The 57,671-nt window shown below is 71.9% G+C and carries 42 protein-coding genes and 1 pseudogene (1 of these 43 cut by a window edge); 12 read left to right on the top strand and 31 right to left on the bottom strand.

The genetic code is table 11. From position 1 onward, the window contains the following. Together ACH4S7_RS02210 and ACH4S7_RS02205 are read right to left on the bottom strand one after the other, a co-directional pair. Nucleotides 1-25: the 5' end (the start) of a carbohydrate ABC transporter permease gene (locus ACH4S7_RS02210; RefSeq protein WP_398519133.1), read on the bottom strand. It extends 917 nt beyond the left edge of the window; the window shows 25 of its 942 coding nt (coding positions 1-25); its start codon is at nt 23-25; the stop codon falls past the left edge of the window. Nucleotides 26-226: 201 nt separating this feature from the next. Further along, the gene (locus tag ACH4S7_RS02205; RefSeq protein WP_398519132.1) at nt 227-1,525 is read right to left on the bottom strand and encodes an extracellular solute-binding protein; all 1,299 of its coding nucleotides are present in this window, start codon (nt 1,523-1,525) and stop codon (nt 227-229) included. A 354-nt stretch (nt 1,526-1,879) separates the two neighbouring features. Here ACH4S7_RS02205 and ACH4S7_RS02200 point away from each other — a divergent pair. Both ACH4S7_RS02200 and pulA read left to right on the top strand, forming a co-directional pair. Next, a pseudogene (locus ACH4S7_RS02200) lies at nt 1,880-3,259 on the top strand (alpha-amylase family protein); the annotation flags it as partial. A 264-nt stretch (nt 3,260-3,523) separates the two neighbouring features. Next, nucleotides 3,524-8,845, top strand: coding sequence for a pullulanase-type alpha-1,6-glucosidase (pulA, locus tag ACH4S7_RS02195; RefSeq protein ID WP_398520000.1), 5,322 nt, complete (start codon nt 3,524-3,526; stop codon nt 8,843-8,845). Nucleotides 8,846-8,987: 142 nt separating this feature from the next. Here pulA and ACH4S7_RS02190 read toward each other — a convergent pair whose 3' ends face one another. From ACH4S7_RS02190 to ACH4S7_RS02165, 6 genes are all read right to left on the bottom strand, one after another. Further along, a complete protein-coding gene (locus ACH4S7_RS02190; protein WP_398519131.1) occupies nt 8,988-9,737 on the bottom strand; it encodes a TetR/AcrR family transcriptional regulator in 750 nt (249 codons plus the stop codon). 55 nt (nt 9,738-9,792) lie between these two features. Beyond that, nucleotides 9,793-10,860: a PDR/VanB family oxidoreductase gene (locus tag ACH4S7_RS02185; RefSeq protein ID WP_398519130.1), complete on the bottom strand. Its 1,068-nt coding sequence runs from the start codon at nt 10,858-10,860 to the stop codon at nt 9,793-9,795. Nucleotides 10,861-10,862: 2 nt separating this feature from the next. After that, on the bottom strand, nt 10,863-11,762 hold the full coding sequence (locus tag ACH4S7_RS02180; protein WP_398519129.1) for a metal-dependent hydrolase: 900 nt from the start codon (nt 11,760-11,762) through the stop codon (nt 10,863-10,865). A gap of 139 nt (nt 11,763-11,901) precedes the next feature. Continuing rightward, on the bottom strand, nt 11,902-15,042 hold the full coding sequence (locus tag ACH4S7_RS02175) for an alpha-N-acetylglucosaminidase (RefSeq protein WP_398519128.1): 3,141 nt from the start codon (nt 15,040-15,042) through the stop codon (nt 11,902-11,904). Nucleotides 15,043-15,421: 379 nt separating this feature from the next. Next, nucleotides 15,422-16,069 carry a LuxR C-terminal-related transcriptional regulator gene (locus ACH4S7_RS02170; protein ID WP_398519127.1) on the bottom strand — a complete coding sequence of 216 codons (648 nt, stop codon included), beginning with the start codon at nt 16,067-16,069 and terminating at the stop codon, nt 15,422-15,424. Continuing rightward, nucleotides 16,054-17,325, bottom strand: a complete 1,272-nt coding sequence (locus tag ACH4S7_RS02165; RefSeq protein ID WP_398519126.1) for a histidine kinase — start codon at nt 17,323-17,325, stop codon at nt 16,054-16,056. The genes ACH4S7_RS02170 and ACH4S7_RS02165 overlap by 16 nt, the downstream gene beginning before the upstream one ends. Before the next feature lie 238 nt (nt 17,326-17,563). On the opposite strand from ACH4S7_RS02165, the gene ACH4S7_RS02160 reads away from it, so the two are divergent. Further along, the gene (locus ACH4S7_RS02160; protein ID WP_398519125.1) at nt 17,564-19,711 is read left to right on the top strand and encodes an MMPL family transporter; all 2,148 of its coding nucleotides are present in this window, start codon (nt 17,564-17,566) and stop codon (nt 19,709-19,711) included. Between the two features lie 138 nt (nt 19,712-19,849). On the opposite strand, the gene ACH4S7_RS02155 is transcribed toward ACH4S7_RS02160, so the two are convergent. Further along, on the bottom strand, nt 19,850-20,845 hold the full coding sequence (locus tag ACH4S7_RS02155; RefSeq protein WP_398519124.1) for an NAD-dependent epimerase/dehydratase family protein: 996 nt from the start codon (nt 20,843-20,845) through the stop codon (nt 19,850-19,852). Between the two features lie 349 nt (nt 20,846-21,194). Here ACH4S7_RS02155 and ACH4S7_RS02150 point away from each other — a divergent pair, with 349 nt between their 5' ends. Next, entirely contained in the window at nt 21,195-21,800 is a 606-nt protein-coding gene (locus ACH4S7_RS02150) for a hypothetical protein (RefSeq protein WP_398519123.1), read from the top strand. Nucleotides 21,801-21,846: 46 nt separating this feature from the next. Then, complete coding sequence (locus ACH4S7_RS02145) at nt 21,847-23,517, top strand: PepSY-associated TM helix domain-containing protein (RefSeq protein ID WP_398519122.1); 1,671 nt, start codon at nt 21,847-21,849, stop codon at nt 23,515-23,517. Between the two features lie 102 nt (nt 23,518-23,619). Here the strand turns inward: ACH4S7_RS02145 and ACH4S7_RS02140 are convergent, their stop codons facing one another. From ACH4S7_RS02140 to ACH4S7_RS02125, 4 genes are all read right to left on the bottom strand, one after another. Next, the gene (locus ACH4S7_RS02140) at nt 23,620-24,270 is read right to left on the bottom strand and encodes a winged helix-turn-helix domain-containing protein (protein ID WP_398519121.1); all 651 of its coding nucleotides are present in this window, start codon (nt 24,268-24,270) and stop codon (nt 23,620-23,622) included. A gap of 417 nt (nt 24,271-24,687) precedes the next feature. Next, nucleotides 24,688-25,707, bottom strand: a complete 1,020-nt coding sequence (gene glnII / locus ACH4S7_RS02135; RefSeq protein ID WP_398519120.1) for a glutamine synthetase — start codon at nt 25,705-25,707, stop codon at nt 24,688-24,690. 164 nt (nt 25,708-25,871) lie between these two features. After that, a complete protein-coding gene (locus tag ACH4S7_RS02130; protein ID WP_398519999.1) occupies nt 25,872-27,023 on the bottom strand; it encodes an ARPP-2 domain-containing protein in 1,152 nt (383 codons plus the stop codon). 59 nt (nt 27,024-27,082) lie between these two features. Next, nucleotides 27,083-28,552 carry a hypothetical protein gene (locus tag ACH4S7_RS02125; protein WP_398519119.1) on the bottom strand — a complete coding sequence of 490 codons (1,470 nt, stop codon included), beginning with the start codon at nt 28,550-28,552 and terminating at the stop codon, nt 27,083-27,085. Between the two features lie 317 nt (nt 28,553-28,869). Between ACH4S7_RS02125 and ACH4S7_RS02120 the strand changes: the two genes are divergently transcribed. After that, nucleotides 28,870-29,775 carry a Gfo/Idh/MocA family protein gene (locus tag ACH4S7_RS02120; RefSeq protein WP_398519118.1) on the top strand — a complete coding sequence of 302 codons (906 nt, stop codon included), beginning with the start codon at nt 28,870-28,872 and terminating at the stop codon, nt 29,773-29,775. A gap of 168 nt (nt 29,776-29,943) precedes the next feature. Further along, nucleotides 29,944-30,267 (top strand): hypothetical protein, encoded by a 324-nt coding sequence (locus ACH4S7_RS02115; protein WP_398519117.1) that lies wholly within the window; start codon nt 29,944-29,946, stop codon nt 30,265-30,267. A gap of 35 nt (nt 30,268-30,302) precedes the next feature. On the opposite strand, the gene ACH4S7_RS02110 is transcribed toward ACH4S7_RS02115, so the two are convergent. The 3 genes from ACH4S7_RS02110 to ACH4S7_RS02100 form a co-directional block, all read right to left on the bottom strand. Then, entirely contained in the window at nt 30,303-31,160 is an 858-nt protein-coding gene (locus ACH4S7_RS02110) for an MOSC domain-containing protein (protein ID WP_398519116.1), read from the bottom strand. A 5-nt stretch (nt 31,161-31,165) separates the two neighbouring features. After that, nucleotides 31,166-31,765, bottom strand: a complete 600-nt coding sequence (locus tag ACH4S7_RS02105; RefSeq protein ID WP_398519115.1) for a GNAT family N-acetyltransferase — start codon at nt 31,763-31,765, stop codon at nt 31,166-31,168. 164 nt (nt 31,766-31,929) lie between these two features. Continuing rightward, the gene (locus ACH4S7_RS02100; RefSeq protein ID WP_398519114.1) at nt 31,930-33,135 is read right to left on the bottom strand and encodes an erythromycin esterase family protein; all 1,206 of its coding nucleotides are present in this window, start codon (nt 33,133-33,135) and stop codon (nt 31,930-31,932) included. Between the two features lie 58 nt (nt 33,136-33,193). On the opposite strand from ACH4S7_RS02100, the gene ACH4S7_RS02095 reads away from it, so the two are divergent. Beyond that, nucleotides 33,194-33,916, top strand: a complete 723-nt coding sequence (locus ACH4S7_RS02095; protein WP_398519113.1) for a TioE family transcriptional regulator — start codon at nt 33,194-33,196, stop codon at nt 33,914-33,916. 52 nt (nt 33,917-33,968) lie between these two features. Here ACH4S7_RS02095 and hemC read toward each other — a convergent pair whose 3' ends face one another. Both hemC and glnA read right to left on the bottom strand, forming a co-directional pair. Further along, nucleotides 33,969-34,904, bottom strand: coding sequence for a hydroxymethylbilane synthase (gene hemC, locus ACH4S7_RS02090; RefSeq protein ID WP_398519112.1), 936 nt, complete (start codon nt 34,902-34,904; stop codon nt 33,969-33,971). A gap of 232 nt (nt 34,905-35,136) precedes the next feature. Further along, nucleotides 35,137-36,546 carry a type I glutamate--ammonia ligase gene (gene glnA, locus ACH4S7_RS02085; RefSeq protein ID WP_398519111.1) on the bottom strand — a complete coding sequence of 470 codons (1,410 nt, stop codon included), beginning with the start codon at nt 36,544-36,546 and terminating at the stop codon, nt 35,137-35,139. A 244-nt stretch (nt 36,547-36,790) separates the two neighbouring features. On the opposite strand from glnA, the gene ACH4S7_RS02080 reads away from it, so the two are divergent. After that, the gene (locus ACH4S7_RS02080; protein ID WP_398519110.1) at nt 36,791-37,255 is read left to right on the top strand and encodes an RDD family protein; all 465 of its coding nucleotides are present in this window, start codon (nt 36,791-36,793) and stop codon (nt 37,253-37,255) included. 72 nt (nt 37,256-37,327) lie between these two features. On the opposite strand, the gene ACH4S7_RS02075 is transcribed toward ACH4S7_RS02080, so the two are convergent. From ACH4S7_RS02075 to lipB, 4 genes are all read right to left on the bottom strand, one after another. Beyond that, a complete protein-coding gene (locus ACH4S7_RS02075) occupies nt 37,328-38,038 on the bottom strand; it encodes a DUF4191 domain-containing protein (RefSeq protein ID WP_398519109.1) in 711 nt (236 codons plus the stop codon). Between the two features lie 10 nt (nt 38,039-38,048). Continuing rightward, on the bottom strand, nt 38,049-38,267 hold the full coding sequence (locus ACH4S7_RS02070; protein WP_398519108.1) for a hypothetical protein: 219 nt from the start codon (nt 38,265-38,267) through the stop codon (nt 38,049-38,051). Between the two features lie 370 nt (nt 38,268-38,637). Beyond that, the gene (locus ACH4S7_RS02065) at nt 38,638-39,606 is read right to left on the bottom strand and encodes a lipoyl synthase (protein WP_398519107.1); all 969 of its coding nucleotides are present in this window, start codon (nt 39,604-39,606) and stop codon (nt 38,638-38,640) included. A 145-nt stretch (nt 39,607-39,751) separates the two neighbouring features. Then, the gene (gene lipB / locus ACH4S7_RS02060) at nt 39,752-40,546 is read right to left on the bottom strand and encodes a lipoyl(octanoyl) transferase LipB (protein ID WP_398519106.1); all 795 of its coding nucleotides are present in this window, start codon (nt 40,544-40,546) and stop codon (nt 39,752-39,754) included. Between the two features lie 235 nt (nt 40,547-40,781). Between lipB and ACH4S7_RS02055 the strand changes: the two genes are divergently transcribed. Then, nucleotides 40,782-42,242, top strand: a complete 1,461-nt coding sequence (locus ACH4S7_RS02055; RefSeq protein WP_398519105.1) for a regulator — start codon at nt 40,782-40,784, stop codon at nt 42,240-42,242. Between the two features lie 185 nt (nt 42,243-42,427). Here ACH4S7_RS02055 and ACH4S7_RS02050 read toward each other — a convergent pair whose 3' ends face one another. Both ACH4S7_RS02050 and ACH4S7_RS02045 read right to left on the bottom strand, forming a co-directional pair. Continuing rightward, entirely contained in the window at nt 42,428-43,750 is a 1,323-nt protein-coding gene (locus tag ACH4S7_RS02050) for an NAD(P)/FAD-dependent oxidoreductase (RefSeq protein ID WP_398519104.1), read from the bottom strand. A gap of 875 nt (nt 43,751-44,625) precedes the next feature. Beyond that, nucleotides 44,626-45,522, bottom strand: a complete 897-nt coding sequence (locus ACH4S7_RS02045; RefSeq protein ID WP_398519103.1) for a TIGR01777 family oxidoreductase — start codon at nt 45,520-45,522, stop codon at nt 44,626-44,628. Nucleotides 45,523-45,565: 43 nt separating this feature from the next. On the opposite strand from ACH4S7_RS02045, the gene ACH4S7_RS02040 reads away from it, so the two are divergent. After that, nucleotides 45,566-46,114, top strand: coding sequence for a GNAT family N-acetyltransferase (locus ACH4S7_RS02040; protein WP_398519102.1), 549 nt, complete (start codon nt 45,566-45,568; stop codon nt 46,112-46,114). Nucleotides 46,115-46,127: 13 nt separating this feature from the next. Here ACH4S7_RS02040 and ACH4S7_RS02035 read toward each other — a convergent pair whose 3' ends face one another. Further along, nucleotides 46,128-46,646, bottom strand: coding sequence for a DUF4240 domain-containing protein (locus ACH4S7_RS02035; RefSeq protein WP_398519998.1), 519 nt, complete (start codon nt 46,644-46,646; stop codon nt 46,128-46,130). A gap of 122 nt (nt 46,647-46,768) precedes the next feature. On the opposite strand from ACH4S7_RS02035, the gene ACH4S7_RS02030 reads away from it, so the two are divergent. Continuing rightward, on the top strand, nt 46,769-47,722 hold the full coding sequence (locus tag ACH4S7_RS02030) for an SDR family oxidoreductase (RefSeq protein WP_398519101.1): 954 nt from the start codon (nt 46,769-46,771) through the stop codon (nt 47,720-47,722). A gap of 199 nt (nt 47,723-47,921) precedes the next feature. On the opposite strand, the gene ACH4S7_RS02025 is transcribed toward ACH4S7_RS02030, so the two are convergent. The 6 genes from ACH4S7_RS02025 to lpdA all read right to left on the bottom strand — a co-directional run bounded on the left by ACH4S7_RS02025 (nt 47,922) and on the right by lpdA (nt 57,252). Beyond that, on the bottom strand, nt 47,922-48,893 hold the full coding sequence (locus ACH4S7_RS02025; protein ID WP_398519100.1) for a helix-turn-helix transcriptional regulator: 972 nt from the start codon (nt 48,891-48,893) through the stop codon (nt 47,922-47,924). Between the two features lie 75 nt (nt 48,894-48,968). Next, on the bottom strand, nt 48,969-49,787 hold the full coding sequence (locus ACH4S7_RS02020; RefSeq protein ID WP_398519099.1) for a MerR family transcriptional regulator: 819 nt from the start codon (nt 49,785-49,787) through the stop codon (nt 48,969-48,971). Between the two features lie 291 nt (nt 49,788-50,078). Next, complete coding sequence (gene aceE, locus ACH4S7_RS02015) at nt 50,079-52,754, bottom strand: pyruvate dehydrogenase (acetyl-transferring), homodimeric type (protein WP_398519098.1); 2,676 nt, start codon at nt 52,752-52,754, stop codon at nt 50,079-50,081. A gap of 247 nt (nt 52,755-53,001) precedes the next feature. Next, the gene (locus tag ACH4S7_RS02010) at nt 53,002-53,625 is read right to left on the bottom strand and encodes a GntR family transcriptional regulator (RefSeq protein ID WP_398519097.1); all 624 of its coding nucleotides are present in this window, start codon (nt 53,623-53,625) and stop codon (nt 53,002-53,004) included. Nucleotides 53,626-53,935: 310 nt separating this feature from the next. Next, the gene (sucB, locus tag ACH4S7_RS02005) at nt 53,936-55,762 is read right to left on the bottom strand and encodes a 2-oxoglutarate dehydrogenase, E2 component, dihydrolipoamide succinyltransferase (RefSeq protein WP_398519096.1); all 1,827 of its coding nucleotides are present in this window, start codon (nt 55,760-55,762) and stop codon (nt 53,936-53,938) included. Nucleotides 55,763-55,863: 101 nt separating this feature from the next. Further along, nucleotides 55,864-57,252 carry a dihydrolipoyl dehydrogenase gene (gene lpdA, locus ACH4S7_RS02000; RefSeq protein WP_398519095.1) on the bottom strand — a complete coding sequence of 463 codons (1,389 nt, stop codon included), beginning with the start codon at nt 57,250-57,252 and terminating at the stop codon, nt 55,864-55,866. Nucleotides 57,253-57,671 lie beyond the last annotated feature (419 nt).

Genomic DNA, 57,671 nt, shown 5'->3' with positions numbered 1-57,671 from the left:
TGGTCCTGACTATGAGGGTGCTCATCTCTCTCCGTACGGGGGTGGGACACGGGGGACCGGTCCGGCCGGCTGGACGCGTCGGACCCGGCCGCCCCGCGGACGGTGGATCCGTCAGCCGGCCGGACCGGCGACTGGGGGCCTCGGGGAAGGGCCCACGAGGTCCTGGGAATGCCCCGGGAGCCCCTGGGAGGTCCGGGGGGCTCCCGGGGGGCTCCCGGGTGCGGCCTCAGCCGATCTTGTAGTCCTTGAGGAGCTTGGAGTTCCAGTCCTCGGCCAGCGCGTCCAGACCCTTCTGCGGGGAGACGTCACCGCGCAGGATCTTCACGTAGTGCTGGTCGAAGGCGACGAAGAGGTCACCGACGCCGGGGATCACCGGGCGGGTCTTCGCGACGGTCAGCGCCTGCTGGAACGCCTTCTTCGCCGGGTCGGCCGTGACCGCGGCGGTGTAGGCGGACTTCCGCGTCGGCAGGGTGTTGATCTCCTTGGCGGTCAGCTCCTGGCTCTTCGCCGACGCCATGAACTTCAGGAACAGGTACGAAGCGTCCTTGTTCTTGGAGCCGCGGTAGACCGAGTAGTTGTGGCCGCCGATGGGGGCCGCGGCCTTGCCGGTGGCGCCGGCCGGGATGCCGGTGATGCCCAGGTTGGCCTTGTCCTTGAACGCCTTGCCGCCGTAGCTGTCGGAGACCGACCACGGGCCGTTGATCACCATGGCGATCTTGCCGTCCTTGAACGACGTCTGGGCCGCGACGTAACCATCGGTGGAGGCGGGCTTGAGGGCGACGTCGGGCCGGGCCAGCTTGAGCGCGGTCTCCATGCCCTTGACGGCCTCGGGGGAGTTCACGGTGATCTTCTGGGCGTCGACGTCGAGCATGTCGCCGCCCTCGCCGTAGAGGAACGGCAGCGAGAAGTAGCCCTCGGGGTTGAGCTGGGTGCCGGTGATACCGGTCTTCGCCTTGATGGTCTTGGCGGTCGCGATGAACTCGTCCCAGGTGGCCGGGGGCTTGGTGATGCCCGCCCGCTTGAAGATCTCCTTGTTGTAGAGGAGACCCAGGGTGTCGGTCACCTGCGGGACGCCGACCGTCTCGTCCTTCCACTTCGCGGTGGCGAGCGGGCCGGGGAGGAAGTCGGCGGCGCCGTCCAGCGCGGGGGTGCCGTCGAGGGGCTGGAGGTAGCCGAGGTTGGCGAAACCGGCCGACCAGCCCACATCGGTACGGATCACATCGGGGGCGCCCTTGCCCGACTGGGCGGCGGTCTTGAACTTCTGCTCGGCCTGGTCGAAGGAGACCGAGGTCCGGGTCACCCGGATCTTCGGGTACTCGTCCTGGAACGCCTTGACGAGCTTGTCGTACGTCGGCCCCTCGGCCTCGTTCGAGGTGTCCCACCAGGTGATGGACCCGCTCACGCTCCCCGGGTCCTCGGCGGCCTTCTTGCCGCTGCTGTCGCCGCCGCCGCTGTCGCCGCCGCAGGCGGTGGCGGTCAGAGCCAGTACGCCCGCTATCGCGGCGACCGTGGTGCCCCTGCGCATCATGAACTCCTCATTGAGGTCAGGCCCTGCCTGTCCTCGGGCGGGGCTGCTGCTGCGGCGTGAAGCTAACAGTGTTGCAAGACTTTGCGAAAGGCCTTGCAGAAAGAAAATGGCAAGATTTCGATGTTGTGACCTCCCTGTGTCCTGCTGATGTCCTGCGTATGTCCGGGGGCTTGACCGCTGGTCAGTGCTGCTCCTACGGTCTGCGCCAGACAGTTCTTGCCGGATACCGCCGTTGCGTGAGGGTGGTTCTGCAAGAACCGGCAGAAACGTTCAAGGGCCTTTCCAGGCATGACGCGTTGTCTCGCGAGGCCACTTCCCCCGCCCGTGCACAGTGCTGTGCAAGGAGGAGATATGGCCAGCAGACCCCTGGCCGCCGTACTCGCCCTGGTGGCGGGCGCGGCGGTCGCCGTCACGGCGCCCACCGGCGTCGCGCAGGCGGCACCGCCCGGCACGAAGGACGTGACCGCCGTCCTCTTCGAATGGCGCTTCGACTCGGTCGCCCGCGCCTGCACCGATCAGCTCGGGCCGGCCGGCTACGGCTACGTCCAGGTGTCCCCGCCCCAGGAACACATCCAGGGCGCCCAGTGGTGGACCTCGTACCAGCCCGTCAGCTACAAGATCGCCGGCCGGCTCGGCGACCGGGCCGCCTTCGCCCGGATGGTGAACACCTGCCACGCGGCGGGGGTGAAGGTCGTCGCCGACGCGGTGATCAACCACATGGCGGCCGGGGACGGCACCGGCACCGGTGGGTCGTCGTACACGAAGTACACCTACCCCGGCATCTACTCGGGCTTCGACCTGGACGACTGCCGGGCCCCCATCCAGAACTACCGGGACCGCTGGAACGTCCAGCACTGCGAACTGGTCGGGCTCGCGGATCTGGACACCGGTGAGGAGTACGTACGGGGGCGGATCGCCGGCTACCTCAACGATCTGCTCTCGCTCGGCGTCGACGGTTTCCGGATCGACGCGGCCAAGCACATGCCCGCCGCCGACCTCGCCGCCATCAAGTCCCGGCTGACCAGGCCCGACGTCTACTGGAAGCAGGAGGCGATACACGGCGACGGCGAGGCCGTCGCACCGGCCGAATACCTCGGCAACGGAGATGTCCAGGAGTTCCGGTACGCCCGCGACCTCAAGCGGGTCCTCCAGCGCGAGAACCTCGCCTATCTGAAGAACTTCGGCGAGGGCTGGGGCCATCTGCCCACCGGAAAGGCGGGCGTCTTCGTCGACAACCACGACACCGAGCGCGGCGGCGACACCCTCAGCTACAAGGACGGCGCCGACTACACACTCGCCAACGTCTTCATGCTGGCCTGGCCGTACGGGGCACCCGATGTGCACTCCGGCTACGAGTGGACCGACAAGGACGCCGGCCCGCCGAACGGCGGTCGGGTGGACGCCTGTTGGGTCGACGGTTGGAAGTGTCAGCACGCCTGGCGGGAGATCTCCTCGATGGTCGCGTTCCGGAACACGGCGCGCGGTGAGGCGGTCGGCCACTGGTGGGACAACGGCGGCGACCAGATCGCCTTCGGCCGGGGCACCAAGGCGTACACCGTCATCAACCACGAGCCGTCGTCACTGACCCGGACGTTCCAGACCGGGCTGCCCGCCGGGGGGTACTGCGATGTGCAGTCCGGCCGGTCGGTGACGGTGGACGGCGCGGGCCGGTTCACGGCGGCGCTCGGGCCGAAGACGGCGGTGGCGCTGCACGTGGGGGCGCGTAGCTGTACCTGAGGACCTGAGGACCTGAGGACCTGAGGACCTGAGGACCTGAGGACCTGAGGACCTGAGGACCTGAGGACCTGAGGACCTGAGGACCGGTTTCTCAGGCCCCCGTACTTCCGTCCGTCTCCCTTCCCGAGGGGCCCCGGGCGTTCCCGCCCCCGGCCCCTCTCTCCGGCTGCCGTCAGCCGCCTCCGGCTGTCGCCGGCCCCTCTGCCTCCGCTGTCTCCGCCATGCGTGGAGCAACCCCTCCAAGGGAGAAGCATCTTGATACGCCCGAGAACGGCGGTGGTCACGGTGACCGCCGCCCTCTTCGCCACGCTCCTGCCCGGCGGGGCCGCCGTCGCCACGACGGCCAGGCCCGCCAAGCCACCCAAGCCCCCGTCGAACGCGGCGCTCGCCGCCGAGCCCGCCCGGCACGACCTCACCCGGGAGCAGTTCTACTTCGTCCTCCCCGACCGGTTCGCCAACGGCGACCCCCGCAACGATCGCGGCGGGCTCACCGGATCGCGCCTCCAGCACGGATACGACCCCACCGACAAGGGCTTCTACCAGGGTGGTGACCTCAAGGGCCTGACCCGGAAGCTCGACTACATCAAGGATCTGGGCACCACCTCCATCTGGCTCGCCCCGATCTTCAAGAACCGGCCAGTGCAGGGCGAGGGCAAGGACGCCTCGGCCGGCTACCACGGCTACTGGATCACCGACTTCACCCAGGTCGACCCCCACTTCGGGACCAACCAGGACCTGGAGACCCTCATCGACAAGGCCCATGCCAAGGGCATGAAGGTCTTCTTCGACGTCATCACCAACCACACCGCCGACACCATCGACCACGCCGAGAAGAAGTACGGCTACCAGCCCAAGGGCGCCCACCCCTACCTCGACCGCACCGGCCGCCCCTTCGACGACCGGGCCGGCGTCCCCCCGGTGGACGCGGACTCGTTCCCGTACACGCCGAAGCCCCGCGACACGGGCAAGGTGCCCGGCTGGCTCAACGACCCCACGATGTACCACAACCGGGGCGATTCCACCTTCGCGGGCGAGAGCGCCGAGTACGGCGACTTCTCCGGCCTGGACGATCTGTGGACCGAGCGGCCCGAGGTCGTGAAGGGCATGGAGCGGATCTACCAGAAGTGGGTCCGCGACTTCGACATCGACGGTTTCCGGATCGACACCGTCAAACACGTCGACATGGAGTTCTGGACCCAGTGGGCCACCGCGCTCGACGCCTACGCGGCCAAGCAGGGCCGGGACGACTTCTTCATGTTCGGGGAGATCTTCGCCGCCGACCCGGCGATCACCGCCCCCTACGTCACCCGGGGCAAGCTGGACTCGACCCTCGACTTCCCCTTCCAGGACGCGGCCCGCGCCGTCGCCTCCCAGGGTGCCCCCGCCGACCGGCTGGCCAAGGTCTTCGCCCAGGACTACCGCTACACCAGCGACCGGGCCAACGCCTATGAGCAGGTCAGCTTTCTCGGCAACCACGACATGGGCAGGATCGGCACCTTCCTCAAACAGGACAACCCGAAGGCCGACGACGCCGAACTGGTGCGGCGCGCCCGGCTCGCCAACGAGCTGATGTTCCTCTCGCGCGGCAACCCGGTGGTCTACTCCGGCGACGAACAGGGCTTCACCGGCGCGGGCGGCGACAAGGACGCCCGGCAGCCCCTCTTCGCCTCGAAGACCGCCGCATACCTGGACGACGACCAGCTCGGCACCGACCGTACGCACGCCTCCGACGCGTACGACACCAAGCACCCGATCTACCGCTCCATCGCCGCCCTGGCGAAGCTGACCAAGGCCCATCCGGCGCTGCGCGACGGCGTCCAGCGCCAGCGGTACGCCGAGGGCTCGGTCCACGCCCACTCGCGCACCGACGCCAAGCGGCCGTACGAATACCTGGTGGCGGTGAACAACGGCACCGCGCCCCAGACCGTCACCCTGACCACCGGCACCGCGAACACCACCTTCCGGCCGGTCTACGGGGACGTCACCACGGCCCGCACCGACGCGGCGCGCCGGCTCACCGTCACCGTGCCGGCGCTCTCCTCCGTCGTGCTGCGGGCGGACAAGCCGCAGCCCAAGCCGGTGGCCGCGCCGACGATCAGCCTGAAGCTCCCGGCCGCCGGCGCCACCGGCACCGTGGAGATCTCCGCCGACGCGGACGGCGGAGAGCTCGGCCGCGTCGTCTTCGCCGCCCAGACCGGCAACGGCGAGTGGCGCACCCTCGGCTCCGCCGACCACGTGCCCTACCGGGTCACCCAGTACCTCGACCCGAAGCTCGCGCCCGGCACCCCGCTGCGCTACAAGGCGGTCGTCGTGGACGCGGCGGGCCGCACGGCAGGCGCGCTCGGCTCCACCACCTCCGGCCAGCTCCCGCCGCCCGAGAAGCCGGTGGCCGTCGAACGCGACCACGCGGTCGTCCACTACCAGCGGCCCGACGGCGACTACGCCGGCTGGGAGCTGAAGACCGCAGGCGGGAAGGCCGCCTTCACCGGACGGGACGCCTACGGCGCGTTCGCCTGGGTCAAGCTCCCCGAGGGCGCCGCGACCGTCCCGTACACCGTCGAGAAGAACGGCACCGCCGACGGCCCGCAGCGCACCGTCCCGCTCGCCCGCACCGGTCAGGTGTGGATCGCGCAGGGCAAGGACGGGCAGGCGGACCGCGCGCCCGACGGCGCCTACCCGCCGCAGGACAAGACCAAGGCGGTCCTGCACTACAACCGGCCCGACGGGGACTACACCGGCTGGGGCCTGCACACCTGGAACGGCGCCGCGAACCCGACCGACTGGTCCAAGCCGCTGATGCCGGTCCGCCAGAGTGCGTACGGGGCGACCTTCGAGGTCCCGCTCGCACCGGGCGCCACCTCGCTCAGCTACATCCTCCACAAGGGCGACGAGAAGGACCTGTCCACCGACCAGTCGCTGGACCTGGCCACCCACGGCAACGAGGTCTGGCTGCTCGCCGGGCAGCAGAAGTACCTGCTGCCGCAGGCCGGTGCCGTACCCACGCTCGACCTCGGCAAGGCCGAGGCCCAGTGGATCGACCGGAACACGGTCGTCTGGAAGGTGAAGGCCACCGAGGCCACCAGCCAGCAGCTCGTGTACGCGCCCGGCGACCGCCCGATCACCGTCGTGGGCGGCGCGCTCAGCGACGAGGGCCGCTGGCTGCGGCTCGGCCCGACCGGTCTGACCGACGCCCAGAAGGCGAAGTACCCGCACCTGAAGGAGTATCCGGCGTTCACCGTCGACCCGCGCGACCGCGACCGGGTACGGGACTCCCTGCGCGGCCAGCTCATCGCCACCCAGCGGGCCGCCAACGGCGCACTGCTGGCCGCCACCGGTGTGCAGACGGCGGGCGTGCTCGACGCCCTGTACGCGAAGAAGGCGACCGGGGCCGCCCTCGGACCCGTCTTCGACCGGGGCCGTCCCACGCTCTCCCTCTGGGCGCCCACCGCCCGCACCGTCTCCCTCGAACTCGACGGCAGGGCCGTGGCGATGCGCCGCGACGACACCAGCGGCGTCTGGTCCGTGACCGGACCGAAGAGCTGGACGGGCAAGCCCTACCGCTACCGGGTCGACGTCTGGGCGCCCAGCGTCCACAAACGGGTCACCAACAAGGTCACCGACCCCTACTCGACCGCCCTGACCACCGACTCGGCCCGCAGCCTGCTGGTCGACCTCACCGACCCGAAGCTGGCCCCCAAGGGCTGGGGCGCGCTGAAGAAGCCCGCCGCCGTCCCGCTGCGGAACGCGCAGATCCAGGAACTTCACATCCGTGACTTCTCCGTCGCGGACCGCACCGCCAAGCACCCCGGCCAGTACCTCGCCTTCACCGACCGCGCGTCGGCCGGGATGAAGCGGCTCACCTCGCTCGCCAAGAGTGGCACCTCCTACGTCCACCTGCTGCCTGCCTTCGACATCGGCACCATCCCCGAGCGGAAGTCCGACCAGCTCACCCCCGCCTGCGACCTCAAGGTGTACGCCCCCGACTCGGCCGAACAGCAGGCGTGCGTCGCCAAGGCCGCCGCGAAGGACGCCTACAACTGGGGCTACGACCCGCTGCACTACACCGTCCCCGAGGGCTCGTACGCCTCCGACCCCGAGGGCACCCGGCGCACCGTCGAGTTCCGGAAGATGGTCCAGGGGCTCAACGGCAGCGGACTGCGCACCGTCATGGACGTCGTCTACAACCACACCGTCGCCAGCGGCCAGTCCGAGAAGTCGGTCCTGGACCGGATCGTGCCCGGCTACTACCAGCGGCTCCTCGCCGACGGCGGCGTCGCCACCTCCACCTGCTGCGCCAACACCGCGCCCGAGAACGCCATGATGGGCAAGCTCGCGGTGGACTCCGTCGTCACCTGGGCGAAGGAGTACAAGGTCGACGGCTTCCGCTTCGATCTGATGGGCCACCACCCCAAGGCCAACATGCTCGCGGTCCGCGCGGCCCTCGACGCGCTGACACCCGCCCGGGACGGCGTGGACGGGAAGAAGATCCTGCTCTACGGCGAGGGCTGGAACTTCGGCGAGATCGCCGACGACGCCCGCTTCGTCCAGGCCACCCAGAAGCACATGGCCGGGACGGGCATCGCCACCTTCTCCGACCGGGCCCGGGACGCGGTCCGCGGCGGCGGGCCCTTCGACGAGGACCCGGGCGTGCAGGGCTTCGCCTCCGGCCTCTACACCGACCCGAACCCGGCCGTCTCCCAGGGCACTCCCGCCGAGCAGAAGGCGCGGCTGCTGCACTACCAGGACCTGATCAAGGTCGGGCTGACCGGCGGTCTCGCCTCGTACACCTTCACCGACACCCTGGGCCGTACGGTCAAGGGGTCCGAGGTCGACTACAACGGCGCCCCGGCCGGTTACGCGGCGGTACCCGGTGACGCCGTCGGCTACGCGGACGCCCACGACAACGAGACCCTGTACGACGCCCTCGCCTTCAAGCTGCCGAAGGGCACCTCACCGGACGACCGGGCCAGGATGCAGACCCTGGCGATGGCGACGGCGGTGCTCTCCCAGGGGCCGGCGCTCTCCCAGGCCGGTTCGGAGCTGTTGCGGTCCAAGTCGCTGGACCGCAACTCCTACGACAGCGGTGACTGGTACAACGCCATCCAGTGGGACTGCCGGGACGGCAACGGCTTCGGTCGGGGACTGCCCCCGGCCGCCGACAACCAGGACAAGTGGCCCCACGCCAAGCCGCTGCTCACCGCCCCGTCCCTGACGGTCGGCTGTGCGCAGATCGACGGCACGGCGGCGGCCTACCGGGATCTGCTGACCATCCGGACCACCGAGCCCGCGCTCGGGCTGGACTCGGCCGCGGCTGTGCAGTCCACGGTCTCCTTCCCGCTCTCCGGGAAGGCCGAGACACCCGGTGTGATCACCATGAAGGCCGGGAACCTGGTCGTGGTCCTCAACGCCACGCCCGAGCGGCACACCCAGCGGATCGCCGATCTCGCGGGTCGGCCGTACGCCCTGCACCCCGTCCAGGCGGCGGGCGCGGACCGTACGGTCAGGACATCGGCGTATGAGAAGGAGTCGGGCACCTTCGAGGTCCCGGCGCGGACGGTCGCCGTCTTCACCCGGGGCTGACCGGGTCGTTCCCCGCGCGGCCGGTCCCGGGTTCCCGGGACCGGCCGCGCGGGGGTTTCCGGGCCGGGCGACGGGGGGTGGGGCCCCCGGCGGTCCGGGTCCGGGGCTCCGGCCGTCCGGGGCGGGCCCCGGTCGCCGGGGGTCAGCTCTCGTGCCGCTCCGCGCGCGGCGCGGGCACCGGCAGCGGCACCGTCACCCCCAGCGCGGGCGCGATCCGCATCAGCCGTTCCACCAGTTCGCCGAGCGGGCCCGCCAGCGGTTCGCCCGCCAGCATCGTCAGGACCACCGCCGCCATCTCGTCGTCGTACGCCGCGCTCACCGCGCAGAGCGCCGCGAAGTCGTGCACGAGCTGCAACTCCAGCTCCGCGCGCGGGATCCGTCGGCCGTCCAGCCAGAGCAGCGCCGTCGACTCCGCGAGCGACACCCAGGAACGCACCACCAGCGCCAGCCGCACCGGCGGCTCGGAGATGCCCAGATGGGACAGGATCTGGTCGTACGCAGCCTGCCGGACCTCGTCGATCATGGCGTGTGCCGTGGTCGAGCCCACCGCCGGACCGCCGCGCATCAGCGCGGAGAAACCGGTCCCGTGGTCGTCCACGAAGTCGAAGAAACGGCCCATCACCCGCAGCAGCCGCGCACCGAGCGGGCCTTCGTGCGGCTCCTGGAACCGGGCGGCCAACTCGTCGGCGGCCCGTCGCAGCGCCGCCTCGTACAGACTCTGCTTCCCGGGGAAGTAGTGGTAGACGAGCGGGCGGGAGATCCCGGCCGCGGCGGCGATCTCGTCGATCGAGACCTCGTCGGGGGAGCGGGCGCTGAACAGCTCCAGCGCCACGCCGATCAGCTGTTGCCTACGCTCCTCGACGCCCATCCTGCGGCGTACCCCGGTCGTCATGCGAACACCCTACCGACCGGGCCCGTGCAACTGTTCTAAGGGCTGTCTTCCAGCGTCAGAGGTCGAGGACCAGCCTGCCGCCGTGGCAGCGGGAGACACAGATCAGCATGGTGTCCGCCCGTTCGGCCTCGGTGAGCAGTCCGTCCCGGTGATCGATGTCACCGGAGAGCACGCGCTGTTGGCAGGTGCCGCAGAACCCCTGGGCGCAGGAGTAGGCAAGGTCGGGCAGCTCGGTCCGGACGGCGGAGAGCACGGACTGGTCGGCGGCGACCCGCACCGTACGGCCCGAGCGGTGGAGTTCGACCTCGAAGGCGTCCCCGGTGCCCACGGCGGCGGCGAACCGCTCCAGCCGCGGCGGGCGGTCCTCGGGCAGCGTCGCGACGACCACGTCCATCAGCGCGTCGGGGCCGCAGCAGTAGACGGCGGTGCCGTCGGGGGTGGAGCGCAGGAAGGACAGCTCCGCCCTGCCCCGCTCGTCGGCCGCGACGACCGTGACCCGTCCGCCCGCCGCACCCAGCTTCTCGACCTCGTCGAGGAACGGCATCGACGCCCGGGACCTCCCGCAGTACAGCAACTGCCACTCCGCGCCCGCCGCTTCCACAGCCCGCACCATCGGCAGCAGCGGGGTGATGCCGATCCCGCCCGCCACGAAGACGTACGCGGGGGATGTGACCAGCGGGAACCGGTTGCGCGGGCCCCGGACACCGACCTCGGCGCCCTCCTGGAGCAGCTCGTGGACCTCGCGGGAGCCGCCCCGGCCGTTCGTGACCAGCCGGGTCGCCACCGTGTAAGCGCCGGTGTCGGCCGGGTCGCCGCAGAGTGAGTACTGCCGTACCAGCCCGGAGGGCAGCACCAGGTCGAGATGGGCACCCGGCTCCCACGGCGGCAGGTCGGCGCCTTCGAGCCGCAGTTGGACGACGCCTTCGGCGGGGGAGGTGCGCTCGGTGACGAGGACCCGGCGGGGGGTGGTGGCGCCCCGGGGCGCGGGGCGTCCACGGCCCGATACCGGCTCCGCCAGGGCGGGCAGCGGCCAGAGCGGTGAGTGCGCGACCCGGCGGCGCAGCGCCCTCCGGGTGAGCAGCGCGGCGCCCGCGACGAGGGCCACCGTCAGGGTGCGGGGCATCGTCAGTGGCCTCCGCTCGGGCCGGGCGGGCGCACACCCGGTGACGTGGTGAGGTAGGCGATGGCCTGGGCGGTGTCACCCTCCTGCGAGGGGTGGTAGGCGCGACTGAGGTAGCGGGGGACGGAGCGCAGCAGGTCCGGGGTGGCGGGGAGCAATCCGGCCCGGCCCGCGCGGTGGTACTGGCGGAAGGTCGCCCTGCCGTCGGTCAGGGACGGGTCGTTCGCCATGAAGAAGCGCACACCGCGCTGCCACAGGAAGACGAGCGCGGAGAACGCGGTGGCCCAGGTGCGGACGCGGCGTCGGTAGCCGCCGTCGAGATGGGTGAACAGCTCGAAGGCGACCGAGCGGTGCTCGACCTCCTCCGCGCCGTGCCAGCGCAGCAGATCGAGCATGGTGGGGTCGGCGCCGCGCCGGTCCAGCTCGTCGGCGTTGAGCACCCAGTCGCCGAGGAAGGCGGTGTAGTGCTCGATCGCGGCTATCAGCGCCACCCGCTCCATGAGCCACCACTCGCGGGGTCCACCGGGCGGCAGGGTGCGGTCGCCGAGGAGTCTCTCGAAGAGCCAGTCGACCTGGGCGGTGTACGGGGTGGGGTCGAGGCCGAGGCGCTTGAGGTGGGGCAGTACGTCGTCGTGGGCCTGGGAGTGCATGGCCTCCTGGCCGATGAACCCGATGACGTCCGCGCGCAGCCGTTCGTCCCGGACGCGGGGTAGCACCTGTTGGTAGACATGGACGAACCAGCGCTCTCCGGCCGGGAGCAGCAGGTGCAGCACATTGATGGTGTGGGTGGCGAAGGGGTCGCCGGGGATCCAGTGGAGGGGGGTCTCCGCCCAGTCGAAGGAGACCTCGCGCGCCTTCAGCTCGATCCGCTCCGAGGTCACCGGCTCGGGTCGGTTATGAGACATGACGTCAATGTACTGATGGGTAAGCGTGCGCGACAGGGCCCCGGAGAACATTTCCGGGCGTTGGACGGCCGGGCGGGAGTTGGCGTCAGCCCCGGCCGGTGGGGAGTTGGCGTCAGGCCCGGCCGGGCAAGAGTTGGCGTCAGCTCAGCTCCCAGCCGCTGAACCGGGCCGTGCCGCGCGTCCCACCGCCCCCGTTCGTGGCGGTCATGAAGAACCCGACGTCCCGCGCGGCCGGGCTCCCCGGCACCGACACCGTGCCCACCGTCCGCCAGTTCGCGCCGTCGTCCGCCGAGTACTCGCCCGTGAACGAGCCGCCGTCGCCGCGCGTCAGCCGCAGCAGCACCGGTGCCCGCACCCCGGTCACCCGACGGCGGGTGTCCAGCGAACCGTCGCCGTTCGCGTCGTACGACAGCGCCACCCCGTGGCCCGGGGTGACCGCCAGATTCAGGAAACCCGCCACCCGGTGGCCGGGGGTGACCGCCAGCGCGTCGCGGACCACGATGCCCGCCTTCGCCCACGGCGCCGTCGGGTCCTGGGCGTCCACCCGCAGCACCACCCGGGTGCCCGGCAGCATCGCCCCCGGCCGGTACGCCGTACCGAACCGGGCCGTGCCGCGCCACAGGTCCTCGCCCGCGCCGTTGATCGCGAACCGGTCGCCGAACTGCCCGAACACCGCCGCGTTGCTGGTGAAGACCTGCCAGCCGGGCGCCAGCGGCGCGGCCACCTGGAGCTCACCCCGCTGGGTGACCGTCACCCGGTCGCCACCCTCGGGGCCGTACCGCACCGTCAGTTCGTACGGGAAGGGGCGCAGCGGTTCCGTCAGCGGCTCGGCCGGGGCCGTCACCCGCCAGGAGACCGCGCCGGTGGCGCCCGCGCCGACGCTCGGGAGTCGGCTCCGGCCCAGTGGTTCGGCGGTGGGGCCGGTCAGGGCGAGGTCGACGGGGCCCGTCGCGCGCAACCCGTTCAGATTGCGGAAGGCCGCCGTCACCGTGCCCGTACCGCCCGGTTGGAAGGCGGCCGGCTCTGCGGTGACCTCGGCGAACCCCTGATAGGGCGCCGCCGCCAGGGTCTCGTGGACCCGCTGCGCCGTCCGGTGGGCGTCGCCCGTCGGCCGCACCGGATACGGACGCCGGTCCCGGGTCCATGCCTCTTCGCCGGGGTACCAGTCGAACGGCTGCGGGGCCCGCCCCTCCTCCAGCGCCGCCGCCAGCTCGGTCAGATACGCCTCCCACTGCGGCAGATGGACATCGGTGATCAGTCCCTGCCAGTCGCGGTTGGCGTAGTTGCTGAGATGGCCCGCCACCACCCGGTCGCCCCAGGTGGTGATCAGCACCCGGGCGGTGCGCTCCAGCTCCACCGCCTCCTCCGGGCTGGTCGCCAGCCGTTTGGCGTCCGCGAGCCAGGGGCCGAGGAGGAACGCTCGATGGCAGCCCGCCAGGGTGTCGGCCAGCCGCATCAGCCGCAGCCACAGCGCGGACAGCGCCCGGAAGTTCGCCACGTCCCCGTTCGCGTACGCGGCCCGCAGCGGGAGCTGGAGGGTCCGGGAGCGGTTCGCCAGCGCCTGCCGGGCCACATCCGTCAGATCGTGGCGGTAGGCGTCCGAGCCGCGCAGCGCCGGGTCGATCGCCAGCAGCGCCGTCAGCGCCCGGTCGAACCCCGCCGGGTCGAAGGCCGTGCCGATGGCGGAGGTGATGCTCGGGCGGCGCAGGAACAGCGAGTCGTACGGCCGTCCGTCGGTGCTGGTGAGCTGGTACGCGGTGGTGGCGAGGGCGGCGAACGCCGCCCGCGCGGACCGGTCGTCGCCGCCGTAGCGGACCGTGGCGTACTCGGCGAACCACGCCTTCCGGTCGATCTTCTCCGCCCGCCACGCCAGCTCGCTGAAGAGCTCCAGCGCTACCGGATCGCGCTCGGCGGCCTCCGGCATATAGGCCGTACCGGCGAGCGCGCTGCCCGGCCGGTCCCGCCAGACGGTGAACCGCTCGGTCCACCGGTCGGTGTTGGCCCCGATCGTCGTCCGGCCGCCGAAGTTGGGGATGGTGCCGAAGGCGTACGGGGCGCCGCCCCACTCCTTCTCGCGGTCGCCGACCGAGTCCAGGTCGGACAGCCCGTCCACGATCAGCACCTTGCTGGTGTCGATGGCGTCGAGCAGGCCGGGCCGGGGGTTGGACTGCCAGCCGAGGATCACCCAGGTGGCGTCCGGGCGGGCGGCCCGCAGCGAGGATTCGACCGCGCGGGCCGCGTCGGCGACCGGGACGTCCCCGGCCGTGCCGCCCTCGTGGAGCAGATCCATTTTGAAGAGGTCGACCTCGCCGAAGAGGTCGCGCTGATGGCGGTAGAAGGCCGCGGCGACCTCGGCGAAGACCGGGGTGCGCGGATCGAGCCAGTCCGGGCGGCGCAGTCCGTTCCAGGAGCCCTGGGGGACCACCCGGGCGCCGGGGTTGCGGTCGGCGAAGCCGTCGGGGACCGTGCCGAAGTACCCGGGCAGTACCGGGCGCATCCCCAGCTCCCGCATCCGCTCGGTGATCTGCCGCCCCAGCTCTGTACGGGCGGCGAGCAGCGCGGGGGAGAGCGGGCCGCCGTACTCGCTCATGTTCTGGAGCAGCCACCACGGCTGGTGCGACGGTGCGGGCAGCCAGGTGCGGGCCTCCGCGTCCGGGTAGCCGAAATCGAGCAGCAGCCGGTGGTAGACGGCCTCCTGGCCGGGTGTCACCAGCACCTCGTTGCAGCCGTGCAGGGCGAGGACGTCGAGCAGCCGTTCCCAGCGCGCCCAGTCGGCGTAGGGGGCGGTGTAGCCGTCGTGGGTGTCGTTGTACGCGAACCGGTGCGGCACCGTCGCCGACCGCTCCAGCGGCCGGCCCGGGGCGGGCAGCCGGTCGGGGAGGTCGAGCTGGGAGCCCGACCACGAGATATGGGCCCGGCAGACGTACTTGAGGTACCAGTGGACCCCGGTGAGCTGGACGGCGGGGGAGGTGCCCGCGATCTCGATCCGCCCGGGGGAGCCGGTGACCCGGAAGCGCTCGGGGCCGTCGACCTCCCGCAACAGGAGCTGGTCCGCGTGCCGGGGCAGCAGTCGCCGGAGTGCGGCGCGGGCCGGTGTCACATCGGTTCTGCCGCTGCCGCTGCCGCTGCCGCTGCCGCTGCCGCTGCCGCTGCCGCTGTTGCTGGGGCTGGGCCTGTGGCTGTGCGCGGGGGAGGCCGCCGCGGGGTGTCCGGCGATGGCCGCACCCACGCCCACCGCTCCCGCGGTGCCCAGAACCGTACGTCTCGACAGATCGGCCATCGGTGCCTCCGTGTTACCCACATCACAGCCGTGCGTGCGTGGCGCAGGCTACTCGGCGTCAGCCCTCGCCGGAGGGGGGCGGCAGGGGCGCCAGGGCCGAACGCGGGTGACGACGGCCGGAGTCCGCGGCGAACGGCCCTCGCGGTGCGGGTGGTTGGGGCGCTCGCGCCGGCCGCCGCGCGTATCTCCGGAGGCGCGGGCGACGGGCGTGGCGTCGTCGGGTGCGGCGTCGACGGCCGGAACCGCTTCCGGCCGGGGGTGGCCACCGGCCGGGGGTGACCGGGGGCCGGGCCGCAGTTGATCACCGGTCGGTGGCGGCCACCGTGTCAGGGACGGTCACCGGCCGGGGGCCTCGCTCGGGCCCCGCTCGGGCGTCGGTTCAGCCGCGGTCCAGATAGGCCAGCACCGCCAGGACCCGGCGATTGTCGTCGTCGGAGACCGGCAGCCCCAGCTTCCCGAAGATGTTGGAGGTGTGCTTGGCCACCGCCCGCTCCGTCACCACCAACTGCGCGGCCACGGCCGCATTGGAACGGCCCTCCGCCACCAGCTCCATCACCTCCAGCTCGCGCGGGGTCAGCCCGCCCATCGGCTTGTCCTGCGAGCGCCGGGAGAGCAACTGCGCGATCACCTGCGGGTCCATCGCCGTGCCCCCGGCCGCCACCCGCCGTACCGCGTCGATGAACTGGTCCGCGTCGAAGACCCGGTCCTTGAGGAGATACCCGACCCCGCCGTTGCCATCGGCCAGCAGCTCGCGCGCGTACAACTGCTCCACGTGCTGCGAGAGCACCAGCACCGGCAGCCCCGGCCGCGCCCGGCGCGCCGCCAGCGCGCACTGGAGGCCCTCGTCCGTGTGCGACGGCGGCAGCCGGACATCCACGACCGCGACATCCGGCTCCAACTCGGCCAGCGCCCTGGAGAGTTCGGGACCGGTCTCCACCGCCGCCAGTATCTCGAAGCCGTACGCCTCCAGCAGGCGCACCAGGCCGTCGCGGAGCAGGAACAGGTCTTCGGCTAGAACAACTCGCAAGGGATCTCCATGGTGACCATGGTGGGGCCGCCCACCGGAGAGCTGACGGCCAGGACGCCGTCGAATGTACCGAGTCGGCGTTCGATGCCGCTCAGCCCCGACCCCGCCCCGATCGCCGCGCCCCCCTTGCCGTTGTCCGTGACCGAGATCCGCAGCGCGCCGTCCGTGTACGTCATATCCACCCAGAGGCGGTCCGCGTCCGCGTGCTTGACCGCATTGGTCAGCGCCTCGCTGACCGCGAAGTACGCGGCGGACTCCACCGACGCCTCCGCGCGGCCCCGCAGCTCCACGTCCACCTCGGACGCCACCGGCAGCCGCAGTAGCAGCGCCTTGACCGCGTCACCGAGACCGCGCTCCGCCAGCACCGGCGGATGGATGCCCCGGACCAGGTCGCGCAGCTCGGTGAGGGCCTCGGCCGACGACTCACGGGCCCTCGATATCAGCAGCTTCGCCTGCTCCGGGTCCTTCTCGATGAGCGCCTCGACGGTGCCGAGGTTCATCCCCACCGCCACCAGCCGGGCCTGCGCTCCGTCGTGCAGATCGCGCTCGATGCGGCGCAGTTCGGCCGCCGAGGTGTCCAGGGCGTCATGACGGGTCTCGGTGAGCCGGTCGATGCGCTGCTCCAACTCGCCCTCCCGGTTGGGGCTGAGCACCGAACCCGCGATCGTGAAGTGGGTCCGCACCAACGCGGGGTTGGCGTACCCCGCCAGGGCCAGCAGCCCCAGGCCGAGCAGCCCGGCGAGCCCGCCGGTGCGCCAGCCCTGCACCGGTATGAAGGTGAACCAGTAGGGATCGTCGAGGGCTTCCGTGAGCGGCACCCAGAGGCCGGCCGCCAGCAGCAGCCCGAAGACCCCGTAGAGGACCAGCGCCGGCGCCAGCAGGGCGACGACCGCCCCCGCCGTCATGTCCACCAGCAGCCACTGGAGATCCCGCCAGGTCGCCGGGTCCTTCAGCAGCAGACTGCACCGCTCCACCTGTCCGGTGATCCCGGTCCGCAGATCGCGCGGGAACGGGCGGTGGGTGACGGCTATCCGCGTCGAGGCCCATCCCGCGGCCAGCAACCGGCGCCGGTCCGCGTGCGCCCGCACCAGCTTCAGGATCGCCGGGGTGGTGAAGACCCCGACACCGACCACGATCAGGGCGATGGAGACCACCGCCAGGACGAAGAGCGTGATCGACCCGACCAGCGCGAGCAGCGCCAGCGCCAGGCCCTGGGCGGCGGCGACCGCCGCCGAGCGTGCCTTCGTCACAACCATGGGATGTCCTCTGCTTTCTCCGACTCGGTCACCAGTGTGTCGTCTCCACGGAGCCCTGACACTGGGTTCCGCCTCCGGATAAGGGTGGTGCTGGCACCACCCCCCGGGCCTCGCCCTACGGCTCCGCGGGAGGGGGTTCTGACGGCTGGGACGCGAGCGCGTGGATTCCTAACGTCGTACTCGACCTGCTCGGCGATCGTCCGGGCCACCCGGCCCGACCCATGGGGGCGAAGGAATCATGAGGGGCAACCTCGCGGCACGCATCGGTGTGTGGAGCGCACACCACCGGAAGACGGCGATCGTCGGATGGCTGCTGTTCGTCGTGCTCACCGCGGGCATCGGCGGCGCGGCCGGCATGGTCGAGATGTCCGCGTCCGAGCAGGGCACCGGCGACTCCGCCCGGGCCCAGAAGATCCTCGACGACGCCGGCCTGGACCAGCCAGCCGGCGAACTCGTCCTGGTCGGCGGCGCCACCCCCGGGGCCTGGAAGCCCGCGGCGGCCGAGCTGACCGCGGCGATCCGGGAGACCGGCGAGGTCCGCACGGTGGCGGCGCCGGTCGTCTCCCAGTCCGGCCGGGAGGCGCTGATCAGCTTTGAGATCGCCGGCGACTCGGAGCAGGCCCCCGACCGGGTGGGGCCGGTGCTCGACGCCGTACGGGACGTGGACCGGGCCCACGCCGAAGTCGAGTTGCACCAGTTCGGGCAGGCCAGCTCCGAGAAATGGCTCGGTGATCTGCTCTCCGAGGACTTCGTCAAGGCCGAACTCACCGCCGTACCCCTGGCCCTCGGCATCCTGCTCGTCGCCTTCGGCGCGGTCGTCGCGGCCCTGCTTCCGGTCGTCCTGGCGCTGACCGCCTGCGCCGCCGCCTTCGGACTGCTCTCCCTCGCCAGCCACCAGCTCCACCTCTTCCAGACCACGTACTCCGTGATGTTCCTGATGGGCCTGGCCGTCGGCGTCGACTACTGCCTCTTCTACCTGCGCCGGGAGCGGGACGAGCGGGCGGCCGGTCGGGACGCGGAGACCGCGCTGCGGATCGCCGCCGCGACCAGCGGGCGCGCCGTCCTCGTCTCCGGTGTCACCGTGATGGTCGCCATGGCCGGGATGTTCCTCTCCGGCCTGATGCTCTTCGAGGGCTTCGCGCTCGCCACCATCCTCGTCGTCTTCATCGCGATGCTCGGCTCCGTGACCGTACTGCCCGCGCTGCTGGCCTGGCTGGGCGACCGGATCGACGCTGGCCGGGTGCCCTTCTTGAACCGCCGCTCCAAGCGGGGCACGCGGGAGAGCGGGGCGCTGGCCGGGGCCATGATCCGGCCCGTACTGGCCCGGCCGAAGCTGTTCGCCGTCCTCGGCGTCACCCTGCTGCTCGCGCTCGCCGCCCCCGCGCTGGGCATGAAGACCGAACAGCTCGGCTGGGAGAAGCAGTTCGGCTCCGACGCGGCGCTCTCCATCGCGCACAAGAAGATCACCGAGGCGTTCCCCGGTGGGCCCGAGCCCGCCCGGGTGGTGGTGAAATCCGAGGACCTCGGCTCCGAGCGGATGCGTGCGGCGCTCGCCGCCTTCGACCGGGTCACCCTCCACGAGGAGTCCGGCATCGCCGAGATCGAGGTGCCCCTCGCCGGGAACGGCAGCGACGGCCGCTCCCAGGACGCGCTGGCCACGCTGCGCGAGAAGACCGTGCCCGCCGCGTTCGACGGCACCGGCGCGGAGGTCCACGTCGGAGGTGACCTCGCGGAGTCCGTCGACTTCAACGATCAGCTCAAGCGGGGCATCGTGCCCGTCTTCGTCTTCATCACCGGGGTGACGTTCCTGCTGATGCTGTTCTGCTTCCGGTCCTACGTCATCGCCGTCACCTCCATCCTCCTCAACCTGCTCTCGGTCGCCGCCGCTTACGGGGTGATGGTCGCCGTCTTCCAGCACGGCTGGGGCGCGTCCCTGGTCGGCACGGAAGCGGTCGGCGCGATCCAGAGCTGGATGCCGCTCTTCGTCCTCGTGGTGCTGTTCGGCCTCTCGATGGACTACCACGTCTTCGTGGTCTCCCGGATCCGCGAGGCCCGCGACCGGGGCCTGGACACCGGCGGGGCCATCAGCGAGGGCATCCGCCGCACGGCCGGCGCGGTCACCGGAGCGGCGGCCATCATGGTGGCGGTCTTCGCGGTCTTCGGCACCCTGACCATGCAGGACATGAAGCAGATGGGCGTCGGCCTGGCCGTCGCGGTCCTGCTGGACGCGACGATCGTACGGATGGTCCTGCTGCCGTCCGTGATGGCGCTGCTGGGCGAGCGGAACTGGCGCACCCCGAAGGCGCTGCGGCGGCTGCCGACGCTGGAGCACGGCGAGCCGGAGTCGACGGGCCGCCACGCGGCACCCGTACCGGCCGGCCGCTGACCGCGGCCCTTCGTCTCCCTGGCCCCCCGGTCCCCGGTCCCCGCACCCTTCCTCCCCGGTGGGTGCGGGGACCGGCATGTCTCACGCTTCCAGCGGCTTCGCCTCCACCTCCAGGGGCAGCCGCGCCGAGGGGTTGTCTCACGCCCCCAGCAGCTTCGCCTCCGCCTCCGGGGTCAGCCGCGCCGAGGTGCGGTCCGGCCGCTGCGGCGGAGTGCCGCCGATCGACTGGAGCCAGGACCAGGTGTCCGCGACCGTCTCGGCCACCGGGCGGCACCGCAGGCCCGTGTCGAGCGCCTTGGCGACACCCAGCCCGAAGACGGAGTTGTGCAGTTCCGCCTCTTCGGTCGGCGGTACCCAGATCGGGAGATGGGTCCACGGTTCGACGTCCGCCGCCAGGATGTCCGCGGCGGGCGTCCAGCGCAGCTCCGCGTCCGAGCCCGTCACCCGGACCGCCGCGGTGAGCAACTCCTCCATGGTCGCGTGCCCCGGCGCACTCGCCAGGTTGTACGGTCCACTCAGCCCGGCCTCCGCGCCCGTGACGATCCACTCGGCCAGATCGCGGATATCGGCGTACTGGATCGGATTGTCGCGCGGCTCCGGTGCGAGCACCGGACCGCCCCGCGCGATCCGCTCCAGCCACCAGGGCAGTCGTCTGACGTTCTCCCACGGCCCGATGAGCAGCCCCGCGCGCACCAGCAGCGACCGCTCGTCGCCGAAGGCTTGCACGGCCGCCAGTTCGCCGCCGCGCTTGGCCTCCGCGTACGGGACGTCGCCGTCGTCCGGTGATCCCTCGACCACCGGCGCGGACTCGTCGAACCCGACGGCGATGGGCCATGCATACACCGAACAACTCGATACGTACACATACCGCCCGACCCGATCCGCGAGCAGCCGGGCAGAGTCCCGCACGACCCGGGGCGCGGCGGACCAGGTGTCGACCACGATGTCCCACTCGCCCTCGGCGAGGGCGTCCAGTCCGTCGGGCCGGGTGCGGTCACCGAGCAGTTCGGTGACACCGGCCGGGGCGGGGTGGCGCCCCCGGTGGAAGACGGTGACGTCCCAGCCCCGCGCGAGCGCGGACTCGACGACGGCACGTCCGGCGAATTCGGTACCACCCAGTATCAGAAGTCTCATGGGACGACTCTGCGCGGCGCGGGGCCCGGGTGCCAGGGGATTCTGCTGCTGGGAGAGCGGGACGCCCGATCCATGGCCGGGAGCGCGCCCCCGGGAGCCCCTCGGAAGCTCTCCCCGGCGGTCCCCGGACCGGAGCTCGCGGGTCGGGCGGGGTCGGACCGGACCGATTGCGATGCGTCGCCAGCGGCGCCCCACCCGAGACGATGCCCGAAGAGCGCGCGATTTCCCGACGCCGACCGGCTCATGGATGGCACCACGTGCCCAACACCCGCCGAGACGGCCGTGGCCAGCACATCGCAGGGGCCACCCCCTGCCACTCCCGCCCCGGAGATGGCAGCATGTGCCCACCATGACTGACGCCCGGTCGCCCCTGCGCGCCCTGCGTGCCGCCCTCTTCGCGGCGATCTGCGTCTCCTTGGCTGCGATGGGGCATTCGTTCGCATCTGGTCATGACATCCCCCTCCGTATCCTCCTCCCCGCCCTCATCGCCACCACCGCCGTCGCCTGGCTCGGCGCCGCCCGCCGCCGTGGCTCCCTCGCCATCGGGCTCGGCCTGCTCGCCGTACAGGGCGCCCTCCACCTGGTCTTCGCCCGCGCCGGACTGCACGGCGCGCCCGCCCCGGCCACCCATCACGCCCCGCCGCCCGCCGCGGACCTCCCGGACACCGGCGCCATGATCGCCGCCCATCTCCTCGCCGCCACCGTCTGCGGTCTCTGGCTCGCCCGGGGCGAGGCCGCCTTCCTCCGGCTGGCCCGCGCCGTCGCCGACCTCGCCTTCACCCCGTCGCTGCTGCTGCTCGCCCTCGTACGACTGCCGGAAACGCCCCGGCCACCGACCCCCCGACGGCCCGGAGTCGCCCGTCGGCACGGTCCGCTGCTCGGCCACAGCGTGGTGCGCCGTGGGCCGCCGGCATGGCTCGTGACCCGTGCCACGGCCCCTGGAGCAGCCGTCTGACCCGGGGGCCGATTCCCCCATGTCGACGTCGAATCCCAGGATCACCATGGCCATTGACAGCCCTGCCCAGGGCACCTCCGACAGCACCCCTGTCGCTGACACCGCCACCACCGAGACCGAACGGGAGTCCGCCGCCGGTTCCTCCACCTGGAGCGCGCTGCGCCCCCTCGTCCTCCGTATCCACTTCTACGCGGGCCTGCTGGTCGCGCCCCTGTTGCTGATCGCCGCCGCCAGCGGACTGCTCTACGCCCTCTCCCTCCAGGCCGAGAAGATCGTCTACAGCCATGAGCTGACGGCCCCCGTCGGCGACCGGGTGCTCCCGCTCGGCGAACAGGTCGAGGCCGCCCGTGGGTTCCGGCCCGACGGCACGGTCACCGCCGTCTGGCCCGGCGCCGAGGACGGTGCGACCACACGGGTGCTCATGGACGCGCCCGGCGTCGATGAGGGCAAGTCGCTCGCCGTCTTCGTCGACCCGTACACCGCGGAGATACGCGGCGATCTGACCTCGTACGGCGGTTCGGGCGCCCTCCCGCTGCGTAGCTGGCTCGACGAACTGCACCGGGATCTCCACCTCGGTGAGTTCGGCCGCTACTACAGCGAGCTGGCCGCGAGCTGGCTCTGGGTCGTCGCGCTCGGCGGCCTGCTGCTCTGGCTGGGGCGCGGCCGGCGCGGCAAGCGCGCCCTGTTCGTGCCCGAACGCGGGGCCAAGGGCCGCCGCCGTACGCTCTCCTGGCACGGCACGGTCGGCCTGTGGGCCGTGGTCGGTCTGGTGCTGCTCTCCGCGACCGGACTGACCTGGTCGCGCTATGCGGGCGAGAACATCGGCGCGGTCCAGGACCAGCTCGGCGGGTCCACCCCCGCGGTCTCGGCGGCGCTGGAGGGCGGCACCGCCGCGCCGGCCGGTGAGCACGCGGGCCACGGGGGCGGCGCCACCGCACCGCACCAGGGCGCCGACGTCGGTATCGACGCCGCGTTGGAGTCCGCCCGCGCGGCCGGGATCGGCCGCGAACTGGCGATCACCCTGCCCGTCGATGGCACCGGCTATGTGATCAAGGAGCGGGACACGCACTTCCCCGTCCAGCTCGACTCGGTCGCCGTGAATCCGGCCGACGGCACGGTCATGGACACCCTCCGCTTCGCCGACTACCCCCTGCTGGCCCAGTTGACCCGCTACGGCATCGACGCCCATATGGGCGTGTTCCTGGGGCTGCCCAACCAGCTCGCGCTGGCCGCGCTCGCCCTCGCGCTCATCCTGCTGATCGTGTGGGGCTACCGCATGTGGTGGCTGCGCAGGCCGACCAGGGGCCGGAGCGCCACCAGGGCCGCTGGCGCCGCGAAGGCCGGTGAGACCGGTGGGGTCGGTGAGACCAGTGGGGCCGCGCAGGCTGTCGGCACCGCGAAGGCCGACGAGACCACCGACGCCGGCACGGCCACACAGGCTGCCGGCACGGCCAACGCTCCCGGCGCCTCAGCAGGCACCGCGCAGACCGGTGGCGGCCCGAAGGCCAGTGGCGGCGCGGCGCGGTCCCGGCGGTTCGGCGGGCGTCCCGTGCCGCGTGGCACCTGGCGCCGGATCCCGCTGACCGCCCTGCTGCCGATCGCCGCGGTCACCGCGCTCGTCGCCTGGTTCGTCCCACTGCTGGGCGTCACCCTGGCGGCGTTCCTGGTGTTCGACCTTGCCGTGGGCGCGGTAGCGAGGGTCCGGGCTCGCACCTGACCCAGAGAGTCGGTCCGCGGCTGACCCGGGAGGTCGGTCCGCGGCTGACCCGGAGAGTGAGGGGCCCCCGGCGCCAGGTGCGCGCGCCGGGGGCCCCGGCACTCACGGCGCGTACTTGTACCCGACGCGCCGTACGGTCTGGATGGTGTGGCGGTGCTCCGCACCCAGCTTGCGGCGGAGCCTGGCCACATGGACGTCGACGGTGCGGCCGTCGCCCACGTGCCCGTACCCCCAGACGGTCGTCACCAACTGGTCCCGGGTGTGCACCCGGTGCGGGTGCGCCACCAGATGGGCCAGCAGCTCGAACTCCAGGTATGTCAGGTCCAGCGCCCGCCCGTTCACCAGGGCGATCCGCTCCGCCGTGTCGATCCGTACCGGCCCCGCCTCCTCGACGGCGACGGCGACGGACGCGGACCGCGGTGCGAGCGCGGCGGCGGGGGCGTGCTGGTCCACCGGTACGAGGACGAGATAGCCGAGCATCGGCGGACGGCCGGGCAGGCTGGGCACATTGTGCTGCGGTGCGGGGAGCCAGGTGGCCCCCGGCGGCAGGAAGTCCGTCACATCCACGGAGCCGGAACCGGGGCCGCCCAGCGGTACGACCTCGTCCCGGTCGATGGCGCGCAGCCGGTGCCGGGTGGGATTGAGGGCCCCTGAGTTGACGGCCTTCGCGCCATTGGCCAGGTTCTTGGCGGTCGGCGCTGAGGACATGGACGCAGCGGCGGGGACTGCGGAGAAGGGGCGTGGGTTCGCCATGAGAGGTCAGCTCTCTTTCGCGCGGAGGAGTCGTCGAGTCGTGAGGGACGGACGTACGTCGTGCGCGCTGGCCAAAGGCCGGCCGAGCGGCTTTAGAGGGCCTGCGCGTGCACCGCGCGGCAACACACCCGGTCGAAGTCGTGGTGCTGCCGGGATGGCCAGAAGGGTTCGAGGTCGCTGGGACCTGTCACGTGGTTCTCGAAGCCGGCCATGGGCTCATTGAATCAGATGAACACGGTGCGAACGAGGGTCCCTCTCACGTACCGAGACGCGCTGTCCAAGCAGAGGACGCCGGCAGGGTACGGCGCGGCGGGAGCCAGGTGCGGGGACAGGTGAGAGAGGCACGTGCGGGAGACAAGTGAGGGGCGCCCGGCCGCAGTCGGCGGGGCGCCCCTCACTTCACGTCGTTCGCGGTGCTCAGACCTGGCCGGCCTTCTCCAGCGCCGCGCAGCAGGTGTCCACCATCAGCCGCGTCACCACGTACGGGTCGACGTTGGCGTTCGGACGGCGGTCCTCGATGTAGCCGCTGCCTTCCTGCTCCACCTGCCACGGGATGCGGACCGAGGCGCCCCGGTCCGAGACTCCGTAGGTGTACTCGTTCCACGGCGCGGTCTCGTGCAGACCGGTGAGCCGGTCGTCGATGCCCGCGCCGTAGTTCTTGACGTGGTCGAGCGGCTTGGAGCCCTCGCCCAACGATTCGCAGGCCGTGATGATGGCGTCGTACCCCTCGCGCATCGCCTTCGTGGAGAAGTTGGTGTGCGCGCCCGCGCCGTTCCAGTCGCCCTTGACCGGCTTCGGGTCCAGCGTCGCCGCCACGCCGAAGTCCTCGGCGGTGCGGTAGAGCAGCCAGCGCGCGATCCAGAGCTGGTCGGCGACGACGACCGGCGGCAGCGGGCCGACCTGGAACTCCCACTGGCCGGGCATCACCTCGGCGTTGATGCCGGAGATGCCGAGGCCCGCGGTGAGGCAGTTGTCGAGGTGCGCCTCCACGACATCGCGGCCGTGGATCTCGTCCACGCCGACACCGCAGTAGTAGCCGCCCTGCGGTGCGGGGAAGCCGTTGGCCGGGAAGCCGAGCGGACGGTCGCCCTGGAAGAAGGTGTACTCCTGCTCGATCCCGAAGATCGGCTCCTGCGCGGCGAACCGCTCGGCGATCTCGACCAGCTCGGCGCGGGTGTTGGACTCGTGCGGGGTCATGTCCGTGTTGAGGACCTCGCACAGCACCAGCAGGTGGTCACCGCCGCGGATCGGGTCGGGACAGGTGTGGACCGGCCGCAGCACCCGGTCGGATGCGTGACCCTTGGCCTGGTTGGTGCTCGATCCGTCGAAGCCCCAGATGGGCAGCTCGGCCCCGTCCGGGAGGATCTTCGTCTTCGAACGCAGTTTGGCGGTCGGCTCGGTGCCGTCGATCCAGATGTACTCAGCCTTGAAGGTCACGGGGCCTCATCCTTGTGCGCTCTGCCGCGGGTGCGGTGGTTATACGGCGCAGCTTCGCAATTCGGGATTTCCCACCCGTTGCCCGATTGTGAACCCCGTGTTACGGAGGGGGCGGGTGGGGGCCGGAACGCCCCCCGCTCCCCGCCGCCTCGCCGGCCGGGCGACTACCTCGCCCGGTTCCTGCCGATCCGCCCCGTTTCGGCGCCGTGCTTGAGCAGTGACGCGAACCCCGCATCCGTGATCCTGCGGACGAGATCGCTGAGCGTGGTGCCCATCGCCTCGGCCGTACGCCCCGGATGCCAGTCGTGATCATGCAGCCGGTCCAGCAGATACCCGCGCCTGATCTGCGCGTCGGAGAGCCGGAACGTCTTCAGATACGCCGCCCGACCCTTGTGGTCGGTGATCACCTCGCCGATGTGCTGCTCCGGCTCCCCGCGTCGGAACGACGGCAGGAATCGCCAGAGCGTGAACGCCTCCATCGCGTAGACGCGTTCATACCGGTACGAGGCGTCGAGCAGCCGCCCAGCCAGCAGCGTGTCATGGCTCCGCGCCCACTCCCGCTCCGCTTCCCGCGCCGCCGCCCGCAGCTCCGTGAGCGTCGTCACCGAGCGATCCCGGAGCCGGGTCTCGAAGTCGGGCACCGGGCCGCCGAAGAGCGCGTACTGATGCACCACCTCTCCGTACAGATCCTCGATCAGCGACGGATGCAGCGCCCGGTAATCGGCCGGATGCGGTACGACGAAGGCCGCGGCGAGCGCGTCCGCCGTGTACACCAGCACACCGCACTGCCCCGGATGGATCTCGAAGACCCGCAGCGCCTCGGCGAGCCCCCGCACCTGCCGGCCCGTGTACGCGGCCTCGGCGCGCGGCGACAGCCCCTGGCGCACCGCCCGCTGTGACCATTCGTCCCAGACGACGGACGGGCCGCCGAAGTGGAGGGAGAGATAGCCGTCCAGCGCCAGGTGGAGGGGCAGGAAACGCAACCGCCGCTCGGCCGCGCCGTCCTGCCGCTGGCGCTTGGCGAGCCGGTGGTGGCGCCGTACGGGGACACACGCCGGAGGCGCGTCGCCGAGCTGGGTCCCGTACGCGGCGGACCGGCCGCCGTCGCCCGACCAGTCCGCGACGAAGCCGTGCGGGATGTACGAGAGGTAGCGGCTCCGGGGGCCGGTCTCGACCTCGCCGTACCCCGGACCGTAGATCTCGTGCCGCAGCCGCAGCCCGTCCACCGGCGCCTCCCGTACCAGCGGCACCAGCCGGACGGCGCCCCAGACCTGCGCGGGCATCGTCGTCAGCCCGGTCAGATCCAGCGAGGTCAGCGAGGTCAGCGCGGGCGTCGTGTTCGGCGTGGTGGGTGTGTTCGGTGCCGTCGGTCTGGTCATCGGGCCCCTCCCCGGTGGCGGTCGAGAAAGCTCGCGGTACGGCGGTCCAGATACGCCCGCAGTTCGGCCAGTCCGGTGCGCCCCTCGGCGAACTGCGCGATCTCCACCAGCGCCGCCAGATCCTCCGCGTCCCGGACGCCGGCGGTCGGCACGCTCGGCGACAGCCGGCGCACATCGAATCCGTCCGCGTCGTATACGGGGTTCAGATGGACGACACTCGTCCGGCGCTCGGGGTCGAGCCGGGTGCGCCAGATCCGCAGCACCTCACCGGCGAGACCGGGCGGTGCGTTGTCCCAGCCGTCCGAGACGATCACCAGCCGCTCCGGGGCGTCCTCCAGCGCGTCCAGGATCCGGGTGCCGAGCGGGCTCGCCCCCCAGGGCCGAACCAGCAGCGGATCACGGCAGCCCGAGGTCCAGTGCGCGCGGTACGAACCGGCCAGCGCGGCCAGCAGGTAGTGCGCACCCAGCGCGACCGCGAGCGGACGGCGCGGCTTCACCCCGGACCCGTACGACGAATAGCTGTCGTCCAGCACGGCGGAGACGCGCCCCCAGCTCCCGACGTGTGGACCGGCCGCCCGCCGAGCGGCGGCCCGCAGCGCGTCCGTCAGCTCCGCGCGCCGGGCCGCGCGCCGCTCGGCGGGGAGGGAGAGGACATAGCCCGCGAGCCGGGTCAGGGGCATCACGGTGAGATCGGTTGCCGGGCCGGAGTTCTGGGTACGGAGCCGCTCCTGGCGGGTCATCCGGGGTGCGATGTCCCGGAGGAAGGTCTCGCGGGGGACCCCGTGCCGGGCGGCGAAGCCCTCGGCGACGGTGTACGGGAGGTCATAGAGGGCCGACCGTTCGTAGCGGGCGCGCCGGTGGGCGTCGAGGCGGGGATGGGCGTAACGGGTGCGCCGGCCGGGACGGAAGAGGAAGTCCCCGAGCTCCCCGTCGCTGACAGTGCCGGTGCCGGTGCCGGTGCCGGTGCTGGTGCAGGTGCGGGGCGTGAGCGGGAGATGCGTGTGCCGGGCGACGGTCTTCAGCCCCCGGCGGTACTTCACCGCGTCAAGGCCGAGATCGGGGCGCGCCGCCAGCCAATCCCGCTGGATCGCCCGCGTACGACGGTTGTTGACCTTGGCTGCGCGCAGCGCCCGGAACAGCCGGTAGACGCGCTGCGGCGGCAGCACGGCCAGCCGCGCGGCGATCAGCCCGCCCTCCACCCGCTTCTCCGCCGCGCTCGCGTCCCCGGCCGAACGCAGCAACTGCTCGATGATCAGAGCGGCGTTGTGGTCGTTGATGTCGAGGGCGAGCACTGCCGCGTACACGGGCCGGTAATTGACTCGTACGTATTCGTGGAGAAAGCCGAGTGACAGCCGCTGCTCCCACTCGTCCGTACGGAACTCGCGCTGCCCGGTGGCCGTGATCGCGGCGTTCACCAGCAGCAGGATGTCCTCGGCCGCGATCAGGTCGGCGAAGGTCTCGGCCATCTTCTCCCCCCTCGGCGGGTCGTGACGGAAGAGTCCCGTCCGGCTGGCGGGCGGACGGCGCTCCTTCGAGCAACCCTCAGGACGACTTCATGGAAGCCGGCCGGGGAATGAGGGCGCGAACGGCGAAATCAGTGCTTCAAAGGCATGTCTCGGAAGTCGCGCCAGTCCCGCGGCCGGCCAGGAGAACGTAACATTCGGGCCATGCGCGGGTCCTGGGGATTTCTGGTCCCCGCCACCGGCTCCGCGCGGTCCGCGACAGGACCCCGGGGTGCGCATTTCGGCGGATGCGGCCGGGTCGCGACGGGCAGACTGGGGCCATGACACAGCGCGCCAAGCCCCTGCGTATCGGACTCTTCGGTGCCGGCCCCTGGGCGGAGCGGACCCAGGCGCCCGCCCTCGCCGCCCACGGCGGAGTGGACTTCGCCGGAGTGTGGGCGCGGCGCCCCGAGGCGGCCGAGGCCGTCGCCGCCCGCCACGGCACATCCGCGTACACCGGTGACGACGGCATCGACGCCCTCCTCGCCTCCTGCGACGCCGCCGCGTTCGCCCTGCCACCCGACATCCAGGCCCCGCTGGCGGCCCGCGCGGCTGCGGCCGGCTGCCATCTGCTGCTGGACAAACCGGTCGCCACGACCGTGGCCGCCGCACGGGAGACCGCCGAGGCCGCCGAGCGCGCCGGGGTCGCCTCCATCGTCTTCTGCACCCTGCGGTTCGCCCTGGACACCGACCCCTGGATCGCCGAACAGGCCGCGGTCGGCGGCTGGTTCACCGCCCACGCGCAGTGGCTCGGCTCGCTGTACGCGCCGGGCGGCGACAACCCCTACGCGGCGTCGCCGTGGCGGCGGGAGAAGGGCGGGCTGTGGGACCTCGGGCCGCATGTGCTGTCCGTGCTCATTCCGGTGCTCGGCGATGTGACCGGGGTGACCGCCGCGCGCGGGCCCGCGGGGACGACCCATCTGGTGCTCCGGCACACCTCCGGCGCTTCGAGCACGGTCACCCTGGCGCTGGCCGCGCCGCCGAAGGCGTCCGGGGTCAGTGTCGAACTCGCGGGTGAGCAGGGGCGGGCGGTGCTGCCGCCGTGGAATGACGCGGTCACGTCGTTCCGTACGGCCGTGGACGAGCTGCGGGTGGCGGCCCGCACCGGCGAACCGCACGCCTGTGACGTGCGGTTCGGACTGCGGCTGACGGAGATCCTGGCGGCGGCGGAGGCCCAGCTCGGCTGACGGTTCCGGGACCGCCCCCGACCTGCCCCGTACCGCCCCCGCACCCCCTCCGAATCACCGTCCGGCCAGGGGCCCAAACGCCCTCCGACCAGGGCCGATTGTCAGTGGTGGCCGGTAGAATGGGCAGTAGTTCGGGATGGTCCCCACCAGCGCGCCCGGAGGTTGCCGATGGCCGTAGCCACACTCACCACGAAGCCGACCAAGACGACCAAGCCGACGAAGACGACAGCGAACACCGACGTGGAACAGTCCGCCGACCACCCGCCGCGGAAGGCACCGCTGCCCCCGGGGCAGCCGCGCGAGTGGTATGTGACGCACAACCGCCGACTGAAGGCGATGCGGCTGGCCATCGCCCTGCTCGACTCGGGCGTCTACCACCCGGCCACCGCCGACAATGTACGGATACGCTCCACAGCGTCCCGGATCGGATCGCACCCGCCGTCGGACACCACCTGCCGGATGGTCCGGGCCCTGATCCGCTACGGCCGCTGAGTCCGGCCCCGCCGCCTCCGGGCGGCGGGGCTCCGTCAGGTCATCCGCTCAGCGGCCGATGCGGTGTCCTTCCAGACCACCTGCACGGAATCGCCCACGGCGACGACACCGGGGCGGACGACCGCCGCCTTCATCCCGAAGCTGACCTTGTTCTGGTATTCGGGCTCGCGCCGGTAGGTGGCGAGCGTGCGGATCGGCTCGGGCCCCATCCGTGCGCCGGTGAGCTGGTCGACCATCGGGACCGCGCACCTCGTCGCCCGTGCCGCGTAGGCGAGTTCCACCGATCCGGTGGTCAGCCGGCGCATCTCGTCCTCGGCATGCGGTTCGGCGCAGCCGTCGAGGACGATGTTCGGCCGGAAGCGGTCCATCGGCACCGGTTCGGCGCCGTGCGCCCCGATGCGGGCGTTGAGACCGTCGAGGGACGCCTGTGAGGCGATGAGCAGGGCGTGCGCGTCGGCGAAGCCGACCTTGCCGGGGGTCTCGCCCCAGCCGTCACGGTCGAAGTCCAGGGGCACCCGCACCAGGCGGGAGGCGGCGCCGAGCACCTCGGAGAACCACGCGGCCGCCGGCTCCCCCTGGTCCACCCCCTCGCCGATCGGCCGCCCGAACATGCTCACCGGCCGCCGCTCGCCCTCCGGTTCGACCGCCAGCCAGAGGGTCTCGATCCCGTCGGCGGCGAGCCGCAGCCCCGCACCGCCATCGGTGATCGCGGGTCGGACGGCGGCCATGGCGGGCTGGGTGCGCTGACTGCGGAAGGAACCATCCGCCTCGGCCACGACCATGAAGGTGCGGTCGTGTTCCAGGCCCGTCACTCCCACGTGCGCGGAGCTGACCTCCGTACCCGCGCAGCCCTTCACCGGGTAGTACGTGAGTCTCCGTACGGTGATCCCCACGCCGCTCACCGGCCCCGGCGCGCGCTGAGCCGCGTCTTGACCGAGGGCCACTCCTCGGCGAGTACGGAGAAGTAGACCGAGTCCCGCCAACTGCCGTCGGGCCGGCGCCGGTGCCGCCGCAACACTCCCTCGCGCCGGGCGCCGATGCGGGCGATGGCGGCCTGGGAGCGCTCGTTGAGATGGTCGGTCTTGAGCTGTACCCGACCCATGCCCAACTCGTCGAAGGCGTGCGTGAGCAGCAGGAGTTTGGTCTCGGTGTTGACCGCGGTGCGCCAGTGGTCCCGGCCGTACCAGGTCCAGCCGATCTCCAGCCGCTCGTCCGCCGCGTCGATGTCCAGATAGCTGGTCCAGCCGATGGCCCGCCCGGTCGCCCGGTGGACGACGGCGAAGGGCACATACACCCCCCGCTCCGCCTCATCGAGCACCTCGCGGAGCTTCACGCCCAACGCGTCCTCGGTGTACGGGGTGGGCCCGCCCTGCCAGCGCCAGATCTCCTCGTCCCCGCCGCCGGCGGCGAAGAGGTCGGGGAGATGCGCCATGGTCAGGGGTTCGAGGCGGATGTGCTCGCCGGTGAGAACGGTGGGCGAGGGGGGAATCGCGGGCATACCGCAGACGCTAGCCGCTTCCTGCACTAGCTGCAAACAATTATTGCACTACTGCAAAACAGAACGCCCTGGCGGCGAGGCGTATCCGGCCATCGCATCCCCGCCCCGTATCCCCGACCCGTATCCCCGACCCGGGTCACGGGCTGGGTCACGGGCTGGGCGGGTCACTGGCTCGGCGGGATGTCCTTGATGAAGACGATCCCGTCGTCTCCGGCCAGGTGCGTCGGGTCATAGGGGATGTATCCGTAGTAGGGGGACTCCCGGGGCGCGGGCCGTGTGTCGCCGATGACGCCGGCCAGCCGGTCGGTGTCGACCACACAGCGGTCCACCGGGAGCGCGTACAGAAGCCCTTCGACGGTGTCCGGCGCCGGGGTGTCCACCCCCTGGTGCCGGATCGTGCCGATGGCCGTGGCCAGGAAGGCGTACCCCTCGGCCAGACGGGCGCTCACGACCGCGCCCGCGCTCCACCACTCCAGCCACCGGCCCCCCATCCGCATCCGGCTCTTCTCCCGCTGGAGGTGGAGGTTGTGCGCATGGACCAGCGCCGGGCCCCGCTCGGCGATGGCGAGGAGGTTGTCCGCCATCATCTGGTCCCGCAGGCCCAGCAGCTCAGCCATGCGGCCCGGCGATGTGTCGGCCATCCAGAAGTGGGAGCGCAACAGGCCCTTGGCCGTGCGCCCGTACAGCCGCGCCCGGTCCCACTCCTCGCGCGAATCCGCCGTGATCGGCTGCGGTGTCCGCGCGTCGAGCAGCGCCACCAGATCATCGGCGAGCAGCCGCAGTTCCTTGGCCTCGGCCGACTGCCCCACGGACCGGGACGGGTCCCTGGCCGCCGCGGGCTCGGTCCACCGGTCGTCCGCGCCGAGCAGTTGGTCGAGCGTCTCCGCGGTGCAGGGGAGCAGATCCGCGTCCACCCGGGCCGAAAGGTAGCCGTGGAGCGCGGTGAGGGCCGCCCGGGGGCTCGTGGCGCCGGTGATCTCCAGCGGCGCGCCGTCGAAACCGGCGAAACGGAGCCACTCGGACGACGGTCGGCCGTCGTTGTACGCCCTCATCCAGCGCACGAGTTCGCGGTTGGCCGCGGACGCGCCGAACCCATGGCTGAATCCGCGCTCCATGACCTCGTCGAGGGTGCCCGTGCCCGAGATGACGTAGTCGTCCACGATCAGGCCCCGCAGGCAGTCGCTCTCGATCGCGATCGTCCGGTAGCCCTCATCGACCAGTTGCCGGAAGACGTCGTTGCGCAGTTCGAGCAGGGTGTCCTCGCCATGGGTGGGCTCGCCCAGGGCGAGCAGCCGCGGCCGGGCCGGCAACAGCTTCAGGACGGCGGCGGCGTCGACGGCATGGGCGGTGTCCGTGATGTCAGGAGCCATGCATTCAACGGTATCGTTGAACCTTCCGTGGAAACTTTGCCGCGATATCGTCGGCTCCATGGGGCGAAACCTTCAAAACAGCGATCGGCTCAGGCCGATTGACCTGGCGCGCGGACACGGTCTCTCCACGCAGGCCGTCCGGAATTACGAGGCGGCCGGCATCCTCCCGGCCGCCGATCGCACTCCCCACGGGTACCGCACCTACACCCCGCGGCACGCGCGGGCCCTGGGCGCGTTCCTCGCCCTCGTTCCGGGCCATGGCCACCGGACGGCGACGTCGATCATGCAGGCCGTGCACACCGGCGCGACCGATGACGCGTTCCGTCTCATCGACGAGAGCCATGCCCGGTTGCTGGACGACCGACGGACACTCCAGGCCGTGGAGAGCGCCCTCCGCGATCTGGCACCCGACCCCGGCCCGGCGCCGTCCGGATCGGGCGGCACATTCATCGGGCCGCTGGCGGGGGAGCTGGGCATCGGGCCCGCGACGCTGCGGAAGTGGGAGCGCGCCGGACTGCTCAGCCCCCGCCGCGACCCGCTGACCGGGTACCGCGTCTACGACGAGGCCGATGTACGGGACGCCCGGCTGGCCCACCAGCTCAGGCGGGGCGGCTATCTGCTGGAGCGGATCGCCCCGCTGCTCGCCCAGGTGCGGTCGGCCGGCGGACGGGAACCACTGGAGGCCGCACTCGGCGACTGGCGCGCGCGGCTGTCCGACCGCGGCCGGTCGATGCTGACCGGCGCCGCCGCACTGGAGGCGTACCTCCGCGAGCGCGGCTGAGCCGGTCGGCGGCCGGCCCACTCCGCATCCGGCACTTCCCGGCCCCACGCACTCAGTGCGCGATGCCGTCGATCAGCTCCCGGGCGCCCTGCCGCAGCAGCGCCACGGCGACGGAGGTCCCCAGCGTCGCGGGGTCGAGCGGTCCGGCCCATTCGTGGGCGTTCAGCACCCGCTTGCCGTCGGGGGTGAAGACCTTGGCCCGCAGCGACAGTTCCCCACTGCCCTCGGCCCGCGCGTACCCGGCGATCGGCGAGTTGCAGTGGCCCTGCAACACATGGAGGAACATCCGCTCGGCCGTCGCCTCCCGGAACGCCGCCCGGTCACCCAGACCGCTCACGGCGTCGATGGTGGCGGTGTCGCCCTCGCGGCACTGAAGAGCCAGGATCCCCGCGCCGATGGGCGGGCACATCGTCTCCACGGAGAGCACCTCACTGATCACCTCCGTACGCCCGATGCGCTCCAGCCCCGCCACGGCGAGCAGCAGCGCGTCGGCGTCCCCGGCCGCCAGCTTCTCCAGCCGACGATTGGCGTTCCCCCGCATCGGCACGCACGTCAGATGCGGATGGGAGGCGGCGAGCTGCGCGACCCGGCGTACGGATGAGGTCCCGATCCGGGTCCCCGCGGGCAGCTCGTCCAGGGTCAGCCCACCGGGGTGGATCAGTGCGTCCCGGACATCGTCCCGCCGCAGAAAGGCGGCGAAGGTCGTCCCGGCCGGCAGCGGCCGGTCGGCGGGCACGTCCTTCACGCAGTGCACGGCGAGATCCGCCTCCCCGGCCACGAGCGCCGCGTCCACCTCCTTGGTGAACGCGCCCTTCCCCCCGAGCGCGGCGAGATCCCCCATCCACCGGTCCCCCGACGTGGTGACGGGCACGACCTCGGTCCGCACCCCCGGGTGCAGCGCGCCCAACTCCTCCCTTACCCGCTCGACTTGGGCGAGTGCCATGGGCGATGCGCGGGAGACGATCCGAATCAGCTCAGGAGCAGACATGCGGAACACCCTAGGCCGTCCCCCGGGAAGCCCGCGCCACCACACGGCCCCCACCCGGCACGATCCATGGAGTTCCCCCGGACGGGCCGCCACCGCCCCGATCTTCGTTCCGGACGGCGGCGGTTCGCGGATTGACGGGTACGCGAAAGGGCTGCCGGCCGTACCCCCTCGGTGGAGGGAGTACGGGCGACAGCCCTTGGATCACTCGGGGGCAGCAGCCCCCGCGGTGTTCCTAGAGATCGAAGTAGAGCTCGAACTCGTGCGGGTGCGGACGGAGCTGGATCGGGGCGATCTCCTGCGTCCGCTTGTAGTCGATCCACGTCTCGATCAGGTCCGAGGTGAAGACGCCACCGGCCTGCAGGTACTCGTTGTCCTGCTCCAGGGCCTCCAGGACCGCCGGGAGGGAGGTCGGGACCTGCGGGACGCCCGCGTGCTCCTCGGGGGCCAGCTCGTAGAGGTCCTTGTCGATCGGCTCGGCCGGCTCGATCTTGTTCTTGACGCCGTCCAGGCCCGCCAGGAGGAGGGCGGAGAAGGCCAGGTACGGGTTGGACGACGGGTCCGGGGCGCGGAACTCGACGCGCTTGGCCTTCGGGTTGGAGCCCGTGATCGGGATGCGCATCGCGGCCGAGCGGTTGCGCTGGGAGTAGACCAGGTTCACCGGGGCCTCGAAGCCGGGGACCAGACGGTGGTAGGAGTTCACCGTCGGGTTGGTGAAGGCCAGCAGCGACGGGGCGTGCTTCAGGATGCCGCCGATGTAGTAGCGGGCCATGTCCGAGAGGCCCGCGTAACCCTGCTCGTCGTAGAAGAGCGGGACGCCGCCCTGCCAGAGCGACTGGTGGACGTGCATGCCCGAGCCGTTGTCGCCGAAGATCGGCTTCGGCATGAAGGTCGCGGTCTTGCCGTTGCGCCAGGCGACGTTCTTCACGATGTACTTGAAGAGCATCAGGTCGTCGGCCGCGGCCAGCAGCGTGTTGAACTTGTAGTTGATCTCGGCCTGGCCGGCCGTGCCCACCTCGTGGTGCTGGCGCTCGACCTGGAGGCCCTGCCGGTCCAGCTCCAGGGAGATCTCGGCCCGCAGGTCGGCGAAGTGGTCCACCGGCGGGGCCGGGAAGTAGCCGCCCTTGTAGCGGACCTTGTAGCCGCGGTTGTTCTCGACCGCGCCCGTGTTCCAGGCGCCGGCCTCGGAGTCGATGTGGTAGAAGCCCTCGTTGGCCGAGGTGCTGAAGCGCACCGAGTCGAAGACGTAGAACTCCGCCTCCGGGCCGAAGTACGCGGTGTCCGCGATGCCGGTGGAGGCGAGGTAGGTCTCGGCCTTCTTCGCGATGTTCCGCGGGTCACGGCTGTACTGCTCGCCCGTGATCGGGTCGTGGATGAAGAAGTTGATGTTGACCGTCTTGTCCCGGCGGAACGGGTCGACCCGCGCCGTCGAGAGGTCCGCGCGCAGCGCCATGTCGGACTCGTGGATGGCCTGGAAGCCACGGATCGAGGAGCCGTCGAAGGCGAGCTCCTCGGTCGGGTCGAACACCGCGGCGGGGATCGTGAAGTGCTGCATCACGCCCGGCAGGTCACAGAATCGGACATCGATGAACTTGACATCCTCGTCGGCGATGAATTTCTTCGCGTCGTCGGCGTTCTGGAACATCCAACTCCTCCTACTCCCGTCCCGGGAGGGGCGGGGTTGCAGCTCGGTCGTGCGGCCAGTGCGGTGGCACGCGCAGGACCCGACCATAGGCAGACGGGATTTCTCCAGCATGACCCATTTGTTTCGCACAAGTTAACCGGGCCGGGTGGCGAGGGGTCCGCCCGGGGCCCGGGCGACGTGGCCATGTCACCCCGGAACCGGCCCGGCCGGACCCGGCGAGAACGGGGCACAGTACCGTGGACGGGTGGACAACAGGCAAGCAATCGGATCGTGGCTCTCCGGACCCCGCGCGGCGGCCGAGGAGATGGGCGCCGACTTCGGCCACCGGGGCAAGCGGCTCGGACTGCCGGAATCGGGACCGGGCTCCATCGCCCCCGTCGGACGCCGCTTCGGCGCCATCTTCGTCGACTGGGGGCTCTGCTTCCTGATCGCGAACGGCCTCTTCGCCGGCAGCGCCCAGACCACCGCGAACATGGCCCTCGCCGTCTTCCTCGGCTGGACCCTGCTCACGGTCGGCACGGTCGGTTTCACTCCCGGTAAGCGGATCTTCGGACTGCGCGTCGTCTCCGTCGACGGCGGACGCCTGAGCTTCGTCCGCGCCGCCGTACGGAGCGTGCTGCTCTGCCTCGCCATCCCGGCCCTCGTCTGGGACCGCGACGGCCGGGGACTCCACGACCAGCTCTCCCGCGCCGTGCAGGTCCGGCTCTGACGCGCCGATGACGGAATGACGAAGGGCGCCCCCGGTCCGCACCGGGGGCGCCCTTCTCGTGTCTAGTCGTTGTCAGCGGGCCTTGGGGCCGCCGCGGGGCATCCGCATGCCCTTCGGCATCGGGCCCTTCGGGAGGGGCATGTTGCTCATCAGGTCGCCCATCGCCCGCAGCCGGTCGTTGGCCGCCGTGACCTGCGGGCCGGTGAGTACGCGGGGCAGCTTCAGCATCGTCGTGCGGACCTTCTTCAGCGGTACCTGGCCCTCGCCGGTGCCCACCAGGATGTCGTGGACCGGTACGTCCAGGACGATGCGCGCCATCTTCTTCTTCTCGGCCGCCAGCAGCGACTTCAGCCGGTTCGGGTTCCCCTCGGCCACCAGCACGATGCCCGCGCGGCCGACGGCCCGGTGGACCACGTCCTGGCTGCGGTTCATCGCGATCGCGGGGGTCGTCGTCCAGCCGCGGCCCACGTTCTGCAGCACGGCGGCGGCAGCGCCCGGCTGGCCCTCCATCTGGCCGAAGGCCGCCCGCTCGGCGCGGCGGCCGAAGATGATCGCCGTCGCGAGGAAGGCGAGCAGGAAGCCGAGGATGCCCAGATAGATCGGGTGACCGATCCAGAAGCCGATGCCGAGGAAGACACCGAAGGTGGCGATCCCCACAGCCGCGAGGATCAGACCGACCTTAGGGTCGGCCTTCCGCGTCATCTTGTACGTCAGAGCGATCTGCTTGAGTCGCCCCGGGTTCGCAGCGGCGTCAGCGCCGTCAGATTTTGCCTTCCTCGCCATACTCGGAAGTTTACGTGGCCCGGGACGTGCGGCCAGCCACGGCCTCCAGTACGTGCTCCGCCTCGACGCGGTCCCGGGCCCGGCGGCGGTCTTCGAGCACCGCCGTCCAGGCGTTGCGGCGCGCGATGCGCTGCCCGCGCCCCAGGAGGAGCGACTCCATGGCGCGCAGGGTGCCGGTGACGGACGGGATGGCTTGTGCGCGTACGGGAGGTACTGACGCGGCCGGCATGGCGGGTGCCCTTTCGGGAGAAGGACCGGGGGTGCGGAGATATCTGGTGGAGCGCTGCCCCGACCGTTCTGACCAGCGCGGAGAGCCGATGGGCGGGCGGGTACGCGTATCCGGTAACAGGGTTACCCCATGGTGTTACCAGTGCGTCACCGGCCGGTCAAACGCTGGTGACACCTCGTGGCGGGCCCGGGGTGGCGCCCGGAAACACGGCCGCGGCCCGTACACCGCCCCGACCTGCGGGGAGGGTACGAGCCGCGACCATCAGCCGTTACCGGGCGGTAGTGGCTTGTGCCCGAATTCACACGGCGCCAGGGCTCCGGGTTCACACGGCGCCGGGGCTCCGGCTTCACGCAGCCCCGGGGCGCGGGCTTCAGACGGCCGGGACTCCGGCCGACTGTGCCGCGCGGTGGTCCATCGCCTGGCCGAACAGCCGGCCCGCCCGGTACGAGGAACGCACCAGCGGCCCCGACATGACACCGGAGTAGCCGATCGCCTCGGCCTCGTCCTTCAGCTCCACGAACTCGGCCGGCTTCACCCAGCGCTCCACCGGGTGGTGGCGCACCGAGGGACGCAGATACTGCGTGATCGTGATCAGTTCGCAGCCCGCGTCATGGAGCTGCCGCAGCGCCTCGCTGACCTCCGCGCGCTCCTCGCCCATGCCCAGGATCAGGTTCGACTTGGTGATCAGACCGGCCTCACGGGCCCGGGTGATCACTTCGAGCGAGCGCTCGTAACGGAAACCGGGGCGGATCCGCTTGAAGATCCGGGGCACGGTCTCGACGTTGTGCGCCAGCACCTCGGGACGGGAGGAGAAGACCTCGGCGAGCTGCTCCGGCACCGCGTTGAAGTCGGGGATCAGCAGCTCCACCTTGGTGTGGCCGCCCTCGCGCGCCGCCGTCATGGCGTGGATCTGCCGCACGGTCTCCGCGTAGAGCCAGGCGCCGCCGTCCTCCAGGTCGTCGCGGGCGACGCCGGTGATCGTGGCGTAATTGAGATCCATGGTGACGACCGACTCGCCGACCCGGCGGGGCTCGTCCCGGTCCAGCGCCTGCGGTTTGCCCGTGTCGATCTGGCAGAAGTCGCAGCGCCGGGTGCACTGGTCGCCGCCGATGAGGAAGGTCGCCTCGCGGTCCTCCCAGCATTCGTAGATATTCGGACAGCCCGCCTCCTGGCACACCGTGTGCAGACCCTCGCTCTTCACGAGCTTCTGCATCTGGGTGTACTCGGGGCCCATCTTCGCCCGGGTCTTGATCCACTCGGGCTTGCGCTCGATGGGGGTCTGGCTGTTCCGGACCTCCAGGCGCAGCATCTTGCGTCCGTCGGGTGCGACAGCGGACACGTCGGCGCCCCTTTCTGGTATCACGGCATTCGAATCAGCGGCGCACACCAGGGTACGCCCGTCATTTGTTCGGCCCCACGTCCGGCCAACCCGCTCTTGCCGGGGCGCATTCCCCCGTACGGATCACATGGGGGTCACGTACGGGTCAGAGGGCCGCCTCGACGGCCCTCGGGCGGAGGTTCGCGTTCTCCAGCACGGCCCGCAGATGGCGCTCCAGGACGGGCAGGACCTCCGCGATCGTGATGTCGCGGCCGAGCTCATTCGCCAGCGACGCCACGCCCGCGTCACGGATCCCGCACGGCACGATCCGGTCGAACCAGGTGTTGTCCGGATTCACATTGAGCGCGAAGCCGTGCATGGAGACGCCCTTGGCGATCCGGATGCCGATGGCGGCCAGTTTGCGGTCCTCGCGGCGCTGGCCGGCGTTGGAGGGGGCGTACTCCGGCCCGTTCAGCCGGGGGTCGAACTCGTCGTCGCCCAGTCGCGGGTCGAAGTCGAGCGAGAGACCGCCGAGCGCGGGCCGGTCCTCGATCGGGTCGCCCAGCACCCACACCCCGCTGCGGCCCTCGATCCGGCTGGTCGCCAGGCCGAACTCCGTGCAGGTGCCGATCAGGGCCTCCTCCAGCCTGCGGACATGTGCGACGACATCCACCGGGCGGGGCAGTTTCACGATCGGGTAGCCGACGAGCTGACCCGGACCGTGCCAGGTGATCTTCCCGCCGCGGTCCACGTCGATGACGGGCGTGCCGTCCAGGGGGCGCTCGCTGTCCTCCGTACGCCGTCCTGCCGTGTACACGGGCGGGTGCTCCAGCAGCAGACAGGTGTCCGGGACCTCGTCGAGGAAGCGGGCGGCGTGGACCTCGCGCTGTTTCTGCCACGCCTCCTGATATTCGACGGACTCGCCGCCGAAACCCAGCCGCACGAACCGCAGCTCACTCACGGCACAGCCTCCCTCAGAACGTTCGTACGGCATCGGGACCCCTGTCCACCCCGTCACTGTACGGCCGCCCGGAAGGCGGTGACGGGGGAGGTACCGGCCGTCAGCGCTGCCCACAATCCTCACACGATCGGATGAATGTGGGACGAACGCGGCGGTACTGACGGTAAGGGCCGCTAAATTCACGCCGTTCCATGAGGGCTGCGACCGGCCCGGAAGGCAGGAGACCGCACAGCTGATGACGGAACGACCTCCGCAGCGCATCCCCAACCGCCACCTTGCCGCACTCATCCAAGAAGCGGGATTCTCCAACGCGGGACTTGCCCGCCGAGTTGATCAGCTCGGCCTGGAGCACGGCCTCGACCTGCGCTACGACAAAACGTCCGTGACCCGCTGGCTCCGTGGCCAGCAGCCGCGCGGCACCACACCGGCACTCATCGCCGAGGTCTTCACCCGGCGGCTCGGGCGGCGGCTCTCCGCGCAGGACCTGGGCCTCGACGCCTGCGCACCCGTCTACGCGGGCCTGGAGTTCGCCGCATCGCCCGAAGAGGCCGTGGACATCGTCAGCGGCCTCTGGCGCAAGGACTCCGGCAGCCACGCGGAACTCCGCAAGATCGCCTTCACCCCGGCCGGCCTCGTGGTGCCGAGCCGGGACTGGCTGATCGGCCGGGCCGACGAACGGGTCAGCCGGGGCGATCTCCCCCCACCCGGCCCCCGGGTGCCCGTCCAGGGCGGCGCCGCCGTCCCCCGGCAGCGCGCCACCCCCGTCGACCGGGGCACCGAACGACGCCCCGGGCAGCGGGTCTCCGGCGGGGACATCGCCGCGCTCCGGTCGGTCGCCGAACTGTTCCGCACCCTCGACAGCGCCTACGGCGGCGGCCACGCCCGGCAGGCGCTCGTCCGCTATCTGGAGCACGAGGCCGAACCCATGCTGCGCGGCGCCTACGGGGAGGTGACCGGCCGCAGACTCTTCGCCGCGGTCGCCGATCTGACCCGGCTCGCCGGGTGGACCTCGTACGACATCGCCGCCCACGGTCTCGCCCAGCGCTACTTCGTCCAGGCGCTCCGGCTCGCCCAGGCGGCGGGGGACCGGGCGTACGGGTCCTATGTGCTGGTCACCATGAGCCGGCAGGCCGTCTACCTGGGGCACGGTCGGGAGGCGGTCCAGCTCACCCGGGTCGCGCAGCAGGGCGTGGGCCCCGCGGCGCCGCCCGTGGTGCAGGCCCTGCTGCACGCCGTCGAGGCGCGCGGGCACGGCGTGCTGGGGGACGTGCGGGCCTGCACGGCCTCCCTCGCGCGGGCGGAACGCGCGCTGGAGTCGGCGCGGCCGGGCGACGAGGTGCCCCACTGGGCCCGCTTCTTCGACGAGGCGCAGATGGCGGACGAGTTCGGGCACTGCTACCGGGACCTCCAGCAGTACCGCTCGGCGGTCCAGCACGCCGAACGCTCCCTCCAGCTCCGCCCCGCGGCACTGGCCAGGAGCCGACTCTTCTGCCGGGTGGTGCTGGCCACCGCCCGGCTGGGACTCGGCGAACTGGACCAGGCGTGCGCGCTGGGCGCGGAGGCGGCCCTCCAGGCGTCCGAGATGCGGTCGGCGCGGGCGCTGGAGTACGTGCGTGACTTCGAACGCAGGCTGGAGCCGTACCGGGACGCGGCGGCGGTACGGGGGTATCGGGACCGGGTCGCCGCGCTGGGGTGAGCGGAGGCGGCTGAGCGGGAGCGCCTGAGCGGGGGCGCGGCCCCGGGCCCCCGCTCTTCGATCGCCGGTGAGTCCGGCCGCCGGTGAGGCCGGCTCCCGGCCCCCGCTCTTCGATCGCCGGAGAGGCTGACGGTCCAGCCCGACCGGCGATCGAGAAGCGGCTCCGGGCCCCCGGTCCTGGGGGCTCAGGCCGCGAAGGGGAGGCGGGTGGGGACCCCCGGGCGGGCGAGGCCGAAGTCCTGGAGGACCGCGTCCGCGACGCGGCGGGCCGAGTGGAGCGCCCCCTGCACCGTGCTCGTCGCCCGGTGGTCACCGCAGACGTACAGGCCCGCCAGCAGCCGCACCGGTCGGCGCGGATCATGGGGCGGTGGCATCGCCGGAACCGCGTCCGGGGTGTGGTGGACCGCCAGCGGTTCCCAGTCGTCCGTGGAGGTCCCGTACAGCCGCGCCAGGTGGGCGCGCACCTCGCGGTCCGGGTGCGGTGGCGGCGCTCCCAGCAGCGTCGAGGAGATCAGGACCCGGCCGGCGGGGGCCCGGTCCGGGTCGACCTCGCTCATCACCGCCGTGTACGACACCGGGCCGACGCTGTCCGCGTCGAGGACCAGCGCGGCCCCGGTCGGCGGTGCCTGGGGTGCGGTGTGGTGCACCACCGTCACCGGGTGGAAGGCCGGCACCCGCAGGCCCGGCAGGAGCACCGCCGCCTCGCGCGCCCCGGTCGCCACGATGAGCGCGCGGCAGGAGAGTCCGCCGTACTCCTCGGTGCTGACCCGGTTGATCGACGCCTCCTTGACCCGTACGCCCGTGAGCACCGTGCCGGGTGGCAGTGCCGCCGCCAGCCGTTCGGGCAGGGCGGCCGAGCCACCGGCCGGTACGCACAGCCTGCCCCGGGCGAATCCCCGGAGCACCAGGTCGGCGCAGCGGCTTGAGGTCATCAGCTCCGGATCGCAGAGCAGCGCGGACAGCAGCGGCCGCAGGAAGCCCTGGACCGTGCGGCTCGGCAGTCCTCGGCTGTGCAGCGCGGCGGCGGTGGGGCGTTCGGCGCGGGTCAGCAGCCGTTCCGCGGAGGTGTTGGCGAGGCGGGCGAGTGACGCGCCGAGCCGGGCCTCGTCCAGCGGCCGGGGGGCGCTCGCGAGGGCGCGCGCCACGGTGAACGCGCCCCGTGCGCTCACCGTGGCGCCGGGCCGGTGGACCGTCTCACCGGTGCGGTGCAACTGTCCGCCGCTGTGCATGAGGACACCGGGTGCGAACGGTCGCAGCACCACGCCCGCGAGAGCCGCGGCGCGCTGCGACGCGGGGTGGGCGACGCTGAGCAGCCGGCCGACGCGGTCGAGACGGAATCCGTCGACCTCCTCGGTGGCCAGCCGACCACCCGGCCGGTCCGCACCCTCCAGAACGCTGACGCTGACTCCGGCTCTGGTCAGGCGAAGAGCCGCCGACAGACCGGCGACTCCGGCCCCGACGACGATGACGTCCGCGTGGTCCGCGGTGTGAGCGGTGCTGATGAGCACAGGCCCCTCCCCGAGGTCGGTGCGGCTGCCGAGAGGCCGATGCCTCCGACAGGCCCGAGGAATTCCCGAGTTCGGTACGAGGGTAGGGAGGCTCTCCCGCGCTGCGACGCGCGCACGCGGCGGGGCACCGGGGCGTGCGGGGCGCATACGGTCCCGGCCAGTGCCCCGACCAGTGCCCCGGTCGGCTCCCCGGTCGCTCCCCGGCCGCTCTTCGGCACCACGCGCCCCGGCGCCGCACGGCCGCTCCGGTATCAAACCCCCGACACCACGCGCCTCGGGACCGTACCCGCTCGGTACGCCCTGCCCCCGGAGGTGTACGGCCACCCCGGCAGTGCGCGCCCCGGCACCCCGCGCGGCGCCGCACGACCGCCCCGGCACCACACGGCGGAGCAGCGCCCGGCCCGGCAGGGCCTGCCCCGGCACCAGGCGCCCCGGCAATGCCCGGCAGCACACGCCCTGGTGTCGCATGGTCTGGCATGAGGCGCCCCGGGGCCGTACCCGCTCGGTACGGTGTGCCCCGAGGCCGCACGGCCGGCCCGGCATCGCACGGCTGGTTCGGGATCACGCGTCGGCCCGGCAGCACGCGGCTGAGCAGCGCCCGGCCCGGCGCCGTACGGCCGCTCCGGTATCAAACTCCCGACACCACGCGCCCCGGGGCCGCACCCGCTCGGTACGCCCTGCCCCCGGCGCCGCACGGCCCGCCCGGCAGTGCAGGCCCGGGCAGCGCGCGGCCGAGCACCGCGCCCCGGCACCCCGCGCGGCGCCGCACGGCGGAGCAGCGCCCGGCCCGGCAGCGCCTGCCCTGGCACCAGGCGCCCCGGCAGCGCCCGGCCGGGGGCTCGCCCGCCCCGGCACCACCGCGCGGCGGCTCGGGCTCAGGCGGACCGCAGTGCCGCGCCGATCGCGTCGTCGATCGTCGGGAAGGCGAACGAGAAGCCCGAGTCCAGCAGCTTCCTCGGCACCACCCGTTGACTGCCCAGCAGATCGCCCGCCATGTCCCCCAGCGCCACCCGCAGGGCCACCGCCGGGACCGCGAACACCGTCGGCCGGTGCAGTGCCCTGCCCATCGCCGCCGTGACCTCACGGTTCGTCACCGGCGTCGGGGCCGTCACATTCACCGGCCCCGCCAGAGACTCGCTGTCCAGGATGTGGCGCAGCGCCGCCACCTCGTCGTGCAGGGCGATGAAGCTCCAGTACTGGCGCCCGTCACCGAGCCGTCCGCCCAGGCCCGCCCTGAAGAGCGGGAACATCCGGGCCCAGGCGCCCCCTTCGCGGGAGACCACCAGGCCCGTCCGCGCGAACGCCACCCGGACGCCCGCCTCATCGGCCGGGGCCGCCGCCTCCTCCCACTCCACACAGACCCCGGGCAGAAAGCCGTCGCCGGGCGGTGCGTCCTCGTCGACCGTACGGTCCCCGGTATCGCCGTAGTAGCCCACCGCGCTGCCGCAGAGCAGCACCTTCGGCGGGGTGTCCAGGGAGGCGACCGCCTCCGCCAGCGCCGCCGTGCCCAGCACTCGACTGTCGCGGATCTCCTTGCGGTACGCCTCGGTCCAGCGGTGGTCACCCACTCCGGCGCCGGCGAGGTTCACCACGGCCTCACAGCCCACCAGGCCCGCCGTGTCCACATACTGACGGTGCGGATCCCATTCCACCTCGTCCCCCGCCCGCGCGGGACGCCGTACCAGGCGCACCACGTCGTGCCCGTCCGAGCGCAGTGAGCGTACGAGTGCCGTACCGATGAGCCCGGTGGAACCGGTGATCGCGATCCGCATAAACCCATCCTGCCCCCGTACGGCCCCATGGCACAGTTGGCCCATGTACGAGTCGCACATACGCCCCGCCCGTCTCGCCGATGAACTCGCCCTCGGCGCCCTCGATCGGGAGACCTGGTCGACCCTGCACGCCGTCTCGCCGCGACCGGTGCCCCCGTACGACCCCTTCTTCGACTCCAACCACCGGCCCGAGGACTACCTCGTCGCGGCGGACGGCCCCGCGGAAAGCGCGCGGGGCGGAGCCGCGGGCGGTACGGACGGCGGTACGGGACCGGGAGACGTCATCGGGTACATCCGGATCGCCGCGCCCACCCCGCTCGCCTGTAACCAGCACGTCCGCCAGATCCAGGGCCTCGCCGTCACCGACCGGGCGCGCGGGCGCGGCATCGGGCGGGCGCTGCTGCGCGCCGCCTGCGACGAATCGCGCCGGCGGGGTGCCGTCCGCATCACCCTGCGCGTCCTCGGGCACAACGCGCCCGCCCGCGGGCTGTACGAGTCCGAGGGCTTCGCCGTCGAGGGCGTGCTCCCCGGCGAGTTCTGGATCGGCGGGGAGTACGTGGACGACGTGATGATGGGGCGCTCGCTGCGCTGAGGCCGTCCGGGGGTCAGCCGCGGAAGCGCTCCCAGAGCCGGGGGAAGCGCGCCGCCAGGGCCGTGTCGTCGTCGAAGTCGAACGGTGTGCCCAGCGGCTCCGCCGACTGTGGCGCTATCCCCAGATCCGGTGCCACGACCCCGGTGAGCTGCTCGTACGCCTCGTCCGCCGCGTATCCCAGCTCCTCGCCGTCCCCGTCGATGTCGTCGTCGAACTCCTCCAGCAGCTCCGCGAGCGCGTCCGGCTCGTGCACCGCGCCCTCGAAGATCTCCCGGCCCTGGCCGATCAGCCAGCAGCGGAAGTAGTCGAAGACGTCGTCGCTGGCCCCGTCGAGCAGGACGGCGGCGGCGCCCCACAGATCCCAGGTGTACGCGCGGTTGTAGCGGGCCTCGAAGTGGCGCGCGAAATCCAGCACGGAGTCGGGGTCGAGCTGCATGAGGCGTTCGACCAGCAGATCCGCTTGGTCCTCGGGGTCGCCCTCGGCGGCCTCGCGGGTGCTGTCGATGATCTCCCAGAACTCCGTCTCGTCCATCACGGGTACAGCATCGTGGTTGGCGGGTGGCGGCGCACGCGGAGCCGCCGAAATGCTGACTCGTTCGATACCGGAGCGAATGGCGGACAGCGGGTGTCGGGTATGGGTGCGACGGTCGGTCCATGACGAAATCCAAGACGAAATCCGACACACCACTCGCCGGCCGGGTCGCCCTCGTCGCGGGCGCCACCAGGGGCGCGGGCCGCGCCATCGCCGTACAGCTCGGGGCGGCGGGCGCGATCGTCTATGTGACCGGCAGGACCACCCGCGAACGGGTCAGTGAGCTGGGCCGGTCCACGGAGACCATCGAGGAGACGGGCGAACTGGTGGACGCGGCCGGGGGCCGGGGCATCGCCGTACCCACCGACCATCTGGTGGCCGATCAGGTCCGCTCCCTGGTGGCGCGGATCGACCGTGACCACGGCCGGCTCGACATCCTCGTCAACGACGTCTGGGGCGGGAACCCGCTGCTCGACTTCGACACCAGGATGTGGGACGTCGAGCTGGACCGTGGGCTCCGCATGATCGACCTGGGCACCAGGACCCACATCATCACCAGCAGCATCGCCCTTCCGCTGCTGGTGCGGCGGCCCGGCGGTCTGGTCGTGGAGGTCACCGACGGCACCGCCCGGACGAATCAGGACTTCCGGGAGAATTTCTACTACGACCTGGCGAAGAACACACCCATCCGGATGGCCTTCATCCTCGGTGAGGAGTTGCGCGGTGTGGGGGGCACGGCGGTGGCCGTCACCCCGGGCTTCATCCGCTCCGAGGAGATGCTCGACGGCTTCGGTCTCACCGAGGAGACCTGGCGGGACGGGATCGCGGCACAGCCCCACTGGGCGCTCTCCGAATCGCCCACCTACCTCGGGCGGGGTGTCGCCGCGCTCGCCGCCGACCCGGAGCGGGACCGCTGGAACGGGCAGTCACTCGACAGCGGACAACTCGCCCGCGAGTACGGGCTGACCGATGTCGACGGCAGCCGGCCGGATGTCTGGGGGTACATCCTCGCGGAGAAGGCCGCCGAAGCTGCCACCGGGGCCGGGGAGAAGCCCGCTCTGGCGGACTACCGGTAGGGCCGGCCACGGACGGGGAGCGCGGTGTACGGGGGCGGTGGCGGGGTGGCCCCGGGGGAGCGCGGCGTACGGCGGCGGGATGCGGTGGAGCCGGGCGTACGGGCGGGGCGGGGTAGCCCCCGGGGAGCGCGGCGTACGGGAGCGGGCGTACGGGGCCGGGCGCGGGCTCGGAGGGCCTGCGGGGCCGGGTGGCGGGCCCCTACCCGTAGAGCCGCGCCATCCCGCGCGCCGTCTCGGTGAACATCTCCCGCAGCTCCACCGGCTCCAGCACCTCCGCCTCCGACCCCAGCGCCAGCAGTTGGGTAAAGGCCACCCCGGCCGACTCCACCGCCAGGCCGACCGTCATCCGGCCAGACTCGTCGGCCGGGGAAGCTGACGCCAGCGCCTCCGCGGCCGCCGCCCGGTCCGTGGCGTACGGCAGCCGGCGCGCGCCCTCCGCCGTGAGTCGGAGGACCACCCGGGTCCGGAGGAGGGAACGGGTGAACTCGTCGGCCCGTTCGGCCCAGAAGGCGGGCAGGTCGAACTCCTCGTCGCGAGCGAAGAATCGATCCTCCGCGATCTCCCCGACCGCCGTGAAGCGGTCGACCCGGTAGACCCGGAAGGTCTCCGACACCCGGGCGCACAGGTACCAGACACCCGCCTTCAGCACGAGGCCGTACGGCTCAAGCTCCCGTTCCACCTCGCCGTCCCGGCGTCCGTACACCGCTCGGATCCGACGGTCGTCCCAGACCGCCTCCGCGATCACGGGCAGCAGCGGCGGGGTCCGCGGCTCCTGGTACCAGCCCGGCGCGTCCAGGTGGAAGCGCTGGGAGGCGTTCCGCGGCGCGTCGCTGAGGGAGGGCAGTAGCGCCGCCGAGACCTTCAGCCGGGCCGCCGACGCCGCGTCCTCAAGGCCCATCTCCCGCAGCGCGCCCGGCAGCCCGGAGAGGAAGAGGGCCTCGACCTCGCTGCGACCCAGACCCGTCAGCCGGGTGCGGTAGCCGCCGATCAGCCGGTAGCCACCGGTCCGGCCCCGGTCCGCGTAGACCGGGACCCCGGCCTCCGACAGCGCCAGCGCGTCCCGGGTGATCGTCCGCTCCGAGACCTCCAGCTCACGGGCGAGCTCGGCCCCCGTCATCGAGTGTCTCGTCTGGAGCAGCAGGACCATCTTGATCAACCGGGCGGCGCGCATGTCTCCATGATGGCCGCCCCCGGCGGTATGGCCCAAGGGGCGCCCCTCGCCGGCGAGGGGCGCGCCCGGCCCGTCTCAGCCGAGCCGCTCCTGAAGCTCGGTCACCCACAGTTCGCGGTCGTCCGGGCAGGCGAGCGTGGTCTCGCGCGCGTACCCGAGCACCCGGTGGCCGCCCGCGTCGATCCAGCGCGCCAGCGTCTGGGAGGTGGCCAGAACCGTGTCCATCGAGCCCCGGTGCACGATCGTCGCGGCCCGCTCGACCGGTGGCAGATCCACGATCGCGAAGTCGTGGTCAGGCCGGGGCGCGGCCGACACGGTGATCCCCGCGTGGATGACGATCGCGCCGTCGCCGTCGGGGGAGTCCTCGTAGCGGGCGACACCGGGCCCGGTCGGCGTCACGCCCGCCGCGTCGAGTCGGCGGCACAGCTCCTCGTACAGCGGGCCGATGACCGGGCCGATGTGCTCGGGCGCGTAACTCGCGGCGGTGGCGGTCAGCTCGGCGACCCGGATCGCCGGGAGGCGCTTCACGATGACGTCCTCGGTGGGCATACGGCCCTCGCTCTCGATGGACCGCAGTCTCGCCTCGACCTGTGACAGCCGGTCGGCCGCCGCGACCATCGCCGCCTCCAGCTCCGCCCGCCGCAGCGACAGCATCCCGCGCAGCTCCTCCGTGTCCACCGTCTCCGTCAGGATGTGCCGCACCTGTTCCAGGGTGAAGCCGAGATCCTTGAGGGCGATGATCCGGTTGAGCCGGGCGAGCTGGGCCGCCGAGTAGTGGCGGTAGCCGCTGGACGGGTCGGTGTGGGCGGGGCGCAGCAGCCCGATGGCGTCGTAGTGGCGCAGCATCCGGGCCGAGACCCGGCCGTGCCTGGCGAACTCTCCGATGGTGAACATGGTCGCTCCAGTGGACGGCCTCACACGGTGTCAAGGTCAAACCTCACCGAGGCGGGGCGGGGCGGCGCAGAGGTCGAGCGGGGCAGCGGCCGAAGGGTGTCGCTGTCGCCGTCGCCGTCAGGGTCGGTGCCGCGGTCGGGCCTGGCCACGGGCACGTCGGTCGAGCCGGGCACGTCGGCCGAGCCGGTCGGGCCTGGCCGCGGTCGAGCCGGGCGCGTTGAGCGAAAGGAGCGGCCCCGGCCGGAGAAGAGTCTCCGGCCGGGGCCGCTCCCGGGATGTGTCGCTCACGCGTCAGAGGCCGTAGCGCTCCCGCGCCTCCTTCACCGCGGTCACCGGCACCTCGCCACGGCGGGCGAGCTGGGCCAGCGCGGCCACGGTGATCGACTGGGCGTCCACGCCGAAGTGGCGGCGGGCCGCCTCGCGGGTGTCCGAGAGGCCGAAGCCGTCCGTGCCGAGCGAGGACCAGTCCTGCTCGACCCACTGGCTGATCTGGTCCGGCACCTGGCGCATCCAGTCGCTGACCGCCAGCACCGGGCCAGGAGCGCCCTCCAGCGCCTTCCGGACGTACGGAACCCGCTGCTCCCCCTGGAGCAGGGCGGCGTCGGCGTCCAGCGCGTCCCGGCGCAGCTCGCCCCAGGAGGTCGCGGACCAGACATCGGCCGTGACACCCCACTCGGCGGCGAGCAGCTCCTGTGCCTCAAGGATCCAGTGGATCGCGGTACCGGAGGCCAGCAACTGGATCCGCGGCGCGTCGGCGGAGGCGGGCGTGCCCTCCTTGAAGCGGTACAGGCCCCGGAGGATGCCCTCCTCGACGCCTTCCGGCATCGCGGGCTGCTGCTTGGGCTCGTTGTAGACGGTCAGGTAGTAGAAGACGTCCTCGGCCTCGGGGCCGTACATCCGCCGCAGACCGTCCTTGACGATGACCGCGATCTCGTACGCGAACGCCGGGTCGTAGTTGAGCGACGCCGGGTTGGTGGACGCGATCAGGTGCGAGTGGCCGTCCGCGTGCTGGAGGCCCTCACCGGTCAGGGTGGTGCGGCCGGCCGTGGCGCCGACGATGAAGCCCTTGCCGAGCTGGTCGGCGAGCTGCCACATCTGGTCGCCGGTGCGCTGCCAGCCGAACATCGAGTAGAAGATGTAGAACGGGATCATCGGCTCGCCGTGCGTCGCGTACGACGTCGAGGCGGCGATGAAGTCCGCCATGGAGCCGGCCTCGGTGATCCCCTCGTTGAGGATCTGGCCGTCCTTGGCTTCCTTGTAGTACATGAGCTGGTCGCGGTCGACCGGGTCGTACGTCTGGCCCATCGGGGAGTAGATGCCGGCCGACGGGAAGAGCGACTCCATACCGAAGGTACGGGCCTCGTCGGGGACGATGGGGACCCAGCGCTTGCCGGTCTCCTTGTCCCGCATCAGGTCCTTGACGAGCCGGACGAAGGCCATGGTGGTGGCCATCTCCTGCTTGCCGGAGCCCTTCTGCAGGGCCTGGAAGGCGCGCGCGGTGTTCGTCTCCGGGTCGGGCAGCGCGGCGGCGCGCACCTGGCGGGCCGGGGCGGGGCCGCCGAGGGCCGCGCGGCGCTCCTGGAGGTAGCGGACCTCGGGGGAGTCGGGGCCGGGGTGGCCGTAGGGGACCACACCGCCCTCGAAGGCGCTGTCCGGGATCGGGAGGTCGAGGAGGTCGCGCATCCCCTTGAACTCGTCGATCGACAGCTTCTTCATCTGGTGGTTGGCGTTCTTCGACGCGAAGCCGGTGCCGAGGGTGTGGCCCTTCACCGTCTGGGCGAGGATCACCGTCGGCGCACCCTTGTGGGCGAGGGCCGCGCGGTAGGCCGCGTACACCTTGCGGGACTCGTGGCCACCGCGCGAGCTGCAGAAACACTCGATGATCTTGGCGTCGTCGAGCTGCTTCGCCAGCTCGACGAGGGCGGGCTCGGAGCCGAAGAAGTGCTCACGGATGTACGCGGCGTCGCGGGTGGCGTACGTCTGGAACTGGGCGTCCGGTACCTCGCGCAGGCGGCGTACGAGCGCGCCCGTCGTGTCGAGGGCGAACAGCTCGTCCCAGGCGGAGCCCCAGAGGGTCTTCACGACGTTCCAGCCGGCGCCCCGGAACTGGGACTCCAACTCCTGGACGATCTTGAAGTTGGCGCGGACCGGGCCGTCGAGGCGCTGCAGGTTGCAGTTGATGACGAAGGTCAGGTTGTCCAGGCGCTCACGGCTCGCGAGGGCGAGGGCGGCCGTCGACTCGGGCTCGTCCATCTCGCCGTCGCCGAGGAAGGCCCAGACGTGCGAATTCGCGGTGTCCTTGATGCCTCGGTTGTACAGATAGCGGTTGAAGCGCGCCTGGTAGATCGCCGAGAGCGGGCCGAGGCCCATGGAGACCGTGGGGAACTCCCACAGCCAGGGCAGCCTGCGCGGGTGCGGGTACGAGGGCAGACCCTCGCCGCCCGCCTCCTGGCGGAAGTTGTCGAGGTCGGCCTCGGTGAGACGGCCGTCCAGGAAGGCGCGGGCGTAGATGCCGGGCGAGGCGTGGCCCTGTATGTAGAGCTGGTCTCCGCTGCCGTCGGCCTTGCCGCGGAAGAAGTGGTTGAAGCCGGTCTCGTAGAGCCAGGCGGCGGAGGCGAAGGTGGCGATGTGGCCGCCGACGCCGAGCCGGGCGCCGCGGGTCACCATGGCGGCGGCGTTCCAGCGGTTCCACGCGGTGATACGGGCTTCCATCGCCTCGTCGCCCTCGAAGGCGGGCTCGGCGGGGGTGGGGATGGTGTTGACGTAGTCCGTCTCCAGCAACTGGGGGACGGGAACACCGGCCGCCTCGGCGTGCTGGAGCGTGCGGCGCATCAGATACGCGGCGCGGTGCGGGCCTGCGTGCTCGGTGACGGCGTCGAGGGAGGCCGCCCATTCGGCGGTCTCCTCGGCGTCGCGGTCCGGGAGCTGGTCCAGCTCGCTCGGAAGCTTGCCTACGGGGTCGGTCATGTTCGCCGCCTTCCGGACTGGGAGGGGGTTGAGCAGGGGGGTGAGCTGTGCCGTGTCTGGCAGGACAGGGCGTGGGCTTGGTGAGCCCAAAGACTGACTGTAAGCCGCTGATCGATGATCGATCAAAGTATTCGGAGGTAAAAGTTCTCCGGAGAGCGAAATTGGCATTCCGTGCCGCGAAACAGGGCACGGAGTGCCCTAAAAAGGGGGCATTTCGGGCGCGAAATCGCCGGCGAAAGAGGTCTTCTCAGGGCCTCGGAGCGCAGCCCAGCACATGCGCCTTGACCAGTGCGCCGATCTCCGGATCACGCCCCCGGAACGCCTGGACCAACGCCTCGTGCTCCTCCGCGTACGACTGCTGCACGGTCCCCAGCCAGCGGATCGACAGCGCCGTGAACACCTCGATCCCCAGCCCCTCCCAGGTGTGCAGCAGCACCCCGTTTCCCGCCGCGCGGACCAGCTCGCGGTGGAAGGCGACCGTATGGCGCACCTGGCCCGCCGAATCGCCCGCGCTGTCCGCCGCGTAGAGCGCCGTCACATGCGGTTCCAGCGCCGAACAGTCGTCGGCCAGCCGGTCCGCGGCCAGCTCCGCCGCGATCTGCTCCAGACCCGCCCGTACCGGATAGCTCTCCTCTAGATCGGCGGCGGTGAGGCTGCGCACCCGTACGCCCTTGTTGGGCGCGGACTCGATCAGCCGCAGGCTCTCCAGCTCCCGCAGCGCCTCCCGGACGGGGGTCTGGGAGACCCGCAGCTCGGTCGCGATGCCCCGCTCCACGATCCGCTCACCCGGTTTCCAGCGGCCGCTGACGATCCCCTCCACGATGTGCTCGCGGATCTGCTCCCGCAGCGAGTGGACGATGGGCGCGGTCATGGGGGCTCCTTCACAGCGGGTACAGCCCACCGATTATCCCCCTCGGGGGGCCGGGGACCGAGGGACGCGAGGCGCCCCCGTCAGGGAGAAAAATCTCCCTGACGGGGGCGCCTCTTCACGCGACTGCGGGTGAGCCCTAGGGAGTGTCTTCACAGTAGCGTCGTCCGCCCGGAGGGCGGGTCTGGCGGGGTCTGGTGCGTGCAATCCCAAGGCGGAGGAGGGAGCCGATGCGGAGCATCGGCGACCGACGACAACGCAGGGAGTGTGCGTACCAGGGCACGGCAGACAGACGGGACTTTGAAGACACGACCTACAGGCCCAGCTCCACCTCGAACTCACCGGCTTCGAGGATCGCCTTGACCGTCGTCAGGTAGCGGGCGGCGTCGGCGCCGTCCACCAGACGGTGGTCGTAGGAGAGCGCGAGGTACGTCATGTCGCGGACGCCGATGACCGTGCCCTCGGCGGTCTCGATGACGGCCGGACGCTTGACCGTGGCACCGATGCCCAGGATGGCGGCCTGGTTCGGCGGCACGATGACCGTGTCGAACAGCGCACCGCGCGAACCGGTGTTGCTGACCGTGAAGGTCGCGCCCGCGAGGTCGTCCGGGCGGATCTTGTTGGAGCGCACGGCCCCGGCCAGCTCGGCGGTCTTCTTGGCGATACCGGCGATGTTGAGGTCGCCCGCGCCCTTTATGACCGGCGTCATCAGACCCTTCTCGGAGTCCACGGCGATGCCGATGTTCTCCGAGTCGAAGTACGTGATGGTGCCTTCGTCCTCGTTGATCCGGGCGTTGACGATCGGGTGGGCCTTCAGCGCCTGGGCCGCGGCCTTCACGAAGAACGGCATCGGGGAGAGCTTGACGCCCTCACGGGCGGCGAAGCTCTCCTTGGCCTGGCCGCGCAGCTTCATCAGCTTGGTGATGTCGACCTCGACGACCGTGGTCAACTGCGCCTGGCCGTGCAGCGCCTTCATCATGTTGTCGCCGATGAGCTTGCGCATCCGGGTCATCTTGACCGTCTGGCCGCGCAGCGGGGACACCTCGACGGAGGCACTGGCCTTCGTCGCGGCGGCGGGAGCGGCGGCCGGCGCCGGGGCGGGGGCCTTGGCGGCCTCCGCGGCGGCGATGACGTCCTGCTTGCGGATGCGGCCACCGACGCCGGAGCCCTTGAGCGCGGACAGGTCCACGCTGTTCTCGGCGGCGAGCTTACGGACCAGGGGGGTCACATAGGCGTCACCGGCCGAGGGCGCGGCCTGGGCGGCCGGCTGGGCGGGTGCGGCCGGAGCCGGCGCCGGGGTGACCGGAGCCGGAGCGGGCGCGGGCGCGGCCTGGGTGGGCGCGACCTGGGTGGGCGCCGGAGCGGCGGCCGGAGCCGGCGCGGCCGGGGCCGGGGTGGGCTCGGGCGCCGGGGCGGGCGCCGGAGCGTCCTGGACCGGTGCCGGGGCGGTGGGAGCCGCGGCGGCGGGAGCTGCCGGAGCGGCACCCGGGGCGCCGATCACGGCCAGCTTGGCGCCGACCTCGGCGGTCTCGTCCTCGCCGACGACGATCTCCAGCAGCACGCCGGAGGTCGGGGCGGGGATCTCGGTGTCGACCTTGTCGGTCGAGACCTCCAGCAGCGGCTCGTCGGCCTCGACGGAGTCGCCGACCTCCTTGAGCCAGCGGGTGACGGTGCCCTCGGTGACGCTCTCACCGAGCGCCGGCAGGACCACGTCCGTACCGCTGGCGGCCTCGGCGGCCGGGGCGTCCTGGACCGGCGCCGCGGCGGTGGGGGCCTCGGCGGCGGCCGGTGCCTCCTGCGCGGGGGCCGGAGCGGGCTCGGCGGCGGGGGCCTCGGCCACGGGGGCCGGGGCGGGCTCGGGCTCGGCGGCCGGAGCCGGGGCGGCCTCGGCCGGGGCGCCCGAACCGTCGTCGATGATCGCTAGCTCGGCGCCGACCTCAACGGTCTCGTCCTCGGCGACCTTGATGGACGCCAGCACGCCGGAGGCGGGGGCGGGGATCTCGGTGTCGACCTTGTCGGTCGAGACCTCCAGCAACGGCTCGTCGGCCTCGACGCGCTCGCCTTCGGCCTTCAGCCAACGGGTGACGGTGCCCTCGGTGACGCTCTCGCCGAGCGCCGGAAGGGTTACGGAAACCGACATGGTTTCAGTTGCTCCTAACGGTGGGGTTTCCCCAGCTCAAGCGAAGCGCGAGCGTGGGGAAGTGCGGAAGTGGTCGTCGCCCGAGGGGCGGCTCGGGAAGCTCAGTCATGCGCGTGCAACGGCTTGCCCGCGAGCGCCAGGTGGGCCTCGCCGAGCGCCTCGTTCTGCGTCGGGTGCGCGTGGATGAGCTGCGCGACCTCGGCGGGCAGGGCTTCCCAGTTGTAGATGAGCTGCGCCTCGCCGATCTGCTCGCCCATCCGGTCACCGACCATGTGGACGCCGACCACGGCACCGTCCTTGACCTGGACGAGCTTGATCTCGCCCTGGGTCTTGAGGATCTTGCTCTTGCCGTTGCCCCCGAGGTTGTACTTGAGGACGACGACCTTGTCCGCGCCGTAGATCTCCTTGGCCTTGGCCTCGGTGACACCGACGGAGGCGACCTCGGGGTGGCAGTACGTCACCCGGGGCACGCCGTCGTAGTCGACCGGGACGGTCTTCAGACCGGCGAGGCGCTCGGCGACCAGGATGCCCTCGGCGAAGCCGACATGGGCGAGCTGGAGGGTCGGGACGAGGTCGCCGACCGCCGAGATCGTGGGCACGTTCGTCCGCATGTACTCGTCGACGAGGACATAGCCGCGGTCCATCGCGACGCCCTGCTCCTCGTAGCCGATGCCGGCGGAGACCGGTCCGCGGCCGACCGCGACCAGCAGCACCTCGGCCTCGAAGGTCTTGCCGTCCGCGAGGGTCACCCGGACGCCGTCCTGGGTGTACTCGGCCTTCTCGAAGAAGGTGCCGAGGTTGAACTTGATGCCGCGCTTGCGGAACGCGCGCTCAAGAAGCTTGGAGCTGTTCTCGTCCTCGACCGGGACGAGGTGCTTGAGGCCCTCGATGACCGTCACATCGGCGCCGAAGGACTTCCACGCCGAGGCGAACTCGACACCGATGACGCCGCCGCCCAGCACGATCGCGGACTGCGGGACGCGGTCCAGCTTCAGCGCGTGGTCGGAGGAGATGATGCGGTTGCCGTCGATCTCCAGGCCCGGCAGCGACTTCGGTACGGAGCCGGTGGCCAGCAGGATGTGGCGACCCTCGACCCGGGTGCCGTTGACGTCGACGGTGGTGGGCGACGAAAGCCGGCCCGCCCCCTCGATGACGGTGATCTTGCGGGAGGCGATCAGACCGGTGAGCCCCTTGTAGAGGCCCGCGATCACATCGTCCTTGTACTTGTGCACGGCCGCGATGTCGATGCCCTCGAACGTCGCGCGGACGCCGAACTGCTCGGACTCGCGTGCCTGGTCGGCGATCTCGCCGGCGTGCAGAAGAGCCTTGGTGGGGATGCATCCGTAGTGCAGGCAGGTGCCGCCGACCTTGTCCTTCTCGATCAGAGCGACGTCCAGACCCAGCTGGGCTCCGCGCAGCGCCGCAGCGTAACCGCCGCTACCGCCGCCGAGGATCACTAGGTCGAAAACGGTGCTGGCGTCGTTCGCCACGTCACGTCCTCCATGCATGTGCGCCGGTTGCCGGGGTCCCCTTTACCCCGGGGAACCGGCCGGTCGGCTGGTGTGCGGCCGCTGTCTCGTCGGCCCTGTGGTGGGGGCCCTGTCCTGCCGAGAACCCATCTTCGCACTTGTTGCCGCACGGCGGGACGCGGGGCGGGGGTCTGCGGGGTTACCGACCCGTACGCACGCGGTGATTTCGTTGTCAGCGAACGCGGACGGGGGTGGGGGCCGGCCCTCCGGTGTGTGATCCGGCTCACCCGGCCGGCCGGGGCCCCGCGGGAGCCGGAGGGGGGTGAATCCCGGCGCCCCTCCGGCGGATGAGCCGAAGGGGCGCCGGGGGCCCGTGCGGGCAGCGGGAGGGGGCCTGGTATCCCCCGGCGATTGAGCCGGGGGAGGGCCCGGGCGTCCCT

This window comes from Streptomyces sp. NPDC020965, assembly GCF_044333555.1.
Taxonomy (GTDB): Bacteria; Actinomycetota; Actinomycetes; order Streptomycetales; family Streptomycetaceae; genus Streptomyces.
Note: the sequence above shows the minus strand (reverse complement) of the source record. Positions and strands in the feature narration are given on the sequence as shown.

What these genes read in the sequence shown, in the direction of transcription:
- ACH4S7_RS02205 (WP_398519132.1), bottom strand. Translation starts at nt 1,525, where the DNA reads ATGCGCAGGGGCACCACGGTCGCCGCGATAGCGGGCGTACTGGCTCTG.
- ACH4S7_RS02190 (WP_398519131.1), bottom strand. Translation starts at nt 9,737, where the DNA reads ATGACGACCGGGGTACGCCGCAGGATGGGCGTCGAGGAGCGTAGGCAA.
- ACH4S7_RS02185 (WP_398519130.1), bottom strand. Translation starts at nt 10,860, where the DNA reads ATGCCCCGCACCCTGACGGTGGCCCTCGTCGCGGGCGCCGCGCTGCTC.
- ACH4S7_RS02180 (WP_398519129.1), bottom strand. Translation starts at nt 11,762, where the DNA reads ATGTCTCATAACCGACCCGAGCCGGTGACCTCGGAGCGGATCGAGCTG.
- ACH4S7_RS02175 (WP_398519128.1), bottom strand. Translation starts at nt 15,042, where the DNA reads ATGGCCGATCTGTCGAGACGTACGGTTCTGGGCACCGCGGGAGCGGTG.
- ACH4S7_RS02165 (WP_398519126.1), bottom strand. Translation starts at nt 17,325, where the DNA reads ATGGTTGTGACGAAGGCACGCTCGGCGGCGGTCGCCGCCGCCCAGGGC.
- ACH4S7_RS02160 (WP_398519125.1), top strand. Translation starts at nt 17,564, where the DNA reads ATGAGGGGCAACCTCGCGGCACGCATCGGTGTGTGGAGCGCACACCAC.
- ACH4S7_RS02155 (WP_398519124.1), bottom strand. Translation starts at nt 20,845, where the DNA reads ATGAGACTTCTGATACTGGGTGGTACCGAATTCGCCGGACGTGCCGTC.
- ACH4S7_RS02150 (WP_398519123.1), top strand. Translation starts at nt 21,195, where the DNA reads ATGACTGACGCCCGGTCGCCCCTGCGCGCCCTGCGTGCCGCCCTCTTC.
- ACH4S7_RS02145 (WP_398519122.1), top strand. Translation starts at nt 21,847, where the DNA reads ATGGCCATTGACAGCCCTGCCCAGGGCACCTCCGACAGCACCCCTGTC.
- ACH4S7_RS02140 (WP_398519121.1), bottom strand. Translation starts at nt 24,270, where the DNA reads ATGGCGAACCCACGCCCCTTCTCCGCAGTCCCCGCCGCTGCGTCCATG.
- ACH4S7_RS02125 (WP_398519119.1), bottom strand. Translation starts at nt 28,552, where the DNA reads ATGGCCGAGACCTTCGCCGACCTGATCGCGGCCGAGGACATCCTGCTG.
- ACH4S7_RS02120 (WP_398519118.1), top strand. Translation starts at nt 28,870, where the DNA reads ATGACACAGCGCGCCAAGCCCCTGCGTATCGGACTCTTCGGTGCCGGC.
- ACH4S7_RS02115 (WP_398519117.1), top strand. Translation starts at nt 29,944, where the DNA reads ATGGCCGTAGCCACACTCACCACGAAGCCGACCAAGACGACCAAGCCG.
- ACH4S7_RS02105 (WP_398519115.1), bottom strand. Translation starts at nt 31,765, where the DNA reads ATGCCCGCGATTCCCCCCTCGCCCACCGTTCTCACCGGCGAGCACATC.
- ACH4S7_RS02100 (WP_398519114.1), bottom strand. Translation starts at nt 33,135, where the DNA reads ATGGCTCCTGACATCACGGACACCGCCCATGCCGTCGACGCCGCCGCC.
- ACH4S7_RS02095 (WP_398519113.1), top strand. Translation starts at nt 33,194, where the DNA reads ATGGGGCGAAACCTTCAAAACAGCGATCGGCTCAGGCCGATTGACCTG.
- hemC (WP_398519112.1), bottom strand. Translation starts at nt 34,904, where the DNA reads ATGTCTGCTCCTGAGCTGATTCGGATCGTCTCCCGCGCATCGCCCATG.
- glnA (WP_398519111.1), bottom strand. Translation starts at nt 36,546, where the DNA reads ATGTTCCAGAACGCCGACGACGCGAAGAAATTCATCGCCGACGAGGAT.
- ACH4S7_RS02075 (WP_398519109.1), bottom strand. Translation starts at nt 38,038, where the DNA reads ATGGCGAGGAAGGCAAAATCTGACGGCGCTGACGCCGCTGCGAACCCG.
- ACH4S7_RS02070 (WP_398519108.1), bottom strand. Translation starts at nt 38,267, where the DNA reads ATGCCGGCCGCGTCAGTACCTCCCGTACGCGCACAAGCCATCCCGTCC.
- ACH4S7_RS02055 (WP_398519105.1), top strand. Translation starts at nt 40,782, where the DNA reads ATGACGGAACGACCTCCGCAGCGCATCCCCAACCGCCACCTTGCCGCA.
- ACH4S7_RS02045 (WP_398519103.1), bottom strand. Translation starts at nt 45,522, where the DNA reads ATGCGGATCGCGATCACCGGTTCCACCGGGCTCATCGGTACGGCACTC.
- ACH4S7_RS02040 (WP_398519102.1), top strand. Translation starts at nt 45,566, where the DNA reads ATGTACGAGTCGCACATACGCCCCGCCCGTCTCGCCGATGAACTCGCC.
- ACH4S7_RS02035 (WP_398519998.1), bottom strand. Translation starts at nt 46,646, where the DNA reads ATGGACGAGACGGAGTTCTGGGAGATCATCGACAGCACCCGCGAGGCC.
- ACH4S7_RS02030 (WP_398519101.1), top strand. Translation starts at nt 46,769, where the DNA reads ATGACGAAATCCAAGACGAAATCCGACACACCACTCGCCGGCCGGGTC.
- ACH4S7_RS02025 (WP_398519100.1), bottom strand. Translation starts at nt 48,893, where the DNA reads ATGCGCGCCGCCCGGTTGATCAAGATGGTCCTGCTGCTCCAGACGAGA.
- ACH4S7_RS02020 (WP_398519099.1), bottom strand. Translation starts at nt 49,787, where the DNA reads ATGTTCACCATCGGAGAGTTCGCCAGGCACGGCCGGGTCTCGGCCCGG.
- aceE (WP_398519098.1), bottom strand. Translation starts at nt 52,754, where the DNA reads ATGACCGACCCCGTAGGCAAGCTTCCGAGCGAGCTGGACCAGCTCCCG.
- ACH4S7_RS02010 (WP_398519097.1), bottom strand. Translation starts at nt 53,625, where the DNA reads ATGACCGCGCCCATCGTCCACTCGCTGCGGGAGCAGATCCGCGAGCAC.
- sucB (WP_398519096.1), bottom strand. Translation starts at nt 55,762, where the DNA reads ATGTCGGTTTCCGTAACCCTTCCGGCGCTCGGCGAGAGCGTCACCGAG.